40 protein-coding genes and 1 tRNA gene are annotated in these 57,360 nt (G+C 30.9%); 14 read left to right on the top strand and 27 right to left on the bottom strand.

The features are described 5' to 3' along the window. Positions 1–853 precede the first annotated feature (853 nt). The 10 genes from BVC87_RS18485 to BVC87_RS18525 all read right to left on the bottom strand — a co-directional run bounded on the left by BVC87_RS18485 (position 854) and on the right by BVC87_RS18525 (position 14,291). Entirely contained in the window at positions 854–4,102 is a 3,249-nt protein-coding gene (locus tag BVC87_RS18485) for a hypothetical protein (protein WP_075343894.1), read from the bottom strand. 13 nt (positions 4,103–4,115) lie between these two features. Continuing rightward, entirely contained in the window at positions 4,116–4,769 is a 654-nt protein-coding gene (locus BVC87_RS18490; protein ID WP_075343895.1) for a hypothetical protein, read from the bottom strand. Further along, complete coding sequence (locus BVC87_RS18495; protein WP_075343896.1) at positions 4,759–5,760, bottom strand: cyclic GMP-AMP synthase DncV-like nucleotidyltransferase; 1,002 nt, start codon at positions 5,758–5,760, stop codon at positions 4,759–4,761. The genes BVC87_RS18490 and BVC87_RS18495 overlap by 11 nt, the downstream gene beginning before the upstream one ends. A 13-nt stretch (positions 5,761–5,773) precedes the next feature. Next, positions 5,774–6,391: a Cap15 family cyclic dinucleotide receptor domain-containing protein gene (locus BVC87_RS18500; protein WP_143569836.1), complete on the bottom strand. Its 618-nt coding sequence runs from the start codon at positions 6,389–6,391 to the stop codon at positions 5,774–5,776. A 731-nt stretch (positions 6,392–7,122) separates the two neighbouring features. Beyond that, positions 7,123–7,881 carry a toll/interleukin-1 receptor domain-containing protein gene (locus BVC87_RS18505; protein ID WP_075343898.1) on the bottom strand — a complete coding sequence of 253 codons (759 nt, stop codon included), beginning with the start codon at positions 7,879–7,881 and terminating at the stop codon, positions 7,123–7,125. Positions 7,882–7,898: 17 nt separating this feature from the next. After that, complete coding sequence (locus BVC87_RS18510) at positions 7,899–8,840, bottom strand: caspase family protein (RefSeq protein ID WP_075343899.1); 942 nt, start codon at positions 8,838–8,840, stop codon at positions 7,899–7,901. 1,458 nt (positions 8,841–10,298) lie between these two features. Further along, the gene (locus tag BVC87_RS18515) at positions 10,299–10,943 is read right to left on the bottom strand and encodes a response regulator transcription factor (RefSeq protein WP_075343900.1); all 645 of its coding nucleotides are present in this window, start codon (positions 10,941–10,943) and stop codon (positions 10,299–10,301) included. Next, positions 10,933–13,035: a tetratricopeptide repeat-containing sensor histidine kinase gene (locus BVC87_RS18520; RefSeq protein WP_083629609.1), complete on the bottom strand. Its 2,103-nt coding sequence runs from the start codon at positions 13,033–13,035 to the stop codon at positions 10,933–10,935. Before BVC87_RS18520 ends, BVC87_RS18515 begins: the two co-directional genes overlap by 11 nt. A gap of 102 nt (positions 13,036–13,137) precedes the next feature. Then, entirely contained in the window at positions 13,138–13,308 is a 171-nt protein-coding gene (locus tag BVC87_RS23520; RefSeq protein WP_159439388.1) for a hypothetical protein, read from the bottom strand. A gap of 909 nt (positions 13,309–14,217) precedes the next feature. Continuing rightward, positions 14,218–14,291: transfer RNA gene (locus BVC87_RS18525), tRNA-Met, on the bottom strand. Positions 14,292–14,396: 105 nt separating this feature from the next. Here BVC87_RS18525 and BVC87_RS18530 point away from each other — a divergent pair. The 6 genes from BVC87_RS18530 to BVC87_RS18555 all read left to right on the top strand — a co-directional run bounded on the left by BVC87_RS18530 (position 14,397) and on the right by BVC87_RS18555 (position 21,543). Beyond that, a complete protein-coding gene (locus BVC87_RS18530) occupies positions 14,397–14,780 on the top strand; it encodes an START-like domain-containing protein (RefSeq protein WP_075343902.1) in 384 nt (127 codons plus the stop codon). A gap of 86 nt (positions 14,781–14,866) precedes the next feature. Continuing rightward, positions 14,867–15,694, top strand: coding sequence for an aminotransferase class IV (locus BVC87_RS18535; protein ID WP_075343903.1), 828 nt, complete (start codon positions 14,867–14,869; stop codon positions 15,692–15,694). Between the two features lie 720 nt (positions 15,695–16,414). After that, on the top strand, positions 16,415–18,793 hold the full coding sequence (locus BVC87_RS18540; protein ID WP_075343904.1) for a TonB-dependent receptor: 2,379 nt from the start codon (positions 16,415–16,417) through the stop codon (positions 18,791–18,793). Positions 18,794–18,804: 11 nt separating this feature from the next. Continuing rightward, positions 18,805–19,674, top strand: coding sequence for a DUF4249 domain-containing protein (locus BVC87_RS18545; RefSeq protein ID WP_075343905.1), 870 nt, complete (start codon positions 18,805–18,807; stop codon positions 19,672–19,674). A gap of 82 nt (positions 19,675–19,756) precedes the next feature. Continuing rightward, on the top strand, positions 19,757–20,800 hold the full coding sequence (locus tag BVC87_RS18550) for a sensor histidine kinase (RefSeq protein ID WP_075343906.1): 1,044 nt from the start codon (positions 19,757–19,759) through the stop codon (positions 20,798–20,800). After that, on the top strand, positions 20,797–21,543 hold the full coding sequence (locus BVC87_RS18555; protein WP_083629611.1) for a LytR/AlgR family response regulator transcription factor: 747 nt from the start codon (positions 20,797–20,799) through the stop codon (positions 21,541–21,543). Before BVC87_RS18550 ends, BVC87_RS18555 begins: the two co-directional genes overlap by 4 nt. A 20-nt stretch (positions 21,544–21,563) precedes the next feature. Here the strand turns inward: BVC87_RS18555 and BVC87_RS18560 are convergent, their stop codons facing one another. The 5 genes from BVC87_RS18560 to BVC87_RS23525 all read right to left on the bottom strand — a co-directional run bounded on the left by BVC87_RS18560 (position 21,564) and on the right by BVC87_RS23525 (position 27,457). Continuing rightward, on the bottom strand, positions 21,564–22,697 hold the full coding sequence (locus BVC87_RS18560) for a hypothetical protein (RefSeq protein ID WP_075343907.1): 1,134 nt from the start codon (positions 22,695–22,697) through the stop codon (positions 21,564–21,566). Positions 22,698–22,709: 12 nt separating this feature from the next. Further along, positions 22,710–23,486, bottom strand: a complete 777-nt coding sequence (locus BVC87_RS18565; RefSeq protein WP_075343908.1) for a vWA domain-containing protein — start codon at positions 23,484–23,486, stop codon at positions 22,710–22,712. 116 nt (positions 23,487–23,602) lie between these two features. Continuing rightward, positions 23,603–24,160, bottom strand: a complete 558-nt coding sequence (locus BVC87_RS18570; RefSeq protein ID WP_075343909.1) for a YqgE/AlgH family protein — start codon at positions 24,158–24,160, stop codon at positions 23,603–23,605. A gap of 36 nt (positions 24,161–24,196) precedes the next feature. After that, complete coding sequence (gene uvrA, locus BVC87_RS18575; RefSeq protein WP_075343910.1) at positions 24,197–26,989, bottom strand: excinuclease ABC subunit UvrA; 2,793 nt, start codon at positions 26,987–26,989, stop codon at positions 24,197–24,199. A gap of 291 nt (positions 26,990–27,280) precedes the next feature. Further along, the gene (locus BVC87_RS23525) at positions 27,281–27,457 is read right to left on the bottom strand and encodes a hypothetical protein (protein WP_159439389.1); all 177 of its coding nucleotides are present in this window, start codon (positions 27,455–27,457) and stop codon (positions 27,281–27,283) included. A gap of 391 nt (positions 27,458–27,848) precedes the next feature. Between BVC87_RS23525 and BVC87_RS18580 the strand changes: the two genes are divergently transcribed. Together BVC87_RS18580 and BVC87_RS18585 are read left to right on the top strand one after the other, a co-directional pair. Next, positions 27,849–28,436, top strand: a complete 588-nt coding sequence (locus BVC87_RS18580) for an RNA polymerase sigma factor (RefSeq protein WP_075343911.1) — start codon at positions 27,849–27,851, stop codon at positions 28,434–28,436. 505 nt (positions 28,437–28,941) lie between these two features. Continuing rightward, positions 28,942–29,787 carry a receptor L domain-containing protein gene (locus BVC87_RS18585; RefSeq protein WP_075343912.1) on the top strand — a complete coding sequence of 282 codons (846 nt, stop codon included), beginning with the start codon at positions 28,942–28,944 and terminating at the stop codon, positions 29,785–29,787. A 77-nt stretch (positions 29,788–29,864) separates the two neighbouring features. Here BVC87_RS18585 and BVC87_RS18590 read toward each other — a convergent pair whose 3' ends face one another. Continuing rightward, on the bottom strand, positions 29,865–30,524 hold the full coding sequence (locus BVC87_RS18590; RefSeq protein WP_075343913.1) for an endonuclease III domain-containing protein: 660 nt from the start codon (positions 30,522–30,524) through the stop codon (positions 29,865–29,867). 35 nt (positions 30,525–30,559) lie between these two features. Between BVC87_RS18590 and bcp the strand changes: the two genes are divergently transcribed. Continuing rightward, positions 30,560–31,012, top strand: coding sequence for a thioredoxin-dependent thiol peroxidase (bcp, locus tag BVC87_RS18595; RefSeq protein WP_075343914.1), 453 nt, complete (start codon positions 30,560–30,562; stop codon positions 31,010–31,012). A 45-nt stretch (positions 31,013–31,057) separates the two neighbouring features. Here bcp and BVC87_RS18600 read toward each other — a convergent pair whose 3' ends face one another. The 5 genes from BVC87_RS18600 to BVC87_RS18620 form a co-directional block, all read right to left on the bottom strand. Beyond that, positions 31,058–31,996 (bottom strand): sterol desaturase family protein, encoded by a 939-nt coding sequence (locus tag BVC87_RS18600; protein WP_075343915.1) that lies wholly within the window; start codon positions 31,994–31,996, stop codon positions 31,058–31,060. A 114-nt stretch (positions 31,997–32,110) separates the two neighbouring features. Beyond that, entirely contained in the window at positions 32,111–32,743 is a 633-nt protein-coding gene (locus tag BVC87_RS18605; RefSeq protein WP_075343916.1) for an alpha/beta hydrolase, read from the bottom strand. A gap of 5 nt (positions 32,744–32,748) precedes the next feature. Then, positions 32,749–33,078 carry a DUF4870 domain-containing protein gene (locus BVC87_RS18610; protein WP_075343917.1) on the bottom strand — a complete coding sequence of 110 codons (330 nt, stop codon included), beginning with the start codon at positions 33,076–33,078 and terminating at the stop codon, positions 32,749–32,751. Positions 33,079–33,082: 4 nt separating this feature from the next. Continuing rightward, positions 33,083–34,342: a dihydroorotase gene (locus BVC87_RS18615; protein WP_075343918.1), complete on the bottom strand. Its 1,260-nt coding sequence runs from the start codon at positions 34,340–34,342 to the stop codon at positions 33,083–33,085. Beyond that, the gene (locus BVC87_RS18620) at positions 34,339–36,273 is read right to left on the bottom strand and encodes a BatA domain-containing protein (protein WP_075343919.1); all 1,935 of its coding nucleotides are present in this window, start codon (positions 36,271–36,273) and stop codon (positions 34,339–34,341) included. Before BVC87_RS18620 ends, BVC87_RS18615 begins: the two co-directional genes overlap by 4 nt. A gap of 115 nt (positions 36,274–36,388) precedes the next feature. On the opposite strand from BVC87_RS18620, the gene bshC reads away from it, so the two are divergent. After that, complete coding sequence (gene bshC / locus BVC87_RS18625) at positions 36,389–37,996, top strand: bacillithiol biosynthesis cysteine-adding enzyme BshC (protein WP_075343920.1); 1,608 nt, start codon at positions 36,389–36,391, stop codon at positions 37,994–37,996. A gap of 3 nt (positions 37,997–37,999) precedes the next feature. On the opposite strand, the gene BVC87_RS18630 is transcribed toward bshC, so the two are convergent. The 4 genes from BVC87_RS18630 to BVC87_RS18645 all read right to left on the bottom strand — a co-directional run bounded on the left by BVC87_RS18630 (position 38,000) and on the right by BVC87_RS18645 (position 41,113). Next, on the bottom strand, positions 38,000–38,893 hold the full coding sequence (locus tag BVC87_RS18630; protein ID WP_075343921.1) for a M23 family metallopeptidase: 894 nt from the start codon (positions 38,891–38,893) through the stop codon (positions 38,000–38,002). Positions 38,894–39,037: 144 nt separating this feature from the next. Next, a complete protein-coding gene (locus BVC87_RS18635) occupies positions 39,038–39,574 on the bottom strand; it encodes an RsmD family RNA methyltransferase (RefSeq protein ID WP_075343922.1) in 537 nt (178 codons plus the stop codon). Next, positions 39,574–40,398, bottom strand: a complete 825-nt coding sequence (locus tag BVC87_RS18640) for a DUF3822 family protein (protein ID WP_075343923.1) — start codon at positions 40,396–40,398, stop codon at positions 39,574–39,576. The genes BVC87_RS18635 and BVC87_RS18640 overlap by 1 nt, the downstream gene beginning before the upstream one ends. Further along, positions 40,373–41,113, bottom strand: a complete 741-nt coding sequence (locus BVC87_RS18645; protein WP_075343924.1) for a hypothetical protein — start codon at positions 41,111–41,113, stop codon at positions 40,373–40,375. The genes BVC87_RS18640 and BVC87_RS18645 overlap by 26 nt, the downstream gene beginning before the upstream one ends. Positions 41,114–41,218: 105 nt before the next feature. On the opposite strand from BVC87_RS18645, the gene BVC87_RS18650 reads away from it, so the two are divergent. From BVC87_RS18650 to BVC87_RS18665, 4 genes are all read left to right on the top strand, one after another. Further along, positions 41,219–42,646: an ATP-dependent DNA helicase gene (locus BVC87_RS18650; RefSeq protein ID WP_075343925.1), complete on the top strand. Its 1,428-nt coding sequence runs from the start codon at positions 41,219–41,221 to the stop codon at positions 42,644–42,646. A 119-nt stretch (positions 42,647–42,765) separates the two neighbouring features. Next, positions 42,766–44,034 (top strand): WG repeat-containing protein, encoded by a 1,269-nt coding sequence (locus tag BVC87_RS18655; RefSeq protein ID WP_075343926.1) that lies wholly within the window; start codon positions 42,766–42,768, stop codon positions 44,032–44,034. Between the two features lie 267 nt (positions 44,035–44,301). Next, positions 44,302–46,800 carry a PIG-L family deacetylase gene (locus BVC87_RS18660; RefSeq protein WP_075343927.1) on the top strand — a complete coding sequence of 833 codons (2,499 nt, stop codon included), beginning with the start codon at positions 44,302–44,304 and terminating at the stop codon, positions 46,798–46,800. A 177-nt stretch (positions 46,801–46,977) separates the two neighbouring features. Then, positions 46,978–47,817 carry a DMT family transporter gene (locus tag BVC87_RS18665; protein WP_262509531.1) on the top strand — a complete coding sequence of 280 codons (840 nt, stop codon included), beginning with the start codon at positions 46,978–46,980 and terminating at the stop codon, positions 47,815–47,817. An 88-nt stretch (positions 47,818–47,905) separates the two neighbouring features. Here the strand turns inward: BVC87_RS18665 and BVC87_RS18670 are convergent, their stop codons facing one another. Both BVC87_RS18670 and BVC87_RS18675 read right to left on the bottom strand, forming a co-directional pair. After that, on the bottom strand, positions 47,906–55,600 hold the full coding sequence (locus BVC87_RS18670) for an ELWxxDGT repeat protein (protein ID WP_083629615.1): 7,695 nt from the start codon (positions 55,598–55,600) through the stop codon (positions 47,906–47,908). 172 nt (positions 55,601–55,772) lie between these two features. Continuing rightward, a partial coding sequence (locus BVC87_RS18675; protein WP_143569838.1) for an MBG domain-containing protein occupies positions 55,773–57,360 on the bottom strand: 1,588 nt, incomplete at its 5' end.

Below are 57,360 nucleotides of genomic sequence, written 5' to 3' on the forward strand. Positions count from 1 at the left end.
GCTCTTCAAATGGAATCAAGTCACAACTCAAAACGTGGACATGCAATTAGATCGAGTGTTGTGAATGCTGTTCAAATTAAACTAAGCCACAACAGGTAAATAGTACAAACAATATTTAAAAATACTGTGAATGTCCTTCAAATGGAGACAAGCCACAACATAACAATGATTAAAAGAACCAGGGTGGAAGTTGTGAATGCTGTTCAAATGGAATCAAGTCACAACTTTACCTGTATTTTATAGTTGTATTTTAAGGTTGTAAATGCTCTTCAGATGGAATCAAGTCACAACCTTTCAGTTAACAGTGATCACTAATCAGTTACCAGCTTAATATAATTGATCATTGATAAATGATTATTGATAATTGTAAAAGTTGTGAATGCTCTTCAAATTGTATCAAATCACAACTAACGAGTTTTACTTATAGCGTCGGAATTCATTGTGAATACTCCTCAAATTGCATCAAGTCACAACATATTTGGGAGAGTTTAAGTAAAGATGTAAGTTGTGAATGCTGTTCAAATGGAACCAAGTCACAACTTACGCTTCCTGCTTCAAAAATTGGGGATAGCTGTGAATGCTCCTCAAATTAAACCAAGTCATAACAGTTTTCTATTTATCCTATTTTTAAAAAAGTTGTGAATACTCCTCAAATGGAACCAAGTCACAACTGAGTACGATTACAATTTATTATATCAAGTGTTGTAAATGGTATTCAAATGGAACCAAGTCACAACCCATTGTCTTCGAAGTCAGCCACATACTGTGTTGTAAATGGTGTTCAAATGGAACCAAGTCACAACGTAAAGCCTGTTTTTGATGTTTAAATTGTTGTTTATTAGGTTTTTATTTTTTATTTAGGATTGTAAAAATGAGGTTTTTGATAGGAGTATGACCGCTTTTTGTACTGTTTTTTTAATCCTAGAAGCTTGTTAGTGAGCTCTGTATATGATAATTCTGAAGGTAGTATATCGGCATGTAAAGCCTTGTTACGTACATCTTCAATTGCGGTAAAGTCCTTTCCTAAGTTTGTTTCATATTCCTTAAAAGAAATATACCCCATCCGAGCTAAGGAATCGTCTTTTTTATCTATGTATGTTTTTTTATTGTCTTTTTCAAAAGTTAATAACTGTGATACAAAGGCAATGCTTTCTTTCCAATGCAATTGCAAAGCTGTTTTAATGTCTTTGTATTCGTACTTATCTCTATCAGGATTTTCTTGTTTCAAACGTTTTACAATGGCCTCAATACGATTCATATTATAAAAATCATGACTTTTCAATTGCTTTACGGGAAAGCTAATCGTAATACCATCAATGATCTTTTCTATGGTTTTTGCATTACTACGAATGCTTTGTAAATGATGTTCTTTCCATCCCATAGGCAGTCGTGCATCATTTTGTAACAAACGTCCTTGTAATAAAGTTAATACTGTATCAGTATATAAACTTTCATAGAGTTGTTTTACTTGTTTACGCTGTTCTTTTAAATGCTGGACAATCCTAGTGTTTTGCTCATTTCTAGCAGTTTTAATTTTAGTGTTTAGTGTTTTAAAATCGGCAAAATAGTTTTGGTAGTTTGTATGTTCAGAGAGCTTTTGCCATTGAGCTTTTAGTTTATTTAAAATATTTGTAGTATCAGGCATGTCCTTAAAAGCATTTTTTAAGTAGCCTTTAGTTTCGGGAGTAATTAAAAAGAAATCGTGAGGTAAATGGATATAGCCATGTACGGTATCCTTCTCTTTTTTTAAAAAAGGAGCTAAAATTTCTGATTTTCTATCTGCATGCTGATTGTCTTTGTTGTTATTGCTTTGTATTTCGTTAGATGGATTAGCAATGTGTAATCTTCTAGCCAAGCCAATCAAGTTTTCGTATCTATCGTATGTAGATAGCTTTTCTAATTCAGCTTTATATTTATCTATAGCCAATTGTGTTATACGCTTAAAACAAGCATCAAAAGAATGTGCTTCCTCTAAAATGTTTAGTACTTTAGATTGGTAATTTTCAAAAAAATCGTTCTCGTGTTTTTTAGGGTTTAGCTTTGCAGTACATGCTACATTCAACCAGTCAGCAATTAAGGTTTTGTTTACTTCTTTCCATCGCTGATCGTCTAACAAATAACAATATTTAGCAAATTGTTTTTTAGCTGCCGCAGAAATAAATCGACCTTGCTTTCCTAAAATCCATTCGATAGCTTTATAGATCAATTGCATTTTTTCATGACGAATAGAGGTATTTGTTTTTCCTTTCCATTCTCGTTCCAATATGCTTTTTTGAGCAAAGTCTAGTTCCGTAGCTTCTTTTGCTTTGATCAAATTGTTGATGCGATTTAATTTTTTTAAGAGTTTTTCTTGTTCTTTTTTCTCAAAATATCCTGATGCATATGCAGAAGTGTTATACATAGCAACTAAAGCTGCAAAATGTCCTTTATTTTCTGGATTTGTAATCCGTTGTAACTTTTGTTGTATACGCATACGTAATTCTTCCATTGCCTGGGTATTCGATAAGTTTTCATTTTGCAATTGCAATAAAATTTTAGGTAATAAAGAACTGTATTTACAGCTACCATCAGCATTTTTTTCACCATTAAAGTGTTTTAGGTAAGAACTATTTATAAAAAATGGTTTTTTAGAGGGTTTGCTTAAATACTGTAACCATTGCATAAAATCAGAAGCAAAGTGTTGCAGAGTTGCAATGGTTTCGTCAGTTTTACTCATGCCTATTAAGGCTCCCCAATGTTTCAAATTCTGATATCCGATACTGATGTGCATAAATTTGTTAGGAGCGACTTCTATACGGATCATAATACGATCGCCTTTTTCATACAATTCTTGATGCACCTGTACTTCAGTTTTTGTAACCGTTTCCGTATCGTGCTGCAAACGATCAGCTGTTACTTTCGTGATACCCAGTCGATCGGTATATGTAGCTTTTTGCGTATAATACATTGCTGGAATTTTCTGAATTTCTTCTTCGGTCTTATCCTCAGTACCTTCTGTCGCATGTGAAACTTTTTTCTGAATAACATCGTCCGTGTGTACTCTCCAGGCAATACTTGGAAAATCTTCGGTTAAATAGGCAATAGAAGTTGCTAATAACGTAGTTGGTTTACGGTGAATTCTGCACACAGTTTGTACTGCTGTTTCTTCAGAAAGTTGGTGATGTAGATACAGAGGAAGTGTACCTAGATAATTTCGTAGTTGTAATAAATGATATTGTAAAGCATCGACTTCAAAAAGAGAATGTTTGCCTAACCAATATCCTGCACTTTCAGAAGCATCGCGTTGGGCATAAAACGAAGCAATGAACTTACTTTTTTCTAAATCAATAATATCCTCAGAAGAACGTAAGCTACCATCTTTACGTTTTTTTAGATGTCCTCGAGCATCATATAAATAACTTTCTTTATTGCCAATTTTTCCTTGTTGAGTTGGTGGTTTGTTATACCCACCACGATTTAGGTATTGACGTGATTTCATATACAATTCCATTTGTCCTCGAGTTAAAAAGAAACTCAAAAAGAAATCAATACCTAAAGTACTTAACCTCTCTGGTTTTTTAGGATTCCAACACGTATCATAATGCAATACATCTAAAGCAAAATTAATTTTAGGTTGATAACTTGCTAGCGCAATTTTATAGGTGCGATCTAATACAACTCTGGCTGTTTTAGATGGAGAAATTGCAGTTTCTTCATGCCAATAATGCGAATGATAATCACGTAAACGGAGTAGTAAGAGTAGGATATGATTGATTTCTTTAATTTCTTCAGGAGTTATAAAACGAATGTTGTTTCCTTTAGGAGTATTCCAAAAGAATACTTTGAGTTCGGAGTAGGTTCTATCCGTAATTCCATTCATCTTATAGTTTAAATCATCCCAATCTATGTTTTCTTTTTGTTTTCCCGTTTCAAAATGTTTGGGAAAGAAAATCTGTCGAATTTCTGTAAATTCATTCGCCTTATCTTTTCGTTGTATGGTTCTAATAAAATTACTGGTACGGTTATAAGCTAGGTTGTAAAATACAGCTAACTCTCCGTTTTTATGTAGGGTAGGGACTGAGCGTCTTTGGTTTGACTTTAGTCTTTTTGTAGTATGCTTCATGATGCACAATTTTTTAAGGATTGTTATTTAATTTATGATGTTCTTTATAATCTCCCCATAAAATGGATAAGTCATTTTCCAGATGAGGTAGCGCAATGTATTGGAGTTTATCGTATCCTAGTTGATGGGTACCTTTAGTACATTTTCGTAAGGTGCGTCCACTACCACAATAACAAGGATCACTATGGCGTAGTGTATTTCCTTTCATATATTGATAGAGGATTTTTATAATCTTACTAGGATCTGAAATACCTAACAAGGTTTGATAGCTTTGTAGGGTACTATGCGTATGTGCAAATTCTCCATTACTGTACGTTTTGTGTAGCTCGTAATAAGAATTGTTTTGTAAATACGGAATTAAGATGTGTTTTATAAACTGAACCAAGGTTTTTACTTTGGTTTTCAGATAGATTTCTTCTAATCTAGGAGTAGTAAAACAACAATATCCAGAGTCATCGTACACGTGTCTATCAATGTGTCTAGGAATTCGTTCTCCTGTTTCTAATACCCTTGGAAAATTAGAATTCCAAGGACTAATGTCTATGCTTATAGTATAAAAATCATTAGGAAAAACTTCTAATGTACCTGTAAATAGTTGTGTGGTTTCAGTAAAAGAAAGTTGAGGATACAGCTCCAATACCTTTGCAATTTGAGTACTAATTAGCATAAGGTTTAGGTTTTATGTAACTAGAGTTTAACGTACTAGCCATTGCTTTTTTCTGAGTCTTTTCATCAGTGTTAGAACCTTTAGGAAAACGATCACCAAACTGATTGTTTCGTAAATACTCAGAAGCTTTTTTAAAGTTACTTTCCTCTTTTGCACGATCGCAATCAGTAACTAAACTTTGTAAAGTAGTTAGAAAATCTTTTTTTCTAGTAGGAGAATAATCAGCAAAAACGTCTTCTCCTTTGGGCGTAGTAGGTCGTATACAGGCAAAACTATCAGGAACTGTAAGTGTGTCTAACATTTTTCTAACAGTTTCTCTAAAAGCAGTATCATCATTATTGTCCTTTACATAGTTGTTTACGATCAAAATAGTTAATGCGAAACCAGAAGGAAGTTTCAAATGACTGTTTTTGTCATGTCTAAAATCTTTCCAAGCCTTAATATATCGTACCAAACGTTTTATTTGCGGATTAGACTTTTTCAAAAACCATTGCGTAAACTCAGGAGGATCACTTTCTTTCCAACCTTCTGAACGATGTGCCAATTCAGGAGTAGTTCCTTTTTTGTAATGAATGGGTAAATCAATATGATGTCCATCTGCAAAAATTACACGAACGCAGGTATTTTTTCGGATTGGATCTGTTTCTGTATGATCTTTTACCGCTTCATATACCCAATTGTGCCAAGTTGAGATGTGTTCTTTATTGTCTTCTCTATCTTTTTCATTGAAATATACACCGTCATCTAAATCGTATTTACGAAGTTTTTTTCCGTCTTGATCTTCAACTACAATAGGATTCACAGTAGTATCCATTTCAAAAGAACCTTGTCCTTTAAAAGTAGGTTGTAGTCTGTCAGGTTTATGTTGTGCAAACCAATCTTCTATTTTTTTACGAAGTGATTTTCTACTCCCCAATAAATCATCTTTACGATTTTGAGTCAGTTTTATAATAGTATAAAACTTATTATATTCTTTATGTAATGTTGCCATAAGTATTTGGTGTTTAAAATGGGTGTGTTGTTTTTGTAGAGGTTCTCGTAAGGTTTTGAAAGTTCCCTTTAGTAGGATAAGGTTTTCTGTTGGTGTAGTAAGTACCCTCTAAAAGGTAATTGCCATTGTTGTCTTTTACCTTTATAATGCAAGTACCAAAATGCGTATCTAGTTCTTCATTTCCTTCGTTTGTATATTGATACAGAATTTTGAAGTGTTGTTTATCTTCTGTTCTGGTAATCATACAAAGATTGCTGTGAGAATTAGAAGATTTTTTATTGTGTCGTTTATAAAAGGCGTTTACAGTTATGGTACTACCCGTTTGTACAATAACCATAGTAACATCGATATAGATTTTATTGGTTTTGCAATTTTCTTCCTTTTCAATAATAAAACACTCTTGCGTACCAGTATAGGTGCCCGAAAAGTCTTTAATGGTGAAAAGCCACGAAAAAGGTGGATATTTCCATAACCATTGGTCTATGATTTTTAAAACAATACCCAATAGTCCTATTCCAATAATAGGATAAGACCAATTGAATTGTTGTGCCCAAATAATACCGAGCAATGTGCTACCAACCACTAGAACCACCGCCCAAGGTTGGTAATATGTGAAATAATTTGTTTTCATATATAGAATTTTGTTTGTCATTGCGAATGAAACAGCGTGTAATGAAGCAATCTGTTTTTCGAATTAGAGATTGCCTCAATCGAAATTCTTCATTCGTTAAGACGTATTTTTTTGTTGTAAATACCTTTCAAATTGAGATGAGTTACAACGCCTTCACATGACTTCTTAGACTTGAAATAGTTGTAAGTATCTTTCAAACTATGATGAGTTACAATCTGAAGCTCTAATGTTAATGAGGTATTATAATTGTAAGTACAATTCAAACTGTGATGAGTTACAACAACTTCGTACAACGAGAGAGTAACAAACAAGTTGCAAGTACCTTTCAAACTGTGATGAGTTACAACACAAATGGGACAACAATCTAACAAACCTAGGTTGCAAGTACCTTTCAAACTGTGATGAGTTACAACTAAGGGAAAGAAATTTAACAAATCAGGGTAGTTGTAAGTACCTTTCAAACTGTGATGAGTTACAACCAATTTGAAAAGGTTCAGTTCAAGTTTAGAGTTGTAAATGCCTTTCGAATTGTGATGAGTTACAACGTTTCAGTGATCAGTAAACAAAAATCAGTTATCAGTTTAAATTTATTGATCATTGATGAGTGATTATTGATAATTGTACAAGCTGTAAATACCTTTTAAACCGTGATGAGTTACAACCAACATGGAACCAATTTATATCTACTAGTTGTAAGTACCTTTCAAATTGTGATGAGTTACAACAAAAGTCTAATGTTCATTATTTTTAGTTAAATGTTCGCGGATACTTTTTAAGGTCAAATCTCGTTTGTATTCCCACTTTAAATACCCTTTAGGTTCAATGTTCAACTTAGATTCTAGCGTTTCTTTTAGTAAGTTTAATTGCTTTTCTTGATCGATGTGTATGCTTTGGAATTTTTGAAAAACACCTTTGATTTCTTTTAAATCAAAAGGAGGGATAGCAATAGAAATTTGTTCTTTAGTTAACCCCCAAGCGGCTCCCATCTGTAAAAGACAATCTGTAGAATTGTAAAAGTTATTTGAAATTAAAAAGAGTACCAATACATCATCAGATAATCGTTTTTTAATCTCTTCTTCAAAATTATTGCCTAAAGGAGTACCGTAACCTTCTAAAGAAGAACAAAAAATATGTTCATGGGCCACGCCGATACCTTCTAGTATTTGAATGAAGTCAGAAGCTATTTCAGCATCTTCTGGTGCATGGCTCACAAAAACTTTTTTTAAATACGTTACTTTATGTTGCTTTTTTGTACTGTTTTTTTGAGTATATATAGTAACAGATAGACCAAGATCTATGGCTATATTTAGTGCGGTTTCATCTTTACTATCTCGCACTATTTGTTTAAGTTGATCTATGGTATATGATTTAGAAAGATCTAAATCAATGTTGTATTTTTTAAATATTTGTTTTAATTCTTCTTCTGAATGCGTGCTTTCTAGACATAGAAAAATTTCGTTAGTTAAATTGTGTTTATCAGTCGGACTCATATTTAATTTTTTTGAGGTTATATTTTTTTTGAAAGGGCTAATTTTTTGTAGTAATTCCCTAATGGGGTTAAAGTGCAAGCTTCATTTTTTTGAGCAGCTGTTTCTAACGTTTTAGATTCTGGCAATTGTATCAATCCATTAATATGGTATAGATGCAAATCTTCCATCATGTTTTGCAATTCAGAATTACCATTTTCTGAGGGTAGATAATTGATGGATAATTGTAAACCCGTTTTGGTGTTATTGAAATAGTTAGGTAATTTTCGTAAAACGTCTGAAGGAACTTTAGGCTTACAATCTCGCAAGGAAATCATTTGAGATACATGCGATTTAAACACAGGACGTTGTTGCCAAGCATCCAGTTGCGTATCGGCAAAATAATACAAGCTAGATAAGTTAATTTTCCCCCTTAAGTCAGCAGCGCTGCCTAGCATAGCATCGTAAATAATACTGGTAAAAACACCACTACCATTTTTTTCGTAAGAATATTGTTTGCCTGTTGAAGCGGCTAAAATAGAAACACCTTCGCGTAGTACTACTTTTCGTTCTCCTAAATCAATATTATTACCTCCCGCATGACAACAATCTAAAATAATAATCACTTCCTTAGCTTCAGAGTTGTTAGCTAAGGCAACAATTTCCATTAAACTCACACCATAATCGTCAGGCTTTCCATCTTGACTTACCAAATAAGTACCCGCCTTGGTAGTGGCTCCGTGCCCAGAAAAATAGAGTAGGGTAGTGTCATTATCTCTATGGTTAAATAATTCTTCAATGCTTTTTCTTAAGTAACCACCAGTAACCTCAATGTTATCTGAAGTTAGTAGTTTGCAAGAAAAATTGGGATTGCCATTTTCATGTGTAGCAAATACTTCCTGCATACGGTTTGCATCGTTAATACAACCTCTTAATGGATTCCTTGGGTAATCGTTAATACCCACGAGTAATGCTCTTCTCATCTTTTTGATTTTAAAAATTATACCTACAAAATTGAGAGATTAAAGGATGCAAAAACAGCCCAATATTGAGGAGGAGAGTAGCTCCTCAAATTTGAGGAGATTGGAGAGTGGTGAATTGAATTTTTAATGCTAAAATAAAACCTCACAGGTTTTAAAGACCTGTGAGGTTTGTTATAAATATATTTCAAATTGGTATTAGTAATAACGATATAAGAAAAACTCCAAAGCTCGCATCCACTGTGAAAGCATTTCAAAATGATGCTAGTCATAGCAAAAGAAAATGAATTATTTAAGAAACAAAGGTTGTGAATGCTGTTCAAATCGAATCAAATCACAACCAATCCTGAATTCCGATTTTTATTAAAGAAGTTGTGAATGCTCCTCAAATCGAATCAAGTCACAACATTTTAGTGTTCAGTAATCAGTTGCCAGTTTTGGTTTATTCATTAAGGTCATTACGAATAGCGTAATTTATGAAGCTGTGAAGTAATCTGTTTATCGACAAGTAGACTGCCGCAAAACTTCATTATCATTTCGTTTTTCGCAGAGACGTGATTTTTAATAATTCGTAATTGAAAATTGCTATGAATGCTCCTCAAATTGAATCAAGTCACAACGATTAAGAGTATGTACTTCAGAGTGTTTCAGTTGTGAATGCTGTTAAAATTAAACCAAGTCACAACAGGTAAACCTTTAAACAAAAAGAGCCTACAGTTGTGAATGGTGTTCAAAAGGAATCAAATCACAACCACTTGGAAGAAATCCAACGACGATAAGAAGTTGTGAATGCTATTCAAATGGAACCAAGTCACAACAACGAGAAAAATCCTCGTTAAATAGTAAATGTTGTGAATGTTCTTCAAATTGAATCAAGTCACAACCGAGTACGCATACAATCTATTATATCAAGTGTTGTGAATGCTCCTCAAATGGAATCAAGTCACAACTTAGTAGATAAATTAAAGGAAATAACAATTGTTGTGAATGTTGTTCAAATTAAACCAAGTTACAACAGTATTTAAGTTAACAGGGATACACAAAGAGTTGTGAATGCTCTTCAAATGGAATCAAGTCACAACAGGACAACCCGCACCACCTTCAGATGGTGAGTTGTGAATGCTCTTCAAATGGAATCAAGTCACAACCTGTTGGTAATGGTTACTATCGAATAGTTAGTTGTGAATGCTATTCAAATGGAACCAAGTCACAACGAAAAAGATTTATACTACATACAATGATTTGTTGTGAATGCTCTTCAAATTGAATCAAGTCACAACCTTTTGGAATGAATGCTGCTCAAGTGATTGGTTGTGAATGCACCTCAAATTGAATCAAGTCACAACGTAAATCTTAGTTTTTAGTTTTATTTTGTTTAAAATCATTGACTTATGTTTTGTCTAGGATAAAAAAATAAGCTTTTTGTTAGTGTTTGGCTGTAAAAAGGCTACTTTTTTAATCCTATACGTACTTCTTTTCAACAGCAAACTTTACCAATCCATGTGAGCTTTTTACCCCTATTTTTTCAATTAAATTTCTACGATAGGTTTGTACCGTACTTACTTCTATATTGAGTTGAAGTGCAATTTCTCCAGAAGTATGATCATTAGCTATTAATTGTAATACTTCTACTTCTCTTTTGGTTAAATGTAAAGGTTCGGGTTCTGGTGTTTCATTGGCTTTTATATACTTATCGAGCACTTCGCCTTTTAAATATTTTCCTTCATGCATTACCGTTTCTAAAGCGTTTACAAATTCTTCGGCACTTTGGTCTTTTAACATGTATCCGTTAGCACCAGCTCGTATCAATTGTTTAATAAAGCTGCCTTCATCATGCATAGTTAGCATTAGTGTTTTTATGGGTAAGCCTAAGTCTTTCATAGCTTTTAATGTTGCGATGCCGTTCATTTTAGGCATGTCAATATCTAATACTATAATATCTACACGATCTTCCGTACTTTGTAATAATTGAAGTACTTCTAATCCGTTATTGGCTTCTCCAATGATTTTAATATGAGAATGTCCATCTAATAAGGAGCGTAAACCATGAATAAATAACGTATGGTCATCAGCAATAATAATATGTATGGGAGTTTTAGCTTTCATAAGTTTCTGTAGCTTTAATAGGTATATCTATGGTAACCGTGGTACCGTTTCCTTTTCCTGAATCTATTTTGCATTCACCTTTCATATGTTGTACTCTAGAAGATATGTTTTTTAGTCCAATACCTGTATGTTGTTTTTCAGTATCAAAACCAATTCCGTTATCTTCAACAATAATATTTAACCCATTTTCTAATTTTAGGAGTTGAATAACAACTTCTGTGGCTTGCGCATGTTTTATAATATTATTTAAAAGCTCTTGAATTACTCTATAAATTTGTATTTCAATAGTATTCTCTAAACGAAAATCTAATTTATAGGAAGTCAATTGAATACTAATTTTTTTATGATCTTGTTCTAAATATACGCTTTCTAAGGTTTGTTTTAGTTCTTGCAAAGCTGGCATTAATCCAAATTTAGATAAGGTACCCGATAACATATCATGCGAAATTTCACGTACTGTTTTGCAAGCTTCATCTAATAATTGGTGAGCTTTTTCATAGGAAACTTGTGCGCTTTCTTCTAAATTATGGGTAACGGATTGATAAAATATTTTTACTAACGAGAGTTTACTTCCCAAATTATCATGCAGTTCTTTAGCGATGCGTTTTCGTTCTTTTTCTTGTCCGTTAATCATAGCATGTATGGCATTAAGTTCTTTTGTTTTTATCAGTTCTTGAATTTGTTGGGTTTGTTTCTCTTTTTCCAGTGTAATACGTAGTTGTTTTTCTTTTTGTTTTCTAGCTTTAATCATGTAAAAAAATAAAATAGCGAGCAGTGCAACAGTAATTAGTAGTGCTATTATAGTTATATTCTTTTTTTCTGTTTGGGTTGCTGTAATTTTTTGTTCACTAATGGCAGCTGCTAATTTCTTTTTCTCATTAATATAAGCAACTTCATAACGATCTGCTTTTTTGATTTTTACAAACTCATCTTTTTCAATTTGAGAGCTAGAGTCTTTATATGCGTAGGCTTTTTGATAATTACGAAGTTGCTGATACACTTTAGACATAGAACTATATGTATATGCTAGCATAGAAGAATCTTTAGTATTGTGTTGTAAAGCTAAGCTTTTGCCCAGGTAATCTAATGCTTTTTTATACTTGCCCTCATCGAACAATAAATTACCAACATTATTATATGAAACAAGTAACTTGTTTTTATCTTTTGTACTTATAAATTCTTGTATGCTAGATTTGTAATAGTGAAAAGCAGAATCTTTTTTATCTAATTTTTTATAAAGTGTGGCCAAGTTATGGTATAAAGCACCTTTGTCTCCTGTACTATACGTATTGATAAGATGCAATGTTTTGTAATACTGTTGTAGGGCTTCTTGGTTTTTATTAAGGTGATCATAAGTAGCTGCAATAGCAATTTCCATATTAGCAACCTTTTCTAAGGCATTCTTTTGATGATAAATGGTTGCTGCTTCTTGAAAATAGGCTAGTGCTTCTGTATAATTTTTAAGCTTTTTTTGAGTAAAGCCTAAGTTTTTATAAGTATCAGCAACTTGTATAGAATTATTGCTGTTTTTACTGAAATCTAAAGCTTTTAAATAATAGGTTAACGCTTCTTTATGTGCATTGTATGTTGTATATAAAGCTCCAATATTAGTAGCTACAATAGTAGCTTGCCTGTATTTTTTCAGTTCAATAAATGCATCTAAACTATTCGTGTAATGTGTTATTGCTTCTAATTTCTTTCCTTGTAATTTAAAAATACGACCCAATTGATTGTTAGCTCTAGCTATTCCATATGTATATTTTTGTGTACCATCAATTTGTAAGGCTTTTTCATAATATTCTTTTGCTTGTATAACATAACCTTGCTGTTTGGCAATTCCTCCCAAACGATTGTAGGCGTCTGAAATTCCTAAATAGTAGTTCTGCCGTTTGCTTAGTTCCAAGGCTTTCAAAGCATATATAATCCCAGATGAATCTTTCTTTTTTCTTAGTAACCAAGACAGTTCATTTAGTGTTTGTACTTTTTCTTGTCCTTTTTGGTTGGGAAGTATTTGTTGTAAACTATCAACTTGCTGTTGAGCGGTTCCTAACAAAAGGAGAAAAAAACATGATAAAAAGAGTATGTGTTTCATGATTTGGTTTTTCCGGGGTAAGCACAAATATAAAAAGGCTTTTACTTTTCTTAAATTTTAAAGATATGTAAAGCCTTTTCCAGATTATTGAGATTACAAAGTTTATTTATAAGGTTTTATATCTCCTTCGTCATCTTCCTGTTTACCTGGATTCACAGTGTTATCACCTTCATCTGGTTTTGGATTTTCTTTTTCATTTGGATGTGTACTTAGCAGCATTTGTTCAATACTTGCTTTCTGATTGTCGAATTCAATTGTAATGATAGTTTTCATAAGTATTATTATTTAAATATTTGATTACAAATGTCAATATATAAGTCAATGTTGTCAATCCTGTATATTATGGAAATTATGACTCCTTAAATTTGTGGAGTTTTATTAAAATTGAATCAATTCAAAAATTTGGATGTTTCAATTATTAACTATTGTAGAGTTGTGTATTCATAAATAGGCTACCCTAAAACTTTAGTAAGATTTTATTGTCCGTAATTGAAAATTCATAATTAAATATTGCCGTGAATGATTCTCAAACAGAATCAAGTCACAACGTTTTAGTGATTGGTAAGAAATAATCGGTCACAAGTTTGGAAATCGTTGGTAATTGTCATTATGAGTTCTTCAAAAAATTTGAGAAACAGTTTTCATAACATTAACCTATATAAATTTGCGACCTATTGATAAAAAGTTTGAAAATCTAGGCAGCAGCGTAGGGAAAAAGATGAAAAGCTGTTTGAGCAATAGCGAAATCGAAAGATTCGTGAATTCATTAATTTAAAAATATAAGATAATGAACAATTCTTTTCATCTGTGGTTGTAGATGCCGTAGTATTTCTTAATTTTTTATCATAAGTCTTGATTTTTGTTTCTTTTTATTAAGGAAAAGAAAGGAAGGTGTTTTTTCAAAATACTGATAATGATAAATATGATAGTAAAAAATATATCAATTGTAGTAGTATAATTTATAGAGTTATAAGGTAATCTTTTCATCAATAAATAGACTATTACAAAATATTAGTATTATTCTATTTTTCATAATGACTTTTTTTAGATCAATTATAAAAGTTATTGTTGAGATAGTTGATTTAGATTTTAAATGAAGATAATGTTACTACAAAAAAAATACGGTTTAAGTACACTTAAACCGTATAGCCAATTGGACTTGAGAAGCTTATTTACCCTCTGTAGCGAAGGGGGGACTTGAACCCCCGACCTCAGGGTTATGAATCCTGCGCTCTAACCACCTGAGCTACCTCGCCAATTGCGGACGCAAATATAATGCAATTTTCATATTTAACAAGAAAAGAAATCTATTTTTTTTAAAAAGAATATTTATATATATTGTATCCCAAACTTAAATGTAAATGAGTAAAGTTAAATTCGAATTAGAGATACCTGTACATGCATCTCCCGCTTTATTATATCAATATTTTGCAACACCTTCAGGATTAGAAGAGTGGTTTGCTGATAAAGTGAATTCTAGAGGTAAAATCATCACTTTCTTTTGGGATGATAGTGAAGAAGAGGCAACAATAGTTACTAAAAAGGCAGATGAGCGGATTAAGTATAAATGGACCGAGAGTGAAGGTGATGAAAGTTATTTCGAATTTAGAGTTCAAGTAGATCCTTTAACAAAAGACGTTTCTCTTATTGTAACTGATTATGCGGATGATGAAGATGGCGTAGAAGAAGCTAAAATGCTCTGGGAAAATCAAATTGATGAGTTAAGGCATTTAATAGGTGCTTAATTTTAATATGAATCGGCATTAGCCGATTTTTTTTATCTATAATCATTGTAGAATTTACTAATTTCGTTCTTTCATAATATATAATAATGATCAATTACAACGGTAATCTACTAGAGGCTTCAGAAGTACAATTAACGACAGAGAACAGAGCTTTTAAATATGGAGACGGGATTTTTGAAACCATAAGAGTTTTAAATGGTAAAGTTGTATTCTGGGAAGACCACTATTTTAGGTTAATGGCTTCTATGCGAATGTTGCGAATGAAAATTCCTATGGAGTTTACTTTAGAGTTTTTAGAAAATGAAATTAAAAAAGTAGCTTCTAATTATTCGGAATCAAACTTAAGAGCTAGACTCACCGTTTTTAGAAAGGATGGCGGTTTATATACACCAAAAACAAATGCCGTTGATTATATTATAGATGTTAAACCAGTAACTGCATCAGTTAAAAAAGAGTATATACTTGATTTATATAAAGACTTCTATAACTATTCAGGATTATTATCTACAGTAAAAACGACTAATAGGATGTTAAATACAATTGCAGCCGTTTTTGCTGATGAAAATGATTTAGATAATTGTATTCTGTTAAATGAACGAAAAGGAGTTTCAGAAGTGACTAATGGAAATATTTTTATAGTAAAAGGAAATACAGTTAAAACTCCGAGTTTATCAGAAGGATGTATAAAAGGTATTATTAGAAAAAAAATTATAGAACTTCTAGATAAACACCCAGAATACACTATAGAAGAAACTTCAATTTCACCTTTTGAAATTCAAAAAGCAGATGAGGTATTTATAACTAATGCTATAGTTGGAGTGCAGCCTGTTACCAAATACAGAAAGAAAGTGTTTACTACTGAAATATCAGAAAAAATACAAAAGAGTCTTTTATTAGTATCAGCAACGAGCTAGTTTAAATAGAAATTGATTTCTTCTTTATCTAAGAAGGATTTTTTATCGACAATTCTATTAACGTTAACATCAAATCTTACTATAGGTAATTTTACTTCAAGTTCACTACCGTAATTTGTAATGAAAAATATTTTTTTGGGGATATACTTCATGACTTAATACTTTATTATAGTAAAAAGGTATGAATTAATTAAGGTTACCCTGCTTTATTTTAGATGTTATGCCCTTTTTATAGGATGAATAGTATTTATTTTATTGTTATTGAAAAATATTTAGGATACGAATTCTAAAATTAAAAGAATGATAAGGATAAAAAAAGTGACGGAAGTCACTTTATTATATTTTAGCAAGGACTAAGGATTCGTATGCAACTAAGAATAACAAAATCAGTTCCATTTTCACATTGATAGACGTTTATAACCAAGACCTCCATTAATAGTTTTTATTCTAGTTTTAAATGAAAATTATCAAAAACAAATACATCTCAATATGCTTAATGTTTAAAATAGGTATAAACATGTATACTTATATACTAAATAATAGTATCTCATAAACTAATAAGTCGTCGTTAATGACTTATTAATTTGTGTACAGTATTTTCTTTTTATTTAGAGTCGATTTCTACAGTTTTATCGGAAAAAATCCAGTTCTATCTTTTTTAATCTAATAGAGATATAAGCATAGTATACTTTTATCAAACAACTTAAAAATAAACAATAAATGAAACGATATTTAAGTGTTTTGTTAAGTGTATTTAGTTTGACAATTTATGCACAAGAAAAGTATACCTTAAGTGGTTATGTAAAAGATAAAACTTCCGGAGAAAACTTATGGGGAGTAAATATAATATTAAATTCTTCTAAAGGAACTACAACTAATGATTACGGTTTTTATTCGATAACTCTAAAAGAAGGAACCTATACGTTGCTAATTACTTATGTCGGTTTTACAACAATTAAAAAAACAATCATTTTAGATAAAGACAAGAAAATCAATTTTGAATTAGAAGAAGATTCTACGAAACTAGAAGAAGTAGTAGTTAACTCCTCAGAATCTACTAAGAATATTAAATCTACTGAAATGAGTGTAGCTACACTTAAGACGGCTACCATTAAAAAATTACCCACGGGATTAGGAGAAGTAGATGTACTAAAATCGATACAGTTATTACCAGGAGTATCTAATGTTACGGAATCTTCTACTGGATTTAATGTGAGAGGAGGTACGGCAGACCAAAATTTAATTTTATTAGATGAAGCTACCATTTACAATGCGTCTCATTTATTAGGCTTGTTTTCTGTATTTAATGCAGATGTGATTAAGGATGTAAAATTGTATAAAGGAGCTATACCTTCGTTGTTTGGAGGAAGACTATCTTCAGTATTAGATATTAAACAACGTGAAGGAAACTTAAAGGGGTTTGGAGCAGAACTAGGAATTGGTGTTATTTCTAGTCGTGGTCTTATTCAAGGTCCTATTAGTAAAGGAGAAAAGGATGAAGGAAAAGGAAGTTATATTTTGGCAGGACGAACTTCTTATCTTCATTTATTTGCTCCATTATCAGAGGAGTTAAAAGACACTGACATCTCTTTTTATGATCTGAATATGAAAGTGAATTATAATTTAAATTCTAAGAATAGACTCTTCTTATCTAGCTACTTAGGTAGAGATAATTTTGGAATTAAAAATGTGGTAGGAAATAGTTATGGAAATACTTCCGCTACATTAAGATGGACTAGCGAAATAAATGAAAAACTATTCCTTCAAACCTCTGCCATATATAGTAAGTACGATTATGAAATTGATATTCTAACTTCAGGTTCAGAATATCGATGGACCTCAGATATTATCAACTACAATTTTAAACCAAGATTGAATTGGTATATGAGTTTAGGAAATGTTATAAAGACAGGAATAGATGCTACGTATTATAAATTTAATCCAGGAGAAATTAAACCACTTAATAATTCTTCTATCTCATCTCAAAAATTTCAAGATAAATTTGCTTTAGAATTAGCTCCTTATATTGATATTAAGAATAGACTATCAGATAATTTAAGTTTGCAATATGGATTGAGATGGTCAAACTTCAAACGTATTGGTAAAGAATCTATAACTCTATATGAAACTGGGAGTCCACTTTCATATAATACCAGTTTAGATCTCTTTGATGAAAATAATGTCGTAGGAACAACCAACTATGCTTCGGGAGATCTTATTAAAAGCTTTTCTAATTTTGAACCACGAATAGCATTTCGTTATTTATGGAATGATAACAACTCTATTAAAGCTAGTTACAATAAAAATTATCAATATTTGCATTTAATATCAAACGCTGCTTCAGCAACTCCGTTAGATATTTGGGCTCCAAGTGGAACCTACTTAAAACCTCAGTCATCAGATCAATATGCAATTGGATATTTTAAAAGTGTACAGAATAATGCATATGACTTTAGTATTGAAACATATTATAAAGACTTAAAAGATGTAACTGACTTTGTTGATGGGGCCGATTTAATTTTTGAGGATAATATAGAAACTCAAGTTGTGCAAGGTAATGGTAGAGCTTATGGTTTAGAGTTTCTGTTGAATAAAAATAAAGGAAGATTAACAGGTTGGCTAGGATATACATTGGCAAGAACTGAACGTAAAATTTTAGGAATTAACAATAATAAATACTATCCATCAAATAGTGATCAATTACATGAATTGAGTTTAGTTGGTATGTATAAATTAAACCAAAGATGGGAGTTTGGTGCTAATTTTGTTTTTGGATCGGGTAAACCAATTACTTATCCTACAGGTAAATTTATGCAGAATGGATTGGTAGTAGCTGATTATGATAATAGAAATGGAAATAGACTACCTGCTTTCCATAAATTAGATATCTCTGCTACCTTAAATCCTAAAAAAGGAAAAAGAGGAAAGTGGATCTTTAGTATAGCTAACTTGTATAATAGAGAAAATGCGGCTACTATATATTTCCGAGAAAAAATTGAGACTGTAAATGATATAGATGTAAGTACAGGTCAATCAGAAGCAAGTAAGTTTTCTTTTTTAGGTATTGTACCTTCTATTACCTATGAATATAAATTTTAAAAAACAATCCAATGAAATTATCACGAAATATAATAACCTATTTAAGTTTAATCATCATCTTTATTTCTTGTGAAACTGATGTAACAAATGAAATAACTTTAGTTACTGGGCCATCAAAATTAATTATAGAAGGCGGGTTAGAAAGAAATAGTATTAGCCCTTTAACAACACAAAGTATAAAACTAACAACAACTAATAATTTTTTATCTGACATTCCTAATCCAGTTGTTATAAATGCGACTGTATCTATTACTGATGGGGCAAATATCTGGGATTTCAACCATCAAGGAGAAGGAGTGTATAGTAATTCAGATATCACATTACAGTTAGGATTCACATATACGATAACAATTATTTGGGAAGGGGATACATATATAGGTATTGATACATTAAATGAAGTTCCGCAATTTGAAGATTTTTATGTTAAGTTTGAAGAAGAAACAAGCTTTTCTCCTGAAGGATATTTTTTAAGATATGACAGTACAGATCCACCAGGTATTGTTAATTATTATTATAATAGAATTTTTAAGAATGATGAACCGTTAATTTTACCAGACCCAGGAAATAGATTTAATTTAATTACTTCTGATGAATTTTTCGATGGTCAACAACGAATAAATATTAATGTAAATGATGAAATAAGTTTTAAAGTAGGGGAAAAGGGAACAGGACAACAATTAGGTATTTCTAAGGAATATTTCGATTACCTTTTTGAATTGTTTACACAAACAGGAAGCTCAGGTAGTGCATTTAGTGGAAATCCGCCACCAGCTACTATAAGAAGCAATATGATTAACACTACTGTACCTAGTAAAAGAGCTTTAGGCTTTTTCTATGCAGCAGATGTTGCAGAAGGTACTTTAATTGTAACAGAAGAATAAATAGTATTCTTTTTAAAAAGATGATATATAAATTAAGGTTTATAAAGTTTTAATAGAAAAATTCTCAATTATAAAAATCAAAATGAACAAAAATCGACTCTTACTGTATTTAGCAATTAGTCTGTTTTTAGGTTTAATTGAGTTTTTAAATGATTTAGAAGATGAAAATATTCTAGAATCATTAGAATTTGTACCAGCAGTTATTTTATATACAATGGTGTTAATGACAGGTATTTATTATATACGTGTTTTAACAATTCAAAATTCAAAAGTTAAGAGATATATAGAAAATAAAGGAATTATAATACCATGGATCTTTTATTTTGTGTTTATATGTGCTCAAACTTTTGTGTTTACTATAATCACTTCGGTATTGGGTTATTTTTTTGGTTTGGACGGAGCTGACGTAGGTGTTTTTTCTTTATTCTTCTGGGTAATTTTTACAATTATTTTTAGCCTTGTTTTAATTGTATATATGATTGAAATTTTCCTAGATAAGGAATCTCAAAGAAGAGAAATTGAAATTAAACTTAGTAAAATAGAAAATGAACGGACTAGAGCCAAGTATCTGTCTTTGAAAAATCAACTTAATCCACATTTTTTATTCAATAGTTTTAATAGTTTGTCCGCATTAATTAATATAGATACTAACAAAGCAGATCAATTTTTATTAGAGTTGTCTAATGTGTATAGGTATAATTTAAATCATAGTGAAGAATTGGTTGTGTCTCTAGAAAAAGAATTAGCGTTAATCAAATCATATATGAGTTTACAAACTATACGCTTTAAAGAAAGTATATTTATTGATTATAAAATAGACACTCAAAAGTATAGTTATTTATTGCCGCCTATGACATTAGAATTGCTAGTAGAAAATGCAATAAAACATAATATTGTAGAAAAAAAATCACCTTTATATATAACAATAACTACAACAAATGATTATGTAATAGTAGACAATAACTATCAACCTAGGACAACAAGTGTGAATAAAGAAGAATCACATGGTATAGGGTTGAAAAATTTAAAAAATCAATATAAACTTATACATAATGAAACTCCAACATTTAGCATTACAAAAGAAAAATATATTGCTAAAATTCCTTTACTAACACCTAATTTATGATGCATTCAATTATTATAGAAGACGAAGATATTGCAGCAATTAAGTTGCAGAAAATGATTCAGGAATTGGATGCTGAGATTCATATTGCTCGTATTCTATCGTCTGTAAAAGAGTCAATAGCATATTTGAAGGAACACAAACCAGATCTAATTTTTTTAGATATTAATTTGTCAGATGATAATTCATTTGAAATTTTTAATGTAGTTACAGATATAAAATCGAAAATCATTTTTACTACAGCGTATTCCGAATATGCTATTAAAGCATTTGAACTCAATAGTATTGATTATTTGTTGAAGCCGATTGCAAAAAAAGACTTAGAACGAAGTTTACAAAAAATGAAATCATTAAATGAAATACATATCCCAAATTATAAAAACCTTCTTACTATTGAAGCAAACTACAAAAAACGTTTTTTAATTAAACAAAATAATAGTTTATTGACTGTTACTGTTGAAGAAATAGCTTATTTTTTTTCTGAAGATAAATTGACATTCATAAAGTTGAAAAACAATAAAAAATTACCCATAGATGAAACATTGAAAAAACTAGAAACACTAATAAACCCTTCACAGTTTTATCGTATTAATAGAAGGTACCTTATCCATATCTCTTCAATAGAAAAGATGTATTATTCGTCAAAATCCAGAATTATACTTCACTTAAAACCACCCGCGGAAGAGCAACAAGTAACTGTTGCTATAGAAAAACTAGGTAAATTTAAAAAATGGCTTTCTGATTAAATCAATAGTAAAGTAATACACTACTTTAAAATAATCTCATAAGGACTTTCATTGTTTAAAGAATAGTTACCAGAAATTTCCTCTATTACTTTGTTTTTGTTAGAGTCAAAATAAGTGACTCTAAACTGTTTTATTTGATCTTCAGGATATGAGTTAAAATTCATATCTAAAATGCCCTCAGTATTACTAGTTTTACTTTCTCTAAATTTATACTCTGTTAACGCGTCTACAGTAACTTGAATTGCAGTTCCATTTGAGTCTTTGAAAGAAGCTTTAAAAAATTGAACTTCTTTTTCAGGTTCATTTACATAATTTAAATGTTGTTCATTTGTGTTCTGGTGTTTATTCCTATAAAACCCTAAATGAACATTATTACTAACATCATCTAAAAAAGTATTGTACCCTTTCTTTTCAGCATCATCAAAATATTTACATGACTCGCTGGTGTTAGATCTAGCATTTAATACTTCTTTACTATATTTTTTTCTACTTCTATAGTTTTTATAAGCTAAAACAGATCTTTTAAATAAATAGAAAACAAAAAGTCCAGCTAATACTTCTAACACATAAAACAAAACAGGTAAAACATCTTGAATACCAAAAGCAGATTCTCTTATTCCAGCTGAAATCTCTCTTGCTACACGTTCTTTAGAGAAATAAAATATAGCTACTCCAATGGCAGAAAATAAAATAGAACCTATAAAAAATTGAATTTTAACGTCTCTAAGTATTCCTTTTCTAATATCAGACTCAGGTTTGGCAGAATTAGATGGAACTTTCTTTTCTTCAAAAAAGCGTTTATTTCGAGTATGTGAACTTAACATACCAACCATAAGTTCAGCAATAACTATTGATATAAAAATGATACCAACGCCAATAACCCATGGAGCTTGAGGTAAAATATCTCTATATATTTCTCTACTGAAATAATATTCTAAAATACAGATTACTACAAAAGCTATAGTAAAAGGAACTACATAAGCATTAGACATTATTTGATCCCATTTTCCTAATTTTTCCTCATTAGGTTTTAAGGCTTCAAATGTATCTCGTGCACGTTTAGAAGCAGTATTAGCTCTAGACGCTAACTCATCAGAAATTTTAAAAAGATCTTCTGATTCATCTGTAGATGGTTTGTCCCAATTTATAATCATAACATTAATTTTTTATAAACATTCAAAATCTTCTATGTAACTAAAGAACCCTTCTTTACCTTCAAACTCATTTAGTTCTAATCCTTCAAAAATAGAAGTGTCTTTCCAGCCAATTAAAAAGAGTTCAGCATTATCAGGTAAAGCTAATGTTGTTTTAATTTTTTCAATCTTTCCAGATCTTCTAGGTTCATTTACACCATCTGTAAACAATACAACCATTATTTTGTCATAATCATCTACATTAGGTTCTTTTAATAGTTTATTGATGTGTCCAAAAGCTAAATCTATATTTGTAATATCTTTTCCTTTATATGGCTTGTAGTTTACAATAGAGTTTTGAACGGTTTTAGAAAGAAAACTGTTGAGTTTAGACTCATTTTTCTTTTTAATTTTTTCATTTTTAGCCTTTACCTTATCGTTATGTTTTTTCTGTTTTGCTTGTTCAGATAAGGTTGGATGTTCAGAAGTTAATATGTTTTTATAAGGCTTTAATGCACTTACCTTAAGTCTAAATATTTCTTTAGAATTAGGAGCGGGATTACCAATAATAGTTGAGGTGAAATAACCACTTCCATTTTGATTAATTACATCAACAATAGTTTTATAATCTTCTTTGTTTAACTTTTGAATGCTTTCAGAAGAGCCACTTCTATCATCTCCAAGTATAATCATAATTTTACACTCAGGAATTTCCTCTACATCTAAAAGACTGTTGTGTTTTGCTTTAGGAGTATCACAAGAAAAAATAGATAAAAGAATAAGAATTGGTAGAAACTTTTTATTTAACATAAGTAATATTTTCCGCTAATATAAGAATGTATAAATAACAAGACAAGGATAACTCGAATTTGGGTAAAATATGTATTACTTATGAGAATAAATTTTATAAATATTGAAAGAATCAATCAATTCATTTTAATATCAGCAGGAGCATTTGCCCATATTTTATATTCTCCACCTTTTTCTAAGAGTTTATTTTTCCATATGGCTTCTTCATCTTCCTCGAAAATATTTTCAAATTCATTTTCAGAAACAAACCACGATTGTGTTTCTAACTCTTCTTCTAATTGTTTAGAGCCCCAACCAGAATAACCTAAGAAAAAACGAATATCATTAGGGTCAATAATATTTTCTTTCAACAGTTGTTTGAGTGATTCAAAATTACCACCCCAATAAATACCTTGAGCAACTTCTATGCTACCTTCTAGAAGTTCGGGGATACGATGTATAAAGTATAAGTTTTCTTGCTCAACTGGACCTCCTTGATATATCGTGAAATTACACTCAATATCAGGTATCAAATCTTCTAGAACATAATTTAAAGGTCTATTTAATATAAATCCAACAGAACTGGAATTTGAATGCTCAGTTATCAATACAATGCTTCTTTTAAAAGAATCATCATTCAAAATTGAAGGTTCAGCGATTAATAATCTACCTCTCTTTGGGGATAATATTGTCATAACGCCTGAATTTTACAGTAATGTAAAAATATTTTTTCATTTTTTTAACTTTTCTTTAATAAAAATTGCAGTTTTTGACTTTTTATTTTGAATTAAATCTTCAGGAGTACCTTCAAAAATTAAATTTCCACCATTTTTACCTCCTTCAATACCTAGGTCTATGATATGATCGGCGCATTTAATTAAATCTACATTGTGTTCAATAACAATTATAGAGTGCCCTTTATCTATTAGAGCATTAAAAGAAGCTAATAATTTTTTTATATCATGGAAATGTAATCCAGTAGTTGGTTCATCAAAAATAAATAAGGCTTTATCCTTTGTATTCCCTTTAACTAAAAAGGAAGCTAGCTTTATTCGTTGTGCTTCACCACCTGAAAGGGTAGAAGAAGATTGTCCTAATTTTACATAACCCAAACCAACATCTTGTAGCGGTTTTAGCTTATTGGCTATTTTTTTAGCATCATGTTCTGTAAAAAAGGTAATAGCATCATCAATAGTTAAGTTAAGAATATCATCAATATTCTTATCATGAAAAGTAACTTCTAAAATTTCTTTTTTAAATCGTTTACCCTTACAAGCCTCACATTCCAAATGAACATCGGCCATAAATTGCATTTCAATGGTAACTACACCTTCACCTTTACATACTTCACATCTTCCTCCTTCAACATTAAAAGAGAAATGTTTAGGTTGGTAATTACGAATTTTAGCTAATTTTTGGTTGGATAATAACTTGCGGATATCATCATAAGCCTTAATGTAAGTTACAGGGTTAGAACGTGATGATCTACCTATTGGATTCTGATCTATAAACTCAACGTGTTTTATACTTTCATAACTACCTTCTACATTGGTGTATTGACCAATTTTATCGCCATAACCAATTAATTTCTTTTGAAGGATAGGATATAAGATTTTCTTTACCAACGTACTTTTTCCACTACCAGATACTCCAGTGATTACAGTAAGATTATTTAAAGGAAAAGTAACATCGATATTTTTTAAATTATTTTCACGTGCACCTATAATTTTGATGAAATTGGTGGTTATTCTTCTCTTTTCAGGAACTTCAATGGCTAAAGATTCTGCTAAATACTTAGCAGTTAGTGTATCAGATGCAATTAACTTATCATAAGTGCCTTCTGCGACTACTTGTCCTCCATGAGTTCCAGCTTCAGGACCAATATCAATGATGTAGTCTGCTTCCTTCATAATATCCTCATCATGTTCAACTACTACAACAGTATTTCCTAGATCTCTTAGGTTTTTTAAAACTTTAATTAATCGTTCTGTATCTTTTGGGTGGAGTCCAATACTAGGTTCGTCTAAAATATACATAGATCCTACTAGTGAACTTCCTAAGGAAGTCGCTAAATTTATTCGTTGACTTTCTCCTCCTGATAATGTATTTGAAGCTCTATTTAGCGTTAAATAACTTAAACCAACATCAGTTAAAAATTGTAATCGATTATTGATTTCAGTTAATAATCGCTTTGCTATTTTTTCCTCATATGCATTCAATTGAATAGATTTAAAAAACACACTAAGCTCGTCTAGAGGTAAGTTCACTAAATCAGAAATATTTTTACCATAAACCTGAACATAGTTAGCTTCTTTTCGTAATCTTTTTCCACCACAATCGTTACAAGTAGTTTTTCCACGATAGCGTGAAAGCATTACTCTATTTTGAATTTTATAACTTTTCTCTTCTAATTCTTTAAATAAATCATTTATACCTTTAAACTGAGATGTGCCTTCCCAAACTAATTGTTGTTGCTCTTCGGTAAGCTCAAACCAAGGCTTATGAATTGGAATATCAAAACCTGAAGCTGCTAAGATTAAACTTTCCTTATACCATTTGTAAGCATCTGTCCTGAAAGGAAAAATTGCATCCTCATAAATAGATAATCCAGTATTAGGAATAACTAAATTCTCATCAATACCAATCACATTTCCATAGCCTTCACATGTAGGACAAGCTCCATATGGATTGTTAAAACTAAAAAGATGTGTGTTAGGTTCTAGAAAAGTAATGCCGTCCAATTCAAATTTATTACTGAATTCGGTTTTACTTTTAGTATCTACATCTTCTAAATAGCAAACTCCTTTACCTTCAAAGAAAGCAGTTTGAACAGCATCTGCTAATCTGTTGTAAAAATCTTCGTTATGTTGAATTACTACACGATCAATTACTAATTCAATAGAATTATCTTTAAAATTATCAGTTGGAAACTTATCAATTCGGAAAACTTCGTCGTTATATTTTATTCTAGCGTATCCCTGTTGTTTTAAAACTTGCAATAAAGATTCAATAGTTCTTTTTTCTGGTATTGTTACTGGTGCGACTAGTAATAATCGTGTTTCTTCAGCTAAAGTTTTTATATAATTGATAACATCAGTAACTGTGTGTTTTTTTACTTCTTTCCCAGAGATAGGAGAGAAGGTTCTACCAATTCTGGCATATAAAAGTTTAATATAATCATAAATCTCAGTAGAAGTTCCAACTGTAGATCTAGGATTTGTTGAATTTACTTTTTGTTCTATGGCAATAGCTGGAGCAATTCCTTTTATGTAATCTACCTTAGGTTTATGCAATTTGCCTAAAAACTGACGGGCATAAGAAGATAAACTCTCAACATATCGTCTTTGACCTTCTGCATACAGTGTGTCAAAAGCCAACGAAGATTTTCCTGAACCAGAAAGCCCCGTAATTACGACTAATTTATTTCTAGGAATAACAACATCAATATTTTTTAAATTATGTAGTGATGCTCCTTTTATTATAATATTTTCTTTGGGATTTACTTTAGAAATGTCAGTATTCATGTACTCAAAAATAAGTTGTAAAAATAAGGCTTTTATAGGTTAGAAAATAATCTATACGTAATTACATTTTAAGAAAAAGTAGCATATTAATCGTGATTATTTTTAGATTCTTTGAAAGAATTTACCTTTTAAAAAATCATTTCTATTTGTTTTTATCAGTATCTTTAAGAACAATAAATATTATGTTTTCTATTGTTTCTTTTGAATATTTATGAAGTGAATTTATCTAAAACGGTATATTATAAAAATAAAAAAGCGAGCCATAGCTCGCTTTTTTATTTGAAATATGTGTTATTCATCTGCAGCACATTCAACAGTAGGATCGCAATACACAATTTCTCCACCACGTTCCTCACATGCTATTAAATCACTATAGCTGTGAATGAAACAATAATAAGCCCCACCATTAATGGATTGTTGTTGATTTTTGGTTAGAGGTTGACCTAGATTTGAAATTGTTTTTAACATAATAAAAGGTTATTTAAGATTTATTATTTTAAATATAACTAAAAATAATGGTGTTTTAATTAAAGCTTTTTTTAACTGGAGTATTTTATTGATTAGAAGTAATATATTTTTGTATTGTAGTAATTCTATAAAAGAAAGAAGTCTCAAATCATAATCTATATCTCCTAAAAGGTTATATGTACTTAATAAGTAACCATTTGATAAGTTTAACTGATAGCACAATAAGAAAAATATATTTTTTTGATATTTAAAGTTTGTAGATTAAAAATAAAAAAATATATTTGTGGTCCTTGTAACCGTTTAAATATCATACGCCTATACATAAAAATTACTTTTAAAAATTAAAATCAATCCCAACCGAGATAGAAGTGTCTCATTAAAAGTAATAGATATGTATAAGAAAGTATGCGAAGACAGTGTCTTAGTCAAAGAGTATATAGACGGTAAAGAAATTGCTCTAGAATTTCTAATTAAAAAACATCAGCAAAGAATTTTTAGTTTTGTTTATAGTAAAGTTCAAGATAGAGATGTTGCAGAAGATATTTTCCAAGATACGTTTATTAAAGTAATACGAACACTTAAAAAAGGAAACTATAATGAAGAAGGTAAATTCTTACCTTGGGTAATGAGAATTTCTCATAACCTAGTAATCGATTACTTTAGAAAGAATAATAGAATGCCGGTATTTAATAATGGTTCTGATGAGTTTGATATTTTTTCTATTATTAGTGATGATACTTTAAATGCAGAAAAAAGAATTATTAAAGATCAAATTCTTTCAGATGTAAAGAACTTAATTGAAGAGTTACCAGACGAACAAAAAGAGGTGCTTAAAATGCGTATTTATATGGATATGAGCTTTAATGAAATCTCTGAAAATACAGGTGTAAGTATAAATACAGCTTTAGGTAGAATGCGATATGCTTTAATTAATTTAAGAAAAGTAATTGAAAAGAATAATATAATATTAGTGAACTAATAATAAATTGTAAATTATGGCGTTATTGATAGAAATACTATACAAAATTTATTATATGGCGCACATTTACTCTGAAAAATCATCTGACTATAAGATGAACCCAAGTAGAAAAACTATTGAATTCATTTTAAATTTTTCTAAAAGTCTTAAAGTTATAAGAACGCAAGACAATTCTTTTATAGAGATGAATTTAAACTAACAAAGAAAAGCTTCAGTTACTACTGAAGCTTTTTTATTTTTACCCCAAAGGAGGATTCTCAAAATATTTACTTAATATAAACTCTTGGTTTAAAAGGATTATTATAAAATCTATATTTTGAATAACAATAATTAGTAATTCTTAGTTATCAATCTAAAAGAAAAACTCCATATCTTATCTCATAAATTTCGTTCAAGCACTTTTATTTTACAAAAGAAGTTTTTTATATCTTCGCCCCAAAAATTATGAGAAATGATTGCTGTGAATTTTAGCTTCAATTTTTCGCGAATATTAATTAAAATTATTATGAAATTTAGCAACCTATTTGTAGTAGTATTATTTTTTGTAACATTCCTTTTTTCATGTAGTTCAGAAGAAGTTGATGAACAACAGAGTATTATTTATGAAGGAGATTTAATCATAAATAGAGAGTTTGAACTCACAAAAAAGGAAGAGTTTGTGAAAAGAGGATATAAAATAGTTACAGGGAATGTTTTGATAGAAGATAATGATCAACTTATAGTGGATATAAGTTTTTTGAGAAATTTAACCTCTATAGAAGGTGATTTAAGAATTTCTGAAAATGATAACTTACAATCTCTTCATGGATTAGAAAACTTGAATCTAGTAGAAGGTTTTTTAATCATAACAGATAATAGTAGTATATCAGATTTGGACAGTTTAGAAAAACTTAGTAGAGTTGGAGGCTCGCTAATCATAGGAGGAAATTTAAATCTAACATCTCTTCATGGTTTAGCAAAGTTACGTTTAGTAGGAGAAAGTTTACTATTAGATGGTAATACTAATCTATCACATGTTGAAGGATTAAATAATTTAGAGTCAGTTGGTGGATCCTTGCAGGTACAAAATAATCCAGGTTTGTTTAATATTGATGCATTAAAGAATTTGACTTCAATAGAGAATGCATTAATCTTACACAATAATAAGAAAATAAAGGACTTAGAAGGATTTAATGGACTTGCTGTTGTTGGAAGGGAGATAATATTAACACAAAATTTATCTTTAGAGTCATTTTGTGGGTTACAAAGTTTAATTAAAAACAAAGGTTTCAAAGGGCATTATTATGTTTCAGATAATTATTATAATCCTTCTAAAGAGGATATTTTTAATGGAAATTGTAACCCGTCCTAGATCATATTAATTAAATGACTCATCTTAAAAACCACTACATATAGAAGTGGTTTTTTGCTATTATATTCTTCCAAAGTTTATTTCTTCTTCTTCTTTTGATATTCTTCTATTACTGTTTTACGGCCTATAGCGGAAGTTATAATATCGTTTTCAAGTTTCCAGCCTCTAGCAGGAGAATACTCCCTTCCATAATAAATAATTTGTAAGTGTAGCTTGTTCCATAATTCTTTAGGAAATAAACGTTTAGCATCTTTCTCTGTTTGGGCTACACTTTTTCCGTTTGATAAGTTCCATCTAAACATCAATCTATGAATATGGGTATCTACAGGAAAGGCAGGGATATTAAAAGCTTGTGCCATAACAACACTAGCAGTTTTGTGTCCAACAGCAGGAAGTTCTTCTAAAGCTTCAAAACTTTGCGGAACTTCACCATTATGTTTTTCAATTAAAATTTGAGATAACCCAAAGATTCCTTTTGATTTCATAGGGGATAATCCTACAGGTTTTATAATCTCTCGAATTTCATCAACTGTAAGTTGTACCATATCATAAGGGTTATCAGCTCTTTCAAATAATAACGGAGTAATTTTATTTACACGTTCATCTGTACTTTGAGCAGACATTAATACTGCAATTAATAAAGTGTATGGATCTTTATGATCCAAAGGAATTGGAGTCTCAGGATATAATCGTTCTAAAGTATCAATTACAAATTGAACTTTTTCTGTTTTGTTCATTTTTTCAGTATTTTTACTTAACAAAAATACTAATTATGACAACATTAAAAGTAGGAGATAAGGCACCAAATTTTGAAGCTAAAGATCAAGCTGGAAATACTATAAAATTAGAAGATTACGCAGGTAAAAAATTAGTGTTATTTTTCTATCCAAAAGCGAGTACGCCTGGTTGTACAGCTGAGGCTTGCGATTTAAGAGATAACTATCAAACTTTTCTTTCTAAAGGGTATGATGTTTTAGGAGTAAGTGCAGATAGTGCTAAGCGTCAACAAAATTTTATTAACAAACATGAGCTGCCTTTTCCTTTATTAGCAGATGAGGATAAAGAAGTAATTAATGCTTTTGGAGTTTGGGGACCTAAAAAATTTATGGGAAAAGAATATGACGGTATTCATAGAACTACATTTGTTATTGATGAAAATGGAGTGTTAGAAGATGTAATTACAAAAGTGAAAACGAAAGCCCACGCAGATCAAATTTTAGGATAGAAGAAATTGAACCCAATAAAAAAAGCGACTATTTAGTCGCTTTTTTTATTGATCTTCTAATTGAAGTTCTTTTTGTAATTCTTTACTGGTTTTACTTGAACCATCATGACTCCAGCCTGGAGGCATAAATACATATTTTAATCTTGTACCTAAGGGTAAATCTTTCTTTCTATGAAAAAAATCCTTAAATATCTCTTTCCATTCGTGAAAAATAATATTAATTGGTCCTTTATCTTCTAAAGGTTTAGTTAAACCAAATTTTAATTTCTCATACTCCATTTCATCTTCTTCAGCCTGAAATGTTCCAAATATTCTATCCCATATAATTAAAAACATTCCCATGTTTTTATCTAAATATTTGATGTTAGAAGCATGGTGAACTCTATGATGAGATGGTGTTACAAAAATATACTCCCATACACTTAATAAGAAACCAACCACACCTTTACGATTGTTCCTTTTGATAAAGTTTGTATGACATAGCGTACCATAATTTTGGTTCATTGCATAAGCAAACATGATATGTAAAGGTTGAATTCCTATTAATATTAAAGGAATTAAAAACATAAATCGGTAAAAGGGCTGTAAAACTGGTGAACGGAATCCTGTGGAAATATTATAATATTCAGAATTGTGATGTGTAACGTGTACTGCCCAGAAAAATCGTGAATGATGATCTACATAATGATGAATGTAATACAAGAAATCCTGTCCAACAAAGGCAATAAACCAATATAAGAAACCTGTATTTTCCCAGTTTATAAATCGATATTCAAAAAAGAAATCCATTACGACATACGAAGCTCCATACATTAAACCATCTAATAAAACATTAACTAGGGCAAAATATACGTTTGTAGAAACATCTTTAAATTCATAGTTTTTAGCTTTTCGTTTATAGCTAAAATACATTTCAATACCAATTGCTAAGGCACAAATAGGAACAAACCACTTGTATGCATTTTGGTGAGTGAAAATATCCATATTATTATGTTTAGGTTAAAAAGATATTAGATATTCAAAAATTTAATATCCCGCAAAGGTAAGTTATATCTACTTAAATGAATTTAATATATATAGAATTTATTTATACTGTAATTATAACCTCTGATTGATCCAATTTTTAAAACTATAAAAGTTTTGTGGCGCTACACCATGGCCAACAGGATACTCTGAAAATTCATTTTGAAGATTCAGTTTAGACAAAAATTCAGGAGCTTTTTTTGCCCAAATAAAAGGAATAACTAGATCTACAATACCATGAGAAATATAATAATCAGTTGTAATGTTATTAGGGATTTCCTTTGGTAATAAATCTTCATTTATGTAGCCACTTAATGCGACAACATGTTGAACTTTATTAGGGTATTTTAGACTCAACGCATAACTTAGAATTGCACCTTGACTAAAACCTAACAAGAAGGTTTTATTAGTATTGTATTTATCTTTAATTTCATCAATAAAATCAGCTATTTTCTCAATAGATGTATTAGCTTGATCTAGATCTGAAAATTTTTCATTATTAGCATCGAAATTAATAGCATACCAAGCATAGCCACCATAACCCATTTCATATGGAGCTCTTGCGGTAACTATTAATAATTCTTCTGGAAGTTCTTCTGCGAAAGAAAATAAATCATCTTCATTGCTACCATATCCATGGAGTAAAATCAATACATTAGGATTCTCGGTAGTAATTTTAGGTTCTCTAACCTTAAAATATAAACTCATTAATATTATAAACTTTTAAACCAATCTTGGAAATAATCCCCAAAAATAGGAACTTTTTTCTCATCTCCATTAATAGCTCCCATAAAACCAATAAACCATAATACAATTGTAATACCAGCTATGGCCCAATATGGGATTAAACCAAAGAATTTTAATACAACCCAGCTATTCAAAAGAGCAAGTATATTTAACCCTACCATTTGACGAATATGGAAACTAGCAAATTCATTTTTTTTAGAGTTATTTAATACTAAAGCTACTATTGTACCAATGATAGTGATATAACTGATAATAGCGTTTGTTTTCCCTTCTTCTATGGTAGTTAAGTTTTTCATAAGATTAAATATTTAAGATAAGTTGTTGGTCAGCATAAATTCCATATGCTTTACCTTTCATTTTTTCCCCAATAAATATACTGTTTTTTGAGGTAGATAGTATAGAATTTTCTTCAAAAATATACTCACCTTCTGGGCTAAATAAGGTTAAATTAGCTTGAGAATCAATAGTGATACTCGTATTAGGTATTGAAAATATTGATTTTGGATTATGACTCATACATGCAATTATGGTATCAATATCTAATATAGTGTTTAATGCCCCAAATGCACTTTCTAAACCAATAGTTCCATTTTTTGCAATAGAAAATTCTACTTTTTTATCTTCTATGTCTATAGGATTGTGGTCTGAAGTTATGATATCTATAATTCCTTCTTTTACACCATTAATCAGCGCATCAACATCTGTTTGTGTTCGTAAAGGAGGTGTTACTTTAACATTAGCTTCAAAACCAAAAAGCTTTTCATCTGTTAATAAAAGATTGTGAACAGCAACACTACAGGTAACTTGCAATCCTTTTGCTTTAGCTTCTTTTATTAATTCTACTGATTTTGCAGTAGAAATAGTTGGAATATGAAGTTTTCCTCCAGTGTATTCTAATAAGAATAAATCTCTGGCAATTTGTATTTCCTCAGCAAGAGCAGGAATACCTTTTAATCCTAATTTAGTAGCATTTATTCCTTCGTGAGCTACACCTTCACCAGCTATTTTTTTATTTTTAGGAAAACTAAGCACTAAACCATCAAAGTTTTGTGCATATAATAATGCTATTTTCAGTAAATTATCGTTTTCAATAGGTTTGTTGTAATCACCAAAAGCAATAGCTCCAGACTGTTTCATATCAAACAACTCGGCCATTTCAATACCTACACTTTTTTGTGTTAATGCCCCAATAGGATACAAATCGACAGGTGATTCTTTTGCCTTGCTGATTAAAAATTCTACAGCTGATTTATGATCTACAATAGGATTTGTATTCGGATTTACAGCAACTTTTGTAAAACCACTTTTAGCAGCAACTTGTATACCATTTTCAATATTTTCACGTTCTTCAAAACCAGGTTCACCAAAACAAACACTAGTGTCGAACCAACCATTAGAAACATGTAAGTTTTCAAGGTTTACGGTAGTATATTCCTCTTTAGCTGGAATTGTATCATTAATTTCAGTAATAATTCCGTCAACAATTAAAATGTCTTTAGTGGTATTATGAAAAGGACTAGCAGCATCAATTATTTTTGCCGATTTCAAAAGCGTGGTCATACTTTAAAGTATTTTAAAATCAAAATTTCTAGCAGCAAAGATACAATGGCTAAAAGTAAAAACCATTTCCAAAGCCAATGAACTTTGTTTTTACTATCGATTTTTTTTAAACCATCTTGTACTGAATTTTGTAAACTTATATTTTGATGTTCTTGGTTGATGTTTTTTGTGTCTAAGTAATGTAAAGAACTTTCGTTTTTAGGATTATTAAAAGCTATGGATTGAATAAAATCATTCTTATTCATTATATCATAAAATCCATCTATGTTCGGAAGATCTTCAGTAGTTAACTTTACTTTAGTCTGATACGTTTGTTGTAACGGAATAAATGAGAAATCACTATTTTTTATGGTTAGAATATCATCTTTTCTAAGTTGCATATTCATCTCTATACTATTTTTTTCTGCTAAGAGATAATACAATTTAGATACTTCTAAACTCTGTTGTCCCATATTATAAAAAATAGGAACTACTAATGGAGAATTTGTAAAGTTGCTATGTTTTTTACTTAAAGGAGTAGCAAACCAGAATATTTTTGCATCAGATGTTTTTATTTGACTTACCATAGGCGTATTGTTTTCGAAAGAAACAATAGTGCTATTATTGACTAAACTGGTTTCATAATGCATCGAAGTACTCGGGTATTGAAAATTAGTCACTCGTTTATCAAAAACATTTTTAAGTAAGGGATGATTAAAATTGATTGTAGTAATTTTTAATGAATCTTTTCTTACGCTATTAATTTTTCCTAGAGATAAACTTCTAAATAAAGTATTGTATGAGTTTATATTTGATTGTTCATTAGGAATAATAATAATATCTCCTCCCTTTTTTGTGTAGTCAACTAAGCTTGTAATTAAACTTTGAGGTATGTTGTCAATTTCATTTAGTATAATTAATTGTTGTTGTTCTATAGCATTGTAATTTGTGTTTTGAACTGTATTTTGAATGAAGTTAAAATCGTTATCAGTATAAATACGAGATAAAAAGTCAGAAACTTCGCCAATAGCTAAAACATTAATTTTATCATTAGTATTTATTGTGAAGAAAAATTGATTGTCAAAATCAAAAGTATCATTATAATCTATTTTTATCTTTCCTAAAAATGAGTTTGTTTTTTCTGTAGAAAATGTAGCGACATAGGATGCATTTGCTTCAATAGAAAAAGTCTGTTTACTGATTAGTTTCTTATCATTATAAATAGCAATTGGAACATTGTTTTTTGCTTCTCCTTGATTCTTAATTGTAACACTTACAGTAATTTTATTGTTTGTGCTATCATTTGTATATACACTATCAATAGCAAGATTGTCTTTTTTTTCTGGAAGCGTTTGTATTAGCGTTGTTGGGGTATTGGGATTACTAAGTAAAGAAGCCGTTACGTTTTGAAAATCAGAAATAATAATATTTTCTGTTGCTCCCTTTATGTTAGATAACTGTATTTGAAGGTCATTAGTAGATAATTTTTGAGTACTATTTTTTATAGAAAGTAGTTGTTCTTTAAGCTCTTGTCCTGAAATGTTCTGAAAAACAGTCGCATTAGTTAATAGAGAATAGGTATACTCTGGATTTATACTTTCTGCAATTTCTTGAGAATTGACTTTTAATAAGTTTCCTTTGCTACCTTTAGTATTCATACTTAAAGAATTATCTAGATAAATAGCAATATGGTTATTATTTTCAACTGTAGTATTACTAAAAAAAGGCTGAGCAAAGGCCAGTACCACAGCAGTAATTAAAAGTAATCGTGTACATAAAATTAGCCACTTTTTTATTTGTGAACTTTTTCTATTTTTTATAATAATATTTTGAAGAAAAGCTACATTAGTAAAAGGCACCTTTTTAAACTTCCTTAATTGGAATAAGTGTACTAAAATAGGAATGATTAAGAAAAAGAGGAAATATAGAATTTCAGGATTTTTAAACTGCATTTTAGACTGATTTGGCTATAAAAATAGAGAATTACATTTAATAAAGTTTTGTTAAGATGAATTCAAGTTGTAAGCAAAGCATTAAATTTGTTACCTTACTCAAAACATTTGGCTAATGTCGTTAACAGAGAGTGATTGTAGCACTTATATTTCTTTTAAGAAAACGGGTTTTTTTTCGAAAATGATGTGTGATTATGTAGATAGAAAAGAAAATTTAAAGATTTATCATGGTAATTATCCTGATTTAGATGGATTTAAAAAACAAATTAAAGAGAAATCGTCTTTTTCCAAAGCACATCGAAATACGCTAGTCGAAGTGTTACAAGATCAATATAAAAGAGTAGAAGTATCCGTAGAAACTCAAAAAAATATTGATGCATTAGCATTAGAAAATACATTTACAGTTACTACAGGGCACCAATTAAATTTATTTACAGGTCCTTTATATTTCTTATATAAAATTATATCTGCTATTAATTTAGCCGAAGAATTATCACAGCAGTTTCCTGATAAGAATTTTGTTCCTGTATACTGGATGGCTACAGAAGATCATGATTTTGATGAGATTAATTATTTTAATTTCAAAGGAGGAAAAATACAATGGAATTCTGATCAAAAAGGAGGAGTAGGTAGATTTTCAACAGAAGGCTTAGCAGAAGTTTTCAATGTATTTGCGAATAAGTTAGGAACTTCTAAAAATGCTATTTATCTAAAAGAATTGTTTTCTGAAGGATATCTAAAATATACTAACCTTGCTGATGCCACTCGCTACATAGCCAATTGTCTTTTTAAAATTTACGGTTTAGTTATTATAGATGCTGACGATTCAAGATTAAAAGCTTTGTTCAATCCTTTTATCGTAAAAGATTTGATGGATTCGGTGTCATATCAATCCGTTCAAAAAACGAATGCAGTATTAGAAGAATCTTATAAAATACAAGTAAATCCTAGAGAGATTAATTTATTTTATTTGAATGAAGGACTTCGTGAGCGTATTATTTTTGAAGGTGACAGATTTAAAATAAATAATACAAACACACATTTCACAAAGGAGGAAATTTTAGAAGAAGTAAAAAATCATCCGGAACGATTTTCTCCAAATGTAATTATGCGTCCTTTATATCAAGAAGTAATTTTACCCAATCTTTGTTATATCGGAGGTGGGGGAGAATTAGCGTATTGGATGCAATTGAAAAACTATTTCAATACAGTTAATGTACCATTTCCAATTTTGTTACTACGAAATTCTGTACAAGTAATTAGTGAGAAACAACACAGAAAATTAGAAAATTTATCGATTTCACTAGAAGAGTTATTCTTGAAACAAGACACTTTAATTGCAAAAAAAGTAACTGAAAATTCAGAAGTTTCGTTTGATTTTATGGCTCAAAAAGCCGTGTTAGAAGAACAGTTTTCTACTTTAAGAGACATTGCATCTCAAACAGATGCATCTTTCATTGGTGCAGTTAATGCTCAAGAGAAAAAACAACTGAAAGGATTGGTAAATTTAGAAAAACGTCTTTTAAGAGCAGAAAAAAGAAAACAAGAAGATGTAGTAAAACGAATTAAAAAACTGCAAGATGAATTGCTACCTAAACAAAGCTTAGAAGAGCGTCAACGTAATTTTTCCGAGTACTATTTAGAATATGGCAACGATTTTATTCAAACATTAAAGCAAGAATTAAAACCGTTGCAGTTAGAGTTTTTTGTTTTAGTGAAGTAGTCGTTAAATAATCAACTTTTGACCAATTCTTAACGTACTAGTTTTTCTAATTTTGTTAGTCTTACAAATTCGGCTAATTGAAGTATGGTTTTTATAAGCTATACCAGAAAGTGTATCTCCACTTTTCACAATGTAAACTTTACGTTTACGTTTTTTATAAGCTAAAGCTTTTTCATAAGAATCTAAAGTAACGAGTTTGCTCTGTTTTCTAGGACTATGATAGTAAGTAGTAGCCCAGTCTCTGGTTACCCACATGTTTTTGGATCTAATTTTACAATCACTTTGAAAATCTAATAAATATTCAGGGTTGATAGCAATTCCTTTATATCTGGTTTCTAAATGCAAATGACTACCACTAGATCTACCTGTACTACCACCTAATGCAATAGCTTGCCCTTTGGTAACTATATCATTTTTCTTTGCTATATAGCCAGATAAATGTGCATAAACAGTCTCTAAAGCATTATGATGCCTTACTACAACTGTTTTTCCATATCCTGAACTACGACCTACATAACGAACTTTTCCTGGTAATATGCTAAAAACGCTGTCGCCAGTTACCAAATCGATATCTATACCTCTATGGGGTCTATTTCTCCTCCAGCTATAACGAGAAGTGATTACATGCTTTTTGGGAATTGGAGATGCATAGGTTGAATCAGAAAACTTAATTTCAAAAGGAAATTTTACTTTACTATTTCTATACGCATTGACATGAATAGTATCCCAATTTTCGATAAAATATGGGTTAATAATTTTCTTCTTTACAACAGTGTCATTTTGGATAGAATCAATTTTTAAATAACTAATATAATCTTCAGCGTTTTCTAGTTTTTTTTGACCAATTAAGTATATACTATTACATAGAATGAATAGCAGACATATTTTGTTTTTCATTTTAAAATTTAAGAGTAGTTGTTTATTATATTTTTTGGTTTTTAATGTATTGACAAGGCAAATATATAAATTTAATAACTATGACTATAGTTATAGTTATTAAATTTCGGTTTTATAAGGTTAAAGTTTTATTAAAGACGAAGTTTAAAAATCAAAAAAGCTAAAAACACTACCTCCATAGCGTTTTTCATAACTTAATTTTGGGTGTTGACTTAGATCAGTATGCTTAGAATGTTCAATTATTAATACACCTTCTTCATTTAGAAGTTCCCTTTCAAAAACCAAATCGGCTATTTTTAAAAATTGGTTAACTTCAAAATCATAAGGTGGATCAGCAAAAATGACATCTGTCTTTAATGTAGTTTTTTCTAAGAATTTAAAAACATCACTTTTAAAAGAGTTTATAGGAAAATCAAGTTCGTTTGCAGTTTGATTGATAAACTTTACGCAAGCAAAATGAGCATCAACTGCATATATATTTTCCGTACCACGAGAAGCAAATTCATAACTAATATTACCAGTACCAGCAAAAAGATCCAATACACTAATAGCATCAAAATAATACAGATTATTTAGAATATTAAATAAAGATTCTTTTGCCATGTCAGTAGTAGGTCTAACAGGTAGCTTTTTAGGAGCAGAAATTCGTTTGCCTTTATATTTTCCTGAAATTATACGCATTATGAAAGTAAAGTATAGTGAGAATGTGGGAAGAAAAAATCAGATTTTTCTAAGAAATCATGATTAGGTTGTAAAAATTCAATGTTTTTTATGTACTTATGAGTAATAGAATACGTTTCAAAATCATCAATAATGTGTCCTGCAAAATATAAAGAAAATTCATCAGGATTCATGTTTAGTTGTTCAGCACAAAATAGAATATAATAGATGAAATCTTCTTTACATTGAAAAGAAAAGGAGTTGAATAACACAAACTTTCCATTTCTAAAAATAAGTATATCAGCATTTGAATGTGTAACATGAACAAACATAATATCATTTTCATGCTGATTATACTTTTCAGTAAGTTGTTCAATTAATAGTGTAGAATGGTGTTTAAACTCAAATTCACCAAAGTTTTCAAATAAGAAATTATTTACGTTAACATAAGGTACATACACATTTTTAGCACCTATTGTTAAATCATCATACGCAACAAAATCAGAAGCTAATGTTTTGATACTATAACTTAAATATGATTTAAGGTGAGATTCATCAAAAAAATCATTAGGTACTTGAGTAACTAGTCTATTTTCATGAATAGCTTTTACAGTGTCAAAATCTATTTGAAGATCCTTATCACTTTCAAAAATCTGAGTGATTTTATCTAATAAAAGACTAGGTGAACTTAATGTTTCAGAAAAGGGGTATTCTGTTAAAACTAAGATTTCGTTGGTAACACTATCTTTAATACAAAAAGAAAATCCATCCAAACTAAATTGGATGGATAAGCTTTTATGTTCAGATAATATTTCTTTATTACTCTTCTGTTTTAGCTTTTGCATCTTCTTTGTCATAAAATGGAGGCCAGTTACCACCAGTAGAAACTTCATCTAAAGAACCTACAGAAACAATAGCTCCTTTGATTTGATCTGCTTGAACAGCTTCTAACTCTTGTCTAACAAGGTGTCTTGGTAAACCTTTTAGTATTGGTTCTTTGTCAGTTTTAGCTAAGAAAACAGGAACAAATAATCCAGTTACTTTTTCGATTTCACCTACAGTAAGTTCGAATTCTTTGTCTGTTCCTGGAACTTTGAACATTTCTTTATAGTTTTTGCCTTTAAAGTAATCTAGAACTTGTTCGTATCCAGTAGTGTCAATTCTTTTTTTAGATACATCTACAAAGATACCTCCACCTTTATCAACTTTTTCTGTATAGTTGTTAGTTTCAGTTAATACTAAAGAATCATTTTCTATAAATTTGATTAACTCATTTTTATCTCTAGAGTATTTCCCTTTTGATTCTTTAAATTTAACCTCAGCCTCACGGATTAATTTTAAATTCTTGATTACATCAGCATAACGCTTTCTTTTTTCTATATCAAATTTAATAGGTTCCATTACACCATTGTAAATTAAATACACTAGGTATCCAGAAATAGCAAGTAGTACAATAGAGATAATTCCTCTTAATTTTAAAGGAACAAACTTTACTATTAAATAAGCTAATAATACTGCAGCTACGGTTGCTGCTAAAATGATTAAAATAAAAGCTAACATTATTCTTCAGATTTTTATGTATGATAATGGCAAATCTACAATTTTTTTTGAATCATAAAAACAATTATTTATAATAACGCGTACCTTTGTGCATTTATTTAGCATATGATGAAATCTGCTGGTGATTTCCATAAAGAAATCCTAAAAAACTTTTCGTACGATCCAACATCAAAACAATTAGAGTTAATTCATCAACTTACTGAGTTCATTTTCAGTGATAACAGTAATGTTTTGTTTTTATTAAAAGGGTACGCAGGAACAGGTAAAACTACTGTAATCAGTACGATAGTACATAATTTATGGAAAATAGGAAAAAAAGCAGTATTACTAGCACCAACAGGTAGAGCGGCAAAAGTAATTTCAGGGTATTCTAAAAGACAGGCATTCACAATTCATAAAAAGATTTACTTTCCTAAAAAACAATCCAATGGTGGCGTGAGTTTTGTAATGCAACCGAATAAGCATACAAATACGATTTTTATTGTAGATGAGGCTTCAATGATATCTGATCAGGTTCAAAACGCAAAACTTTTTGAAAATGGATCGGTATTAGACGATCTAATCTCTTATGTGTATTCTGGAAAAAACTGTAAACTGGTGTTTATTGGTGATACGGCTCAATTACCACCAGTAAAACTAGATGTAAGTCCAGCGTTAGATGGAGATAAACTTTCTTTACATTACAATAAAGATATAAATGAAATTGAATTAGATGAAGTAGTACGCCAACAACAAGATTCTGGAATTTTAGCCAATGCAACAGATTTAAGACTTTTGATTCAAAATGAAGGAATAGAGTTTCAGTTTGATTTAGACTTTCCAGATATAGTAAGACTTCAAGATGGTTATGACATCCAAGATGCGATTACAGAATCGTATGATGGAGAAATAGGAGTAGAAGATACAGCAATTATTGTTCGTTCTAATAAAAGAGCAAATCAATATAACCAACAAATCCGAACAAAAATTAGGGGACAAGAGAATGAAATTTCTGTTGGTGATTATGTTATGGTAGTTAAAAACAACTATTTCTGGTTAAAAGATTCTTCTTCTGCAGGCTTTATAGCAAATGGTGATATCTGTGAAGTAATGCGAATTCATGAAATTAAAGAATTATATGGATTTAAATTTGCCGAAGTTGTTATCAGAATGATTGATTATCCAGATATGAAGCCTTTTGATACAGTGTTATTATTAGACACCTTAACAAGTGAAAGTCCATCATTAACCTATGAAGAATCCAATAAATTGTATGAAGCTGTAAAAGAAGATTTCGCCCATGAAAAATCAAAGTATAAGCAGTTTATGGGAGTAAAGAAGAATAAATATTTTAATGCACTTCAGGTTAAATTTTCTTATGCCATGACTTGTCATAAATCACAGGGAGGTCAATGGAAAACTATTTTTATTGAACAACCATATTTACCAGAAGGAAGCAGTGTTGAATACTTACGATGGTTATATACTGCGGTTACCAGGGCACAAGAAAAATTATATTTGATAGGGTTTAAAGACGAGTATTTTGTTGGATAGTTACACTATTATCCTGTCTTAGGAAGTTTGTTTTTAAATAACTTATTGATAGTCTACATAATAAAGTTTTATTTTTTTGGTTAAGTTTAGTGTCTAAAAACCAAATAACTCTTTACCAAATGAAAAAGCAAATTACATTTGTATGCCTTTGGTGTACACTACTATTAGTATCTCAAACAAAAAAAGTAGAGGGACTTTTATCAGCTAATAAATTTACAGGAATTGTTATAAGCGAATATGATGGTACTCACTTTTGGGTAACACATAATTCTAAATATAAAATAGTAGACAATAAAGGGAATATTGTATATACAGACATAGGAATGAAAAATACATTTCAACCTGGTAAAAATAGCGCAACGCTCAAGAATAGTATTTTTGAAGATTATGACACAAAAAAGTATGCAAGTAGATTTATTTCCATAAAAAATAAAAAGCCTCTAAGCGATTTTGTATATCAAGACATCATTTCTTTTAATAACGATACATATTTAGCAGTAAAAAATATTCAAAAGAAGAGAGAGTATATATATTTGGATAAAGAATTAAAAATTCTTTATAAAACTGATTTAAATCAGATAGCTAAGAAAATGAACTTATCTTTTTCTGAGAAAATGAGGTTTAATAACCCTAAACTAAAGCGATTTTTTGGAGCCTTTAATGATGGATTAACCAAAATTTACAATCCTAAAAAAAATAAGTTTGGTTTTGTGAACAGAAATGGGAAAACAGTAATTCCTGAAGTATATAAAGTAGTTAATGATTTTTCAGAAGGATTAGCATCATTTAAAACGGATGATAATTTATATGGTTTTATAAATACAAAAGGAGAAAAGGTAATACCAGCAAAATATAGTAAACAACCTTATTCTTTTTTAAGCGGTAGAGCGAAAGTATTATCAAAAAGTGGCTTCTTTGGATATATAGACTCCAAAGATGATTTAGTGATCGATGTACAATATAGATTTGCTACTAACTTTTATAAAGGTTATGCATTAGTTCAAAAAGATGAAATGTCCCCAGTTTTACTTATAGACAAGAATGGAACAGTAGTGAAAGAGTTTGGGAAAGATATAAAGGTAAAATTTCAAGAGAAAGCACATCAATTTCTGACTCCTGCTATTCATGTAGAGTACTTAACACATGTCAATTCAACACTACAACAATTAGTAGATTTTAAAAAAGGTATTTTTATCAATAGGTTTAACCGTTATGGTTTACTAGATATGGAAGGAAATGTCATTTTAGATTTTAAATATAGTTCTCTAAAAGATTACAATAATGGTTTAGTATTAGCAATTTATAAGGATAAGAACAATATACAAAAGCAAGGATTACTCAATGAAAAAGGAGAATTTGTGGTAGAAGTTGGTGAATCTAAATTTTAAAAATATTTTGGAGTTATTTCTTTCTGATTCTATTTTTTTAGTTATTATTAGCTTCTAGCTTCTAGCTTCTAGCTTCTAGCTTCTAGCTTCTAGCTTCTAGCTTCTAGCTTCTAGCTTCTAGCTTCTAGCTTCTGACCTAGTAGATCTCTAAGTTGAAAATTTACAGCCAATCATAGCTAGCATATAAAAATGTTAGTGTTTTGTTAAACTCATTTCCTTAGCGTTTAAAAAGATTACATTTGTTTGTCAATCTTTTAACCCATAGAAATGAACAGAAAAGTACTTGTTTGTCTTTCATTTTTGCTGATTTCTGTTTCAGCAGTAGCGCAAAAACCACAAAAGTTAACAACCAATCAGATTTACGAAAAAATTCAAAAACTAAATTTTTTAGGAACAGCATTGTATGTAGCGGCGCATCCTGATGATGAAAATACACGATTAATAGCGTATTTAGCAAATAAAGTAAAAGCAAGAACAGCCTATTTATCACTAACAAGAGGAGATGGTGGACAAAATTTAATAGGTTCAGAAATTCGTGAATTGTTAGGGGTTATAAGAACGCAAGAATTATTAGCTGCAAGAGGAGTAGACGGAGGAGAACAGCAATTTTCAAGAGCTAATGATTTCGGATATTCTAAGCATCCAGATGAAACATTAGCAATTTGGGAAAAAGATAAAGTATTATCTGACGTAGTTTGGGCAATCAGAACTTTTAAACCAGATGTAATTGTTAATCGTTTTGATCATAGAACGCCAGGAACTACCCATGGTCACCACACAACATCTGCAATGTTAAGCGTTGAAGCTTTTGATTTGGCAGGTGATAAAACTAAATATCCAGAACAATTAAAATATACTGATACTTGGCAACCAAACCGTTTATTTTTCAACACATCGTGGTGGTTTTATGGAAGTAGAGAACGATTCGAAAAAGCGGATAAAAGTAAAATGTTAAATTTCGATATTGGTGTGTATTATCCTTTAAAAGGAGTTTCTAATAATGAATTAGCATCAATAGCTAGTAGCCAACATTTATGTCAAGGTTTTGGTAGATTAACGACAAGAGGAGGACAAACAGAGTATGTAGAGTTTTTAAAAGGAGATTTTCCAAAAGATAAGAAGAATATTTTTTCAGGAATTAATACCACTTGGAATAGAGTAAAAGGAGGGGGAGAAATAGGAGATATCTTATATGAAATAGAACAAAATTTTGATTTTGTAAATCCAGCAAAACATTTACCAAGTCTTGTAAAAGCATATAGTCTGATAGAAAAATTAGAAGATGAGCATTGGAAAACTATCAAATTAAAAGAAATAAAAAATATTATAGAAGCTTGTGCAGGATTGTATTTAGAAGCTTCAGCAAAAACCTCTAGTGCTACACCAAATTCTTCTGTAAAAGTAGATTTTGAAGTATTAAATAGAAGTACAGTTTCTATGGATTTAACTTCAATAGAATGGTTGCCTGCTAAATCAAAAGTTGAAAAGAATTTAGATTTACTAGCTAATAAGAAAGAGAATTTTACGGAAAATTTATCACTATCTGGTATTTCTTATTCATCTCCATATTGGTTATCTAATCCTTGGGATTTAGGAATGTATACTGTAAATAATCAAGAATTAATTGGGAAACCAGAAACGCCAAGACCAATTCAGGTAAAATTCAATTTAATGATTGAAGATATACCAATTTCTTTCACTAAAAATGTAATTAGACGTTATTCACAAAGAGATAAAGGAGAGATTTATGAGCCTTTTGAAGTGCTACCTAAAGTAACAACGAGATTAAAAGATAAGGTGATTATTTTTTCAGATAACACATCCAAAAAAATAGCTGTAGAAGTTAGGTCAGGAGAAGCAAACGTAAATGGTAAAGTAACATTGAAAGTTCCTAGCGGTTGGAATGTTACACCACAAGAGGTAGATTTCAATATTGAACAGAAAGGAGATAAACAAGTTGTTGATTTTACTATAAATCCTTCTGCTACCCAATCTGAAGGAAATATTGAAGCCATTGCAAGTATTTCCAATACTATGTTTGATAAAGAACTCATAGATATCAATTACAATCATATTCCTAAGCAATCTGTACTCTTACCTTCAAAAGCGAAAGTAGTTCGTTTAGATATTAAAAAAGAAGGGAAATCTATTGGTTATATCCAAGGATCTGGAGATGCAGTACCAGAAAGTTTACGTCAAATAGGTTATACAGTAACAGAGATTCTTCCTGAAAGTATTAATGAGAATTCATTACGTGATTTTGATGCGGTTGTGATTGGTATTAGAGCTTACAATACGAAAAAAGTATTACAGTTTAAGCAAAAGTATGTATTAGAGTACGTTAAAAATGGAGGCAATGTAATTGTCCAGTACAATACAAATAGAAGAGTAGATGTAAAAGCACCATATACATTGCAATTATCTAGAGATAGGGTTACGGATGAGCATGCTAAAGTAAAAATGCTAGCTAAAGAACATTCAGTATTGAATTATCCTAATAAAATTTCGGATACTGATTTTGAAGGATGGGTGCAAGAAAGAGGCTTATATTTTCCTAACAAGTGGAGTAACGAATATACTCCAATACTAGCCATGAATGATAAAGGAGAGTCTTCTAAAAAAGGAAGTTTGTTAGTGGCGCAATACGGAAAAGGAAACTATATCTACACAGGATTAAGTTTCTTTAGGGAGTTGCCAGCAGGAGTTCCTGGAGCCTATAAGCTGTTTGCCAATCTACTCTCACTAAAAGAGAACCAAATTAAATAATGTAATAGTAAAACCTCGAATTTCGAGGTTTTTTTATGCGTTGAAGTCTATTTCTGTTGTTTAAAAGATAAGAGAAAAACAGGCATAAGTTTAATTCTATATTTAATTGGTTTTCCACGTTTTTTGAACCTATGTTTGTAGCCTAAGAAACTTTTTTATACCCTTAAAACTTACACATTGAAAAAAGCCATTTATTTAATGCTACTTAGCGCATTGTGTTTTACCATAATGAATATATCGGTAAAATACTTAGCAGGATTCTCTGCTTATCAAAAAGTATTTTTTAGAGCTATTGGATCTTTAATTTTTACTATGGGATATTTAATATATCATAAAATACCAATGTTAGGAAATCAAAAAAAACTTTTGGTGTTAAGAGGTTTGGTAGGTGTAACTTCTATGGGGTTATTTTTCGCTTCTACAGATTATTTATCTATTGGCACTGCAGTTTCTTTGCGATATACTTCTCCTATTTTTGCCGCAATTTTAGCTGTTGTACTATTGAAAGAAAAAATATTTAAAATGCAATGGTTCTATTTTTTCATAGCTTTTGTAGGGGTACTTTTGATAAAAGGATTTACCAATGAAGTCAATATACTAGGTGTAAGTTTAATTTTAGTTTCTGCGTTTTTTAGCGGCTTGGTATATGTAGTAATTACTAAGATTGGTAACCAAGATCATCCTGTAGTGATTGTTAATTATTTCATGTGGATTTCCACTATTTTGGGAGGTTTATTGTCGATAAATAATTGGAAGACACCTAAAGGAACAGAATGGTTAATCCTATTAAGTTTGGGGCTGTTTGGATATTTTGGACAGTTATTTATGACTAAAGCGTATCAGCTAGGTACGGTGAATAAAATTGTTCCATTAAAATATATAGAGGTTGTTTTTACCATGATTCTAGGAATGTTATGGTTTGGAGATCAGTATCCTTTATTAAGTGTATTAGGTGTTGTTTTAGTAATTGCAGCTTTAGTTTTAAACGTTTTGTATAAACAGAAAGTAAAAGCTTAGTTTGTTTAATAGTTATCAAAAATAAAAAACACCACTATAACAGTGGTGTTTTTTACCTATAAAAAGAAGTTGTATAGTCCCCTTTATTTTAATTTTTAATAAATTTTTTAATAATCCTTGTACTAGAAAGATTAGGAGAAGTAACCTCTAATAGATATACACCAGTAGGTAATTGAGATACATCTAACATACTATCTTTTCTATAATCTATCACTTGTTTTATAAATACACCATTTAAAGTGTAGATACGTAAAGTAATATCCAAAGGTAAATCAGAAATCTGAATAGTATTCACTGTAGGATTTGGATATACTTTAATTATTGCTTTTTCTTGTCTAGGAGTTAATGGTTTTTTAGGGTGAATAACCAAAGTTTTTGTTACTGTTTCTGCAGTATGATAGTTGCTATTTCCGTTTTGACTCACAGTAATATTAATTGTTCCGGTATTTAGAATAGTTACTGTATTACCAGAAATGGTAGCTATATTACTATCTGAACTATGGAAAGTAACGGCTAAACCAGAAGAAGCAATTGCAGTTAAATCAAAAGTATCATCACCATAGTTTACATCTACTAAATCATTAAATGTAATAGTTTGATTTGCTTTCTTGATTTCAAAATCATTCGAAATAAATGAGATATTATAATTAGGATTGGTTAAAGTTCCTTGTTGAATTGAATAAAATCCAACATTTTCGCCTACTTTACGTGTTAAGTCTCCAGAAAGGATATCACTATCAACTAAATTACCTGAAATAATTGTATAAGTAAGATTAGGATCACTAGTTCCAAATACTTTAGATTGTCTTATGTCTGGTGTAACTGTAATAGCTTTTTGATTTACAGTTAGTGTCTGAGTAACATTAGTAGCTGCATTATAATTTCCATTTCCAGCTTGACTAGCTGTTATAGTTGTAGTTCCTACACCAACAATTGTTATTGTATTTCCAGAAATAGTTGCAACAGAAGTATCAGAACTAGAATAGGTAATTGTTAATCCAGAATCCGAAGTAGCATTTAGATTAAAATCAGCATCTCCATAAGTAACATCTGACAAACTATTAAATATTATTGCCTGATCTGCTTTAGTGATTTCAAAGTCATTTGAAACAAATGTAATACCATAGTTAGCATTATCTAAAGTTCCTTGATTGATTGCATAGAATCCAACATCTTCTCCAGTTATTCTTTCTATGTCTCCATTTAATACATCCCCAATTACTAAACTACCTGAAGTAATAGAGTAGGTTAGTGTAGGCTCTGTAGTCCCGAATACTTTAGCTTGTCCAGCATCAGCAGTAACTGTAATTGCTTTTTGATTTACAGTTAGTGTCTGAGTAACATCCGCAGCTGCATTATAATTTCCATTTCCAGTTTGACTAGCTGTTATAGTTGTAGTTCCTACACCAACAATAGTTACAATATTTCCAGAAACAGTGGCTACAGAAGTATCCGAACTTGAGTATGTCACTGTTAATCCAGAATTAGAAGTAGCATTTAGATTAAAATCAGCATCACCATAAGTTACATCTGATAAACTATTGAAAGTGATTAATTGATCCGCCTTATTGATTTCAAAATCGTTCGAAACAAATGTGATATCATAGTTAACATTATCTAAAGTTCCTTGATTGATTGCATAGAATCCAACATTTTCTCCAGTTACTCTTTCTATGTTTCCATTCAATAGATCTCCTGAAACTAAACTACCTGAAGTAATAGAGTAGGTTAGTGTAGGTTCTGTAGTTCCAAATACTTTAGCTTGTCCAGCATCAGCAGTAACTGTAATAGCTTTTTGATTTACAGTTAGTGTCTGAGTAACATCAGTAGTTGCGTTGTAGTTTCCATTCCCAACTTGACTCGCTGTAATAGTTGTAGTTCCTACACCAACAATAGTCACTGTGTTTCCAGAAACGGTTGCCACAGCAGTATCAGAACTAGAATAGGTAATTGTTAATCCAGAATCCGAAGTCGCATTTAAATTAAAATCAGCATCACCATAAGTTACATCTGATAAACTATTGAATGTGATTGTTTGATCCGCTTTCGTGATTTCAAAATCGTTAGAAACAAATGTGATATCATAGTTAGTATTATCCAAAGTTCCTTGATTGATTGCATAGAACGCAACATCTTCTCCAGTTACTCTTTCTATGTTTCCAATCAATGCATCTCCAGTTAATAAATTACCAGAAGTAATTGAGTAGGTTAGGGTAGGTTCTGAAGTTCCAAATACTTTAGCTTGTCCAGCATCAGCAGTAATTGTAATAGCTTTTTGATTTACAGTTAGTGTCTGAGTAACATCTGTAGCTGCATTATAATTTCCATTCCCAGCTTGACTAGCTGTTATAGTTGTAGTTCCCACACCAACAATTGTTACAGTACTTCCTGAAACAGTTGCTACAGAAGTATCCGAACTAGAATAGGTAATTGTTAATCCAGAATCCGAAGTTGCATTTAGATTAAAATCAGCATCTCCATAAGTTAGATCTGATAAACTATTGAATGTGATTGCCTGATCTGCTTTAGTGATTTCAAAATTGTTCGAAACAAATGTGATATCATAGTTAGCATTATCTAAAGTTCCTTGATTGATGGTATAAAACCCAACATTTTCTCCTGTTACTCTTTCTATGTTTCCATTTAATACATCTCCTGAAACTAAACTACCTGAAGTAATAGAGTAGGTTAGTGTAGGCTCTGTAGTTCCAAATACTTTAGCTTGTCCAGCATCAGCAGTAATTGTAATAGCTTTTGTATTTACAGTTAGTGTCTGAGTAACATCAGTAGCTGCATTATAATTTCCATTCCCAACTTGACTCGCTGTAATAGTTGTAGTTCCTACACCAACAATAGTCACTGTGTTTCCAGAAACGGTTGCCACAGAAGTATCCGAACTTGAGTATGTCACTGTTAATCCAGAATCCGAAGTAGCATTTAAATTAAAATTAGCATCACCATAGGTTACATCTGCTAAACTATTGAAAGTGATTGTCTGATCCGCTTTAGTGATTTCAAAATCGTTCGAAACAAATGTGATGTTATAATTTACATTACCTAAAGTTCCTTGATTGATTGCATAGAACCCAACATTTTCGCCTGTTACTCTTTCTATGTTTCCATTCAATAGATCTCCTGAAACTAAACTACCTGAAGTAATAGAGTAGGTTAGTGTAGGCTCTGTAGTTCCGAATACTTTAGCTTGTCCAGCATCAGCAGTAATTGTAATCTCTCTTGGGGTTACTTTTAAGGTTTGATCTACTGATGCAGCCGCATTAAAATTGTTATTTCCAGCTTGACTTGCCGTGATGATTGTGCTTCCGACACCCACAATAGTAATTGTATTTCCAGAAACTGTTGCCACTGAAGTATCTGAACTCATATATGAAATTGCTAAACCTGAATCTGCGCTTGCACTTAAATTAAAATCAGTATCTCCGTAAGTGACATCAGTTAGATTATTGAAAGTAATAGCTTGATTTACTTTATTGAACACAAAATCATCAAAAACTGCCAACAAACCACTTCTTTGCGTGATTTCTATTTTATCTACATCATCAAATATTGAAGTTAAATCATGAAAACCTTGATTAATATCACCTCCTGAATCACTCCCAATAGAACTTCCATTTTTGAATCCTGTAATAGTAGCCAATCCACCATATCCACCTTGATCTGAAAAGTAAAAACTATCTATATTAAAGGCTGAACCGTCGATAGCTTCAATCGTAAATTTATCAGTGCTTCCTGTAAAAGGTGCTGCTTGTATTCCATTAGAACCCGCATTACCTCTAAAAGCACTTTCTTGAATAACACCTGGACTTACAGTAAATTTAAAACCATCAATTTCATAACTCGCTCCTAGAGTCGCATTTTTCGAAAAGTCTTCTGCATTAAAATCGATTACTTTTTGAGCTATGATAAAATTTGCTCCAGTAAAACCTAAAGTATAATTGTTATTCAATGCTAAAGTTCCCTGTGAAATTGCATATGTACCAATAGTTTCTCCTGCAACTCTAGTTAAACTCCCTGTAAATGTATCACTACCGACTAGGCTTCCTCTGGTAATACTATAGGATAAAGTAGGGTCACTACTTCCTATTTCTTTACTAAGTCTATCTGTTTGGATATCAATTTCCATTTTATTTACTACAAGTGTTTGTGGAACATCGGTAGCAGGCTTAAAATCAGGATTGCCAGCTTGTGATGCGGTAATGGTAGTTGTTCCTGCTCCAACAATAGTTACGGTATTTCCTGAAACAGTAGCTACTGAAGTATCAGAACTTACGTAGGTGACAGCTAAACCTGAATCTGATATAGCTGTTAAGTCGAAATCTGTATCACCATAGGTAACATCGGTTAAAGGATTAAAGGTGATCGTTTGTTCAGCTTGACCGAATTCGTATGCTCCAATGTCTATAGTAGCTGTAGTATCGTTATTACCATCAATGATTCTTACTTTTCCTCCTAAACCTATAGCTACTGTAGTTGCGGAATTATTTCCTGCATCTATTAAAGGAGAACTTCCTTGCAAGCTAAAATCTTCTGCCGCGATGTCTTTGAAAAGCACATCTGTGACTGTGGTTCCATCAATATTACCTGTGCCAGATGGATTTTCTCCTTTTAGATAACTATAATTCGAGCTTAGAACTCCAGCACCTGTTATTAAAACAGTCCTATTTTGTGTACCTTCAACAATGGTGTTTTCTAAAGTGATATTTCCATTATTGGTTCCAAAAACCCCAAATGCAGACTGCACTGTATTGTTTATGAGTGTACAATTAGTAAAGGTCAAATTTTGATTGTATGCATAAATAGCATCGGTTACCGTTGCCGTATTATCATAGAATAAACAATTAGTAAAAGTAGTAGAACTTGTACCATCGGCGTGGGAAATAATTGAACCTAATTCGGCTTGATTATTTCTAAAAATACAGTTATTAATTTCAATAGCACTACCATTACGCACAAACATAGCTCCACCATGTGTATCTGTTATAACACGAGAATTATTTTCGACTGTTGCGTTTCCTTCTTCAATAATAAAACCATCAATGGTGATATTCTCTTTTTCTTCGATAGTAATTATCGTTTGACTATTTCCTTGCGTATCACCAGGGATACCAAGATCTCCACTTAAGATAGTTGGATGATTCGTCCAGTCTCTTTCAGATAAGTCACTTTCTGTTCCTTTAAAGCCACCATATAATTTAATATTACTTGGAATATGAAATGAAAGCTTATTGTTAGTTCCTGGATCATAAGATCCTTGCTGTACCCATATTTCTTCTACCGTTGGACAAGATCTTACTATTTTTAATGCCTGTTGTAGTGAAACTGCTTCTGCCCAAGAAGTCCCTGTATTCGTTTCACTACCTGTAGGAGTAACGAATAATTTATTTGAAGTAATAGCCGAGCAATCGTAAGGAATATAGACATGCAATTCATCATTATGGATACCATCTTTCCCTCGGAAATACAACTTATTGCCTAACGGAGTAAATTCTACAGGACTTGAACCACTTGTTGGATTAACATCTGCAGCAAGAAATGTCCCTGCTTCTGTTCCATCGGTTTGCCAAACTTCCGTACTATGAATACCATCATCAGCTCTAAAAAACAATAAGTCTCCAAAAGATTGAAAGTAGCCTACTCCAGATGAAGCTACCCCTGGATGTATATCCTTAAAAAGTTGAGTTCCTGCTTCTGTACCATCACTCACCCATAATTCACGACCATATACATTGTTTTCTGCTCGAAAATAGAGTTTATCTTTATGAACATATAAATCTGCTACACCACTACTATTGATACCTGTAAAAATGTCCTTTACTAACTGTACAGTAGATGTAGCTGGGTCAAACACGTGTAATTCTCCACCTCTGGTTGCATCTCTCATTACGAAAAATAACTTACTATCAAAAGGGATTAAATCGTAAGGATTACTTGAAGCGAATCCTACCCCTGTTTCAAAAGCCATTTTGCTCCCCGAACTAGTACCATCAGTTTCCCAAATCTCGACACCTTCTGTAGAGGTAGAGGCTTCAATATACATTTTACCATCTAAAATCACTATCCCACGGATATCAATAGCACTGCCCATAGGTAGTTTAAAAACATCTATTTTTTCGGTCCCAGCTTTAGTACCATCAGTTTTAAAAAGCTGTTGTGCCGCAGTAGCTACATCATACATTGCAAAGTATAGACTTCCATTAAATACCGTTAAATGGTAAGCTCCATGACCAATACTTCCATCCGTCATATCAATTACCTGGGTACCTGCTTCTGTGCCATCAGTGACCCATAACTCTTGTCCATGAATATTATCATTAGCACGGAAATACACTTTATTATTAAAAACAGTTAATCCTCTTGGGCTAGAACTAGAGCTTCCTACTCTGATGTCCTTTAATAATTGAGTTCCCGCTTCGGTACCATCACTAATCCAAAGTTCGTGCCCGGTAATATTGTCTCTAGCACTAAACAGTAATTGATTATTCCAAGCAATCATATCTATTAAAGAACTATTGCTTGTAGAAGGATCAATAAAACTTACTTGTTGTGTACCTGACTCGGTACCATCAGTAACAAAAAGTTCTTGACCTGCCATAGGTCCATTAGCTCGAAAGTATAGTTTGCCATCCAAAATGGTAAAATCTGCTGGACTGCTAGAATTACTTCGCTCGGGATCAATATCTTTTACTATACTAGTTCCCATTGGAGTACCATCAGTAACCCATAATTCATGTCCAGTAGTTCCATCAGAAGCACTGAAATACATATTATTATCGTAAGTCGCAAAATTTCTTGGATTACTACCAGTAAATCCTGGTAGAATATCTACGGTTAGTTTAGTACCCATTACTGTACCATCACTCTCCCATAATTCATTTCCATTGACACCATCAGTAGCTCTAAAATATAGTTTTCCATTAAAGACGTATAAATAAGAAGGGCTAGACCACCCAGTATCAGGATGAATATTAACAAACAATTGAGTACCAGACTCAGTCCCATCAGTTACCCATAGTTCACTACCCGTAGCATTTTGATAGGCCATAAAATATAACTTTCCATTATAAGTCGTTAAATAACTTACCTGCGAACCATTGATTCCTGGGTTGATATCTTTTACCATCTGAGTTCCTATCTCGGTTCCATCAGTTACCCATAACTCTTCTCCATTAACGCCATCGCTGGCTTCGAAATAGAGTTTGTTATCAAATACCTCAAAATCTGACAGAAAACTACTTGCTATGCCAGGTGCGATATCTTTAAGCATTTGCGTTCCTTCTTCCGTACCATCAGTTACCCATAGCTCACTACCATGTACACCATCGTTAGCTTCGAAATATATTTTATTATTAAAAAGAATAAAGTCATTTGCCCCACTACCAGATCTTCCTGGTCGGATATCTTTGAGTAATTTGGTACCCGTTGGAGTTCCATCAGTTACCCAGAGTTCTCGATTCACAGTAGCTCCAATAGCAGAAAAATACAGTTTGCCATTTAGTTCTACAAAATCTTTAGGTGAAGAGCTACGATTCCCTGGATTGATATCTAGAAACATCTTTGTTCCTAATGTAGTGCCATCACTTATCCACAGTTCTTCCCCATGAATTTGATCGTCCGCTCTAAAATATAAGCTACCATTGTATTCGGTAATATATTCTACATAAGCATAACCTGTGAAGCTTTGATTAATGTCCTTGACCAATTCTGTGTGTTGTGCAGAGATTGTTATGCAAAGAAAAAATGTTAAAAGGGTAATTGTATATCTCATGTTGTTTATAATCTCAAAAAAATAATTTGTTTGTCTATTAACTGTACAGGTAAATTTTAGATTACCCTAGTTTTGAGATATAAAATGTGCTATTTTATGAAAAAACACCACAATTGTATGTGGTGTTTTGTTTCCCCCTTATAAAATGAAGTTGTATAGAAAATCCCTCATTTTAACTTTTAATAATTTTTTTGATGATTCTTTGACTGATAAGATTTGGAGAAGTGATTTCCAATAAATATACACCTGCAGGTAATTGTGATACATCTACCGTATCTCCATTTCTATAATCAGTTACTTGTTTTACTAATGCACCTTTTAAATCGTAAATTCGTAGCGTAGTTTCTAGAGGTAAATCAGAAACTTGAACGTCTTTTACTGTAGGATTAGGGAACATTTTAATACTCTCTTTTTCTTGTTTGGGTGTTAATTGTTTTTTAGGACGAATAACTAAAGTTTTTACTACATCATCTGCAGGATGATAATTACTGTTCCCACTTTGACTCACAGTAATAGTAATTGTTCCGGTATTTAGAATAGTTACTGTATTACCAGAAATGGTAGCTATATTACTATCTGAACTTTGGAAAGTAACAGCTAAACCAGAAGAAGCAATTGCTGTTAAATCAAAACTATCATCACCATAGTTTAGATCTGCTAAATCATTAAATGTAATAGTTTGATTTGCCTTCTTTATTTCAAAATCATTCGAAATAAATGAGATATTATAATTTGGGTTTGTTAAAGTTCCTTGTTGAATTGAATAAAATCCAACATTTTCACCTACTTCACGTGTTAAGTTTCCAGAAAGGAAATCACTATCAACTAAATTACCAGAAATAATTGCATAAGTAAGATTAGGATCACTAGTTCCAAATACTTTAGATTGTCTTATACCTGCTGCAACCGTAATTGCTTTTGGCGTTACAGTTAATGTTTGCCTAACATCACTTGTAGGATTGTAATTTCCATTTCCAGCTTGATTAGCTGTTATGGTTGTAGTTCCTACACCAACAATAGTTACCGTATTTCCAGAAATAGTTGCTACCGAAGTATCCGAACTTGAATAGGTAATTGTTAATCCAGAATCCGAAGTAGCATTTAGATTAAAATCAGCGTCACCATAAGTTATATCTGATAAACTATTGAAAGTGATTGTTTGATCCGCTTTAGTGATTTCAAAATCGTTCGAAACAAATGTGATATCATAGTTCGTATTCTCTAAAGTTCCTTGATTGATTGCATAGAATCCAACATTTTCTCCTGTTACTCTTTCTATGTTTCCATTCAATACATCTCCAGTTACTAAACTACCTGAAGTAATAGCATAGGTTAAAGTAGGCTCTATACTTCCAAATACTTTAGATTGTCCAGCATCAGCAGTAAGGGTAATTGCTTTTTGGTTTACAGTCAGCGTTTGAATAACATTCGTAGCAGCATTATAATTTATACCTCCTGTTTGACTAGCAGTAATAGTTGTAGTTCCTACTCCTATAATCGTAACTGTATTTCCAGAAACAGTCGCCACAGAAGTATCAGAACTAGTATATGTAACTGTTAGTCCAGAATCAGAAGTTGCATTTAGATTGAAATCAGTATCCCCATAGATTACATCAGATAAACTATTGAATGTGATTATTTGATCAGCTTTAGTGATTTCAAAATCATTAGAAATAAGTATGATATTATAGTTAGCATTATCTAAAGTTCCTTGTTGGATAGCATAGAATCCAACATTTTCACCAGTTATTCTTTCTAAG

Origin of the sequence: Tenacibaculum agarivorans (assembly GCF_001936575.1) — a bacterium.
In the GTDB taxonomy this organism is placed as follows: Bacteria; Bacteroidota; Bacteroidia; order Flavobacteriales; family Flavobacteriaceae; genus Polaribacter; species Polaribacter agarivorans.

Bases quoted from the DNA above. Each gene is read 5' to 3' on its own strand.
- BVC87_RS18485 (WP_075343894.1), bottom strand. From the start codon at position 4,102: ATGAAGCATACTACAAAAAGACTAAAGTCAAACCAAAGACGCTCAGTC.
- BVC87_RS18490 (WP_075343895.1), bottom strand. From the start codon at position 4,769: ATGCTAATTAGTACTCAAATTGCAAAGGTATTGGAGCTGTATCCTCAA.
- BVC87_RS18495 (WP_075343896.1), bottom strand. From the start codon at position 5,760: ATGGCAACATTACATAAAGAATATAATAAGTTTTATACTATTATAAAA.
- BVC87_RS18500 (WP_143569836.1), bottom strand. From the start codon at position 6,391: ATGAAAACAAATTATTTCACATATTACCAACCTTGGGCGGTGGTTCTA.
- BVC87_RS18505 (WP_075343898.1), bottom strand. From the start codon at position 7,881: ATGAGTCCGACTGATAAACACAATTTAACTAACGAAATTTTTCTATGT.
- BVC87_RS18510 (WP_075343899.1), bottom strand. From the start codon at position 8,840: ATGAGAAGAGCATTACTCGTGGGTATTAACGATTACCCAAGGAATCCA.
- BVC87_RS18515 (WP_075343900.1), bottom strand. From the start codon at position 10,943: ATGAAAGCTAAAACTCCCATACATATTATTATTGCTGATGACCATACG.
- BVC87_RS18520 (WP_083629609.1), bottom strand. From the start codon at position 13,035: ATGAAACACATACTCTTTTTATCATGTTTTTTTCTCCTTTTGTTAGGA.
- BVC87_RS23520 (WP_159439388.1), bottom strand. From the start codon at position 13,308: ATGAAAACTATCATTACAATTGAATTCGACAATCAGAAAGCAAGTATT.
- BVC87_RS18530 (WP_075343902.1), top strand. From the start codon at position 14,397: ATGAGTAAAGTTAAATTCGAATTAGAGATACCTGTACATGCATCTCCC.
- BVC87_RS18535 (WP_075343903.1), top strand. From the start codon at position 14,867: ATGATCAATTACAACGGTAATCTACTAGAGGCTTCAGAAGTACAATTA.
- BVC87_RS18540 (WP_075343904.1), top strand. From the start codon at position 16,415: ATGAAACGATATTTAAGTGTTTTGTTAAGTGTATTTAGTTTGACAATT.
- BVC87_RS18545 (WP_075343905.1), top strand. From the start codon at position 18,805: ATGAAATTATCACGAAATATAATAACCTATTTAAGTTTAATCATCATC.
- BVC87_RS18550 (WP_075343906.1), top strand. From the start codon at position 19,757: ATGAACAAAAATCGACTCTTACTGTATTTAGCAATTAGTCTGTTTTTA.
- BVC87_RS18555 (WP_083629611.1), top strand. From the start codon at position 20,797: ATGATGCATTCAATTATTATAGAAGACGAAGATATTGCAGCAATTAAG.
- BVC87_RS18560 (WP_075343907.1), bottom strand. From the start codon at position 22,697: ATGATTATAAATTGGGACAAACCATCTACAGATGAATCAGAAGATCTT.
- BVC87_RS18565 (WP_075343908.1), bottom strand. From the start codon at position 23,486: ATGTTAAATAAAAAGTTTCTACCAATTCTTATTCTTTTATCTATTTTT.
- BVC87_RS18570 (WP_075343909.1), bottom strand. From the start codon at position 24,160: ATGACAATATTATCCCCAAAGAGAGGTAGATTATTAATCGCTGAACCT.
- uvrA (WP_075343910.1), bottom strand. From the start codon at position 26,989: ATGAATACTGACATTTCTAAAGTAAATCCCAAAGAAAATATTATAATA.
- BVC87_RS23525 (WP_159439389.1), bottom strand. From the start codon at position 27,457: ATGTTAAAAACAATTTCAAATCTAGGTCAACCTCTAACCAAAAATCAA.
- BVC87_RS18580 (WP_075343911.1), top strand. From the start codon at position 27,849: ATGTATAAGAAAGTATGCGAAGACAGTGTCTTAGTCAAAGAGTATATA.
- BVC87_RS18585 (WP_075343912.1), top strand. From the start codon at position 28,942: ATGAAATTTAGCAACCTATTTGTAGTAGTATTATTTTTTGTAACATTC.
- BVC87_RS18590 (WP_075343913.1), bottom strand. From the start codon at position 30,524: ATGAACAAAACAGAAAAAGTTCAATTTGTAATTGATACTTTAGAACGA.
- bcp (WP_075343914.1), top strand. From the start codon at position 30,560: ATGACAACATTAAAAGTAGGAGATAAGGCACCAAATTTTGAAGCTAAA.
- BVC87_RS18600 (WP_075343915.1), bottom strand. From the start codon at position 31,996: ATGGATATTTTCACTCACCAAAATGCATACAAGTGGTTTGTTCCTATT.
- BVC87_RS18605 (WP_075343916.1), bottom strand. From the start codon at position 32,743: ATGAGTTTATATTTTAAGGTTAGAGAACCTAAAATTACTACCGAGAAT.
- BVC87_RS18610 (WP_075343917.1), bottom strand. From the start codon at position 33,078: ATGAAAAACTTAACTACCATAGAAGAAGGGAAAACAAACGCTATTATC.
- BVC87_RS18615 (WP_075343918.1), bottom strand. From the start codon at position 34,342: ATGACCACGCTTTTGAAATCGGCAAAAATAATTGATGCTGCTAGTCCT.
- BVC87_RS18620 (WP_075343919.1), bottom strand. From the start codon at position 36,273: ATGCAGTTTAAAAATCCTGAAATTCTATATTTCCTCTTTTTCTTAATC.
- bshC (WP_075343920.1), top strand. From the start codon at position 36,389: ATGTCGTTAACAGAGAGTGATTGTAGCACTTATATTTCTTTTAAGAAA.
- BVC87_RS18630 (WP_075343921.1), bottom strand. From the start codon at position 38,893: ATGAAAAACAAAATATGTCTGCTATTCATTCTATGTAATAGTATATAC.
- BVC87_RS18635 (WP_075343922.1), bottom strand. From the start codon at position 39,574: ATGCGTATAATTTCAGGAAAATATAAAGGCAAACGAATTTCTGCTCCT.
- BVC87_RS18640 (WP_075343923.1), bottom strand. From the start codon at position 40,398: ATGCAAAAGCTAAAACAGAAGAGTAATAAAGAAATATTATCTGAACAT.
- BVC87_RS18645 (WP_075343924.1), bottom strand. From the start codon at position 41,113: ATGTTAGCTTTTATTTTAATCATTTTAGCAGCAACCGTAGCTGCAGTA.
- BVC87_RS18650 (WP_075343925.1), top strand. From the start codon at position 41,219: ATGATGAAATCTGCTGGTGATTTCCATAAAGAAATCCTAAAAAACTTT.
- BVC87_RS18655 (WP_075343926.1), top strand. From the start codon at position 42,766: ATGAAAAAGCAAATTACATTTGTATGCCTTTGGTGTACACTACTATTA.
- BVC87_RS18660 (WP_075343927.1), top strand. From the start codon at position 44,302: ATGAACAGAAAAGTACTTGTTTGTCTTTCATTTTTGCTGATTTCTGTT.
- BVC87_RS18670 (WP_083629615.1), bottom strand. From the start codon at position 55,600: ATGAGATATACAATTACCCTTTTAACATTTTTTCTTTGCATAACAATC.